Below are 57671 nucleotides of genomic sequence, written 5' to 3'. Positions count from 1 at the left end.
ACCGAGATAGGCCTTGCGGACGTTATCGTCGTGCAGGAGCTCTTGGCCGGTGCCGGTCATGGTGATCTTGCCGGTCTCGAGCACGTAGCCGCGCGTGGCGATGGAAAGCGCCATCTGCGCGTTCTGCTCGACCAGGAGCACCGTGGTGCCGGCCTTGTGCAGGTCCTCGACAATCTGGAAGATCTGCTCGATCAGAATCGGTGCCAGGCCCATGGAGGGCTCGTCGAGCATGAGCAGCTTGGGGTTGCTCATAAGGGCGCGGCCCATAACGAGCATCTGCTGCTCGCCGCCCGAAAGGGTGCCGGCAACCTGGCGGCGGCGCTCCTTAAGGCGCGGGAACTGCTCGTAGACGCGCTCAAGACCCGGAGCCACCGTGGACTTGGGCTGCGTATAGGCGCCCATCTCCAGGTTTTCCTCAACCGTCATCTGCAAAAAGGCGCGACGGCCTTCGGGCACCTGGGCCAGGCCCTTGCTCACCAGCTTGTCGGCGGGCGCGTGGGTAATGTCCTCGCCCATAAACTTGATGGAACCGGTCTTGGAGCGCAGCAGGCCCGAGACGGTCTTAAGCGTCGTGGACTTGCCGGCGCCGTTGGCGCCGATCAGGGCCACGATCTCGCCCTCGTTGACGTTAAAGGAGATGTCCTTGATGGCGTGGATGGCGCCGTACCAGACGTTGATGTTGTAGACGGAAAGCATCGGCTCTGCCATTTAGTTCTCCCCCTTATCCTGCTTGCCCAGATACGCCTCGATAACGGCGTCGTTGTTCTGGATTTCCTCGGCCGTGCCCTTGGCGATGACCTTACCAAAGTTGAGCACGCAGATGCCCTCGCAGATGTTCATGACGAGCGACATATCGTGCTCGATGAGCATGATGGCGATGCCAAAGGTGTCACGGATCTTGACGATATTCGCCATGAGCTCCGCGGTCTCGGACGGGTTCATGCCGGCGGCAGGCTCGTCGAGCAGCAGCAGCTTAGGGTTGGTAGCAAGCGCGCGGACGATCTCCAGACGACGCTGGGCGCCATAAGGCAGCGAGCCGGCCTGCTCGTTTGCAAGGTGCTCCATATCAAAAATGGACAGCAGCTCCATAGCGCGCTCATGGGCGGCCTTCTCATGCTTCCAATACGTCGGCAGGCGCAGCACGCCCTCAAAACCGGAGTAGCGCTCCTGGTTGTGCAGGCCGACCTTAACGTTGTCCTCCACCGTCATGGTGTTGAACAGGCGGATGTTCTGGAAGGTACGGGCGATGCCCATGCGGTTGACCTGGTAGACGGACTTACCCGAGGTATCCTCGCCGTCGAGCAGGATGGTGCCGTGCGTGGGCTGGTACACCTTGGTGAGCAGGTTGAAGACCGTGGTCTTACCGGCGCCGTTGGGGCCGATCAGACCGGCGATCTCGGTCTTGCCAATGGTCAGGCTAAAGTCGTCGACCGCCTTAAGGCCGCCAAACTCAATGCCCAAGTGGATGCACTCGAGCGCCGGGCGCTGGCCCAGGTCGCGGTCGGGAACGATGGCGCCAGAAGGATACGGGACCATCTTGCCCTTGTTGAACTCAAACTTACTGGGCATCGGCTGCCACCTCCTTCTTGGGAGCAAGGCGGTCCTTAACGCGACCGAAGAACGCCTTGAGCTGCGGGTTGTTGGTAAAGACCATGACCAGGATCAAAACGATGGCATAGATGAGCATGCGATAGTCCGAGAACTGACGGAGCAGTTCGGGAAGCACCGTGAGCAGCGCCGCCGCGATGACAGAACCGCGCATGTTGCCCAGGCCGCCCAAGACCACGAACACCAGAATGAGGATGGACGTGTTGAAGTCAAACTTGGTGGCGGAGAGCTGCGAGAAGTTACCGCCGAACAGGGCGCCTGCAGCACCGGCGAGGGCGGCAGAAACCACGAAGGCGATCATGCGGTACTGGGTGACGGAGATGCCTACGGACTCGGCAGCGATCTTGTTGTCGCGCACGGCAATGATGGCACGGCCGGTACGGCTACGGACCAGATTGAGCACGATCACGAGCGCGATCATGACCAGGATGGCACCGGCAAGGAAGGTCGAGTAGGTCGACACGCCCGACGCGCCCTGGGCGCCCTTGATGATGGCGGTGCCGTCCTCGAGCAGATGAAGGTCGTCGATCGTGGAGTTGCCCGTGATGTTAAAGATCACGTGAAGGCCGCGGGAATCGACGCCCACGATAAGGCAGGTGACGATCTCTTTGATGATTTCGCCGAAGGCCAGGGTCACGATGGCCAGGTAGTCGCCGCTCAGGCGAAGAACCGGGATACCGATCAGGAAGCCCATAATGGCAGCAGCGACAGCGCCGACCACGATGCTGATGATAAGACGCACCGGATCGGAGGGAACGGCGCTCTCGAGGGCAACGGCGGTGACGATACCCGTATAGGCGCCGACACTCATAAAGCCCGCATGGCCCAGCGAAAGATCGCCCGCGATGCCGACGACGAGGTTAAGCGAGATGGCCATGACGATATAGGCCGTGATGGGAACCAGCTGACCGGCGATCATGCGCGGGATCATATGGTTGGACTGCATAAAGAACACGATGGCGAATGCCACGATGCACATGGCGTACGTGACAAAGTCGTGACGCGTCTGCTTGTCTTTAAGGAACTTCATAACGCTCACCTACACCTTCTCGGGGACGTACTTGCCCAAGAGGCCGGCAGGCTTGACGAGCAGGACGATGATCAGAACGCCAAAGACGATGGAGTTGGCAAGGCTCGTGGAAATGTAGGCCTGTGCCATTGCCTCGATGATGCCGATAAGAATGCCGCCGACAAAGGCGCCGGGGATGGAGCCGATGCCACCGAAGACGGCGGCGTCGAAGGCTTTGATGCCAGGCATGGCGCCCGTCGTGGGCTGCAGCACCGGCGAGTAGGAGCACAGCAGCACGCCGGCGATGGCGGCAAGGGCAGAGCCGATGGCAAACGTCATCGAGATGGTGCGGTTGACATTGATGCCCATGAGCTGAGCGGCGGCCTTGTCCTCGGACACGGCGCGCATGGCCTTGCCCATCTTGGTCTTGCCCGTAAAGAACACCAGGCCGGCCATGATAATCAGGCAAGCGACGATGGTGACGAGCGAGACAGCGCTCACGTTATACTTGGCCAAGAACTCCGGCACCGGGAAGGTGACGAGCGAAGTAAAGTTCTTGGGCGTGGCGCCCCACAGAAGCTGGGCGGCATTCTGCAAGAAATAGGACACGCCGATAGCCGTGATCAGAACGGCCAGCGGGCCTGCCTGGCGCAGCGGCTTATAGGCCAGGCCCTCGATGAGAACACCGAGAACCGTGCAGACCGCACAAGAGAGAATTACAGAAGCCCAGCCCGGGAGGCCGAGATACGACGTGGCGCAGAACGAGACATAGGCACCGACCATGATGACGTCGCCGTGAGCGAAGTTCAGCATCTTGGCGATACCGTAGACCATGGTGTAGCCCAACGCGATGATGGCGTAGACGCTGCCCATGGACAGGCCGTTGACCAGGTATTGGATAAAGACCGTCATGTTCCACATCCCCCTTTCGAATAGGTTTCCAGTTGATGTATGAAACAGGGACGTTACATCGTCCCTAGATACCAAGCAAGCAGGGAAGGCCAAAACCTCCCCTGCTTGGGATCAAAACCGCTCTATGTAAGGCGGTCTATTAGGCCTGTACGTACTTGCCGTCGGTGATGACGTACGCCGTGGGGTCCTTCTGGACCTGGCCCTTGTCATTCCAGGAAAGCTTGCCGGTCAGACCGTCAACGGTGATCTTGAGCATAGCCTCGGGCAGCTTCTCGGCGACCTCGGTGGGGTCGGCGTCGACGCCCAAGCCGGCCTCCTTAAGAGCCTCGACCACAGCGTGCACGCCGTCGTAGGCGTCGGCGGCAAACTGGTCGGGGGTATCGCCGTACTTATCCTTGTAGGCGTTAACGAAGTCGGCGTTCTTCTCGTCGTCGGCGGAGAACGGGGTCATGAGCAGCAGGCCCTCGGCAAGGGAGGTGTCGAAGCCCTCCACGCCCAGGATGCCGTCCATGCCGTCGCAGCCCATCATCTTGACGTCGTAGCCCATGTCCTTGGCGTTCTTGAGCAGGACGGACGCCGGCGTGTAGTAGATCGGCGCGAAGATCATGGTGGCGCCGGCCTGCTTGGCCTTGGTCAGCTGGTTGGTAAAGCTCGTTGCGGAGTCGTCCTTAAAGGTCTCCTCGTCAACGATCTCGAGCTTGGACTCAGCGGCCTGAGCCTTAAAGGAATCCGCGATACCCGAAGAATAGGCGTCGCCGGAGTTATAGAACAGAACGAACTTCTCGTCCGCATACTTCTGGGCCAGGAACTTGGCAGCGTTGACGCCCTGGTTGGGGTCGGTGAAGCAAACCTGGAAGACGCAATCCTTGCCGTCGGTAACGTCCTCGGAGGACGCGGACGGGGTGATCATGAACGTCTTGGGGTCGTTACCGCACTCGGCGGCAACGGCAACCGACGCACCCGTGGTGGTCGGGCCGACGAGGGCCTGCATGCCCCAGTCGAGCAGGGTATTGAAGGCGTTGACGGCCTTCTCGCCGTCGGCCTGGTCGTCCTCGGCCTTGCTGACAAGTGGCAGCTCTTTGGTCGAGAAATCCTTGCAGCCAAGCTCGACGCCCTGGGTAACGGACTTGCCGTAGGACGCGGCAGCACCGGTCAGCGGGCCGATGGTGCCGATCTTAAACGAGGCGTCGCTCGAAGCGGAACCGCTATCGCCGCCGTTGGAGGAGCAGCCAGCTAGAATAGACATCGCCCCCAGACCTGCTGCGCTCGCGATAACGCTCCTGCGATTCATAACAGGGTTCAATGACTTACCGGTGAGGCTCGACATGCGGCTCTCCTCTCAAATCTCGTCGGGTTTCGGTTACCCGACAGGCCATCCTTCGCCGTGTTCGGCGTTCGCAAAATAGTAGACGCTTTAGTTAGGAAAAGTGGCGATTATTTCAACTTTTCTTATACCTCAGATTTTTATCCATATTTCTGCGTATTTTTGCCGCTTTATGCATATCTGCCACTTTATTGTGTAAAAGTAATGTTTCCATTCTGTTACAAGCATCCTCGCCCTGAATAAAAGAGCCTCACCGGTTGCGTTTTATACGCTCTTAGGCGGCGATGTACTTGCCGTCCTGAATCACATAGGCCGTAGCGGGCTTTTCGACCTGGCCCTCGTCGTTCCAGGTGAGCTCGCCGGTCAGGCCATCGATCTTGATCTTACGCATGGCGCGGGCAAGTTCGGCGGCAATGTCGGCACCGTCGGCCGTCGTGTCAATGCCGGCCTTGTCGATAGCCTCGGCGATCGCGTGGACGCAGTCGTAGGCGTCGGCGGCAAACTGGTTGGGGGTCTCGTCGTACTCCTCCTTATATGCCTTGACAAAGTCGGCGTTCTTCTCGTCGTCGGCGGAGAAGGGCGTCATGAGCAGCACGCCCTCGGCAAGCGAGGTATCGAAGCCCTCCACAGAGAGCAGACCGTCCATGCCGTCGGTGCCCATGAGCGTCATGTCGTAGCCCATGTCCTTGGCGTTCTTGAGCAGGACGGACGCCGGCGTGTAGTAGATCGGCGCAAAGATGAGCGTGGCGCCGGCCTCCTTGGCCTTGGTCAGTTGATTGGTAAAGCTCGTGGAAGAGTCGTCCTTAAAGGTCTCGGTGTCGACGATATCGAGCTTGGACTCCTTGGCCTGCTCGGCAAAGGCGTCGGCAACGCCCGAGCTGTACGTATCGCCGGAGTTGTAGAACAGGGCGATCTTGGCGTCTGCGTACTTCTCGGCCAAAAACTTCGCGGCACTCGTGCCCATGGTGGGGTCGGTGAAGCAGACCTGGAAGACCGTGGTCTTGTCCTTGGTGACATCGAGCGACGAGGCGGAAGGCGTGACCATGAGCATGTCGTCGGCAATCTCACCCGAGACGGCAACGGCGGCACCGGTGGTGACGGGGCCGACGAGCGCCTGCATGCCCCAGTCGCACAGGGTATTGAAGGCGTTGATGGCTTTCTCGCCGTCGGCGACGTCGTCCTCGGACTTAAGCGAGAGCTTGAGGTCCTTGGTCGAGAAATCCTTTACGGCGAGCTTGGCGCCCTTCTCGACCGAGACGCCATAGGTGGCCGCGGCACCGGTCAGAGGACCGATGACGCCGATCTTGAAAGACTTGCCGTCATCGGCAGACCCATCGTCCGAGCCACCCGAGGAGCAGCCGGCAAGTGCGACGGTGCTGCCGAGCGCGGCGGCGCCGGCGAGGAAGTTCCTACGGCTGAGCGTGCTGTTGATGTTGAACATGGTGTCCCCCTTTTCGCTGGCCGCGGTGCGGCCGTCTTGCGGTACAGGGCAAACCTTATGGCCCAAACGTTGACAATTTGTTACGGGAGTTCGTTTGTAGCGAGCGTGTTTCCAATATTTCCGCAGCGTTTCGGGGGTAGCGTTTTATGCGGCTCCTGTTGCCTGGCAAGCACGCGCCCTTGGTTCACGCTAGAATGCACTCAACCTTAACTGGTCAATCATCCATACAGATGCACGAAGGAGCTATCTATGAGCGAACCCCTGCGCACCGTGAACGTCGGCCTGATCGGCCTGGGAACCGTCGGCGGCGGCGTGGCCCGTCTGATCAAGAGCCACCACGATGAGTACCTGGCCGCCTACGGCATCGACCTTAAGCTGACCCGCGCCTGCGCGCTTGCCTGGGAGCAGGCCGAAGCCGCCGGTATTGAGCGCGAGGCCTTTACGAGCGACTGGCATGATGTCGTCACCGACCCCACCGTCGACATCGTCGTCGAGCTAATTGGCGGCGAGCATCCCGCAACCGAGATCTTCACCACGGCCTTTGAGAACGGCAAGCACGTCGTCTCCGCTAACAAGGCCCTGCTCGGCCGTCACGTCGAGACGCTCGCCGAGAAGGCGCGTGAGTGCGGCGTGCAGATCAAGTGCGAGGCCAGCTGCGGCGGCGGCATCCCCATCGTCAGCACGCTCGAGCACGACCTGGTGGGCAACAAGATCCTGACCATCGCCGGCATCCTCAACGGCACCACCAACTACATCCTGTCGCGCATGGACGCCGAGGGCGCCGATTACGCCGACGTGCTCGCCGACGCGCAGGCCAAGGGCTACGCCGAGGCCGACCCGTCCGCCGACGTCGACGGCTTCGATGCCGCCAGCAAGACGGCCATCCTCGCCTCCATCGGCTTTGGCACCCGTGTGACCACCGACGACGTCTACCAGCAGGGCATCCGTACCATCGGCGCCGAGGACATCGCCCAGGCCCGCGAGCTCGGCTACACCATTAAACTGCTCGGCATCGCCCGCAACACCGACGCCGGCGTCGACGTCCGCGTGCATCCCACGCTGATCCCCGCCGACCACATGCTCGCCAAGGTCAACGGTGCCATGAACGCTGTCTACGTGGTAGGCGACGCCGTGGGCGAGACCATGTTCTACGGTGCCGGCGCAGGCTCCTTCCCCACCGCGAGCGCCGTCGTGGGCGATATCCTGTCGCTCTCCGAGCAAATCAGCCGCGGCGTTGCTCCGCTGCCCGAGATTGAGCCCTATGGTCACAACCTCGCTTTTAAGCCCATGGACGAGCTCCAGACCAAGTACTATGTGCGTCTGAAGGTCGCCGACCGCGTGGGCGCCCTGTCCGAGACGGTCGACATCTTTGCCAAGCACAACATCTCGATCTCGCTCATCAACCAGGTCGAGGACGGCAAGTCGGGCGTCAGCGATACCTGCTCGGTCATCTTCCTGACGCACCGCGCGCTCGAGAAGGACGTCCAGGCTGCCGCCGCCGAGCTTGCCAGCGTCGACTGCGTGGCCGAAATCGCCAACGTCCTGCGCATCGAGGACGTCGAGGCCTGGACCGAAGGCGTCATGGCCAACTAGCCCGATTCTCGGCAAATCAAATAACGCATGAGGGGCTCCCATCCGATTGGATGGGAGCCCCTTTTAGTTACATCTTTTGCACGAAGTGGTCGACTAACGTTTGAGCAACTTGACCGTTCATCAACAACCGTGGATACCGTTTACCGATATGCGGCGTCAGCTGTTTTTTGCCGCCACTATGCTGTGCTGCAAGTATCCATGCACATAAGAGAGGAAGCGATATGCTGCTCAAGGGCAAGAAAGCAATCATCACCGGAGGCACGCGCGGAATCGGCTATGCCATCGCCTGCCGTTTTATCGAGGAAGGCGCCGCCGTCACGGTCTTTGGCTCGCGCCAGGAGACTGCCGACGCAGCCGTTGAGAAACTGGCAGCCGCCTATCCCGAGGCCAAGGTTTGGGGCCGCTCCTGCGACCTCACCTCGCTCGAGGCCGTAACTGAGGCCTTTACCCAGGCTGCCGCCGATATGGGCGGCTTGGACACGGTCGTCAACAATGCCGGCATCTCCCAGCGCTCGCCCCTTTTGGACTACACGGCCGAGGAGTTTGCCAAGGTCATGGACCTCAACGTCGTCGCCGTCTTTAACGGCCACCAGGCTGCCGCCAAGATCATGACCGAGGCCGGCCACGGCGGCACCATCACCACCACGAGCTCGATGGTCGCTAAGTACGGTCAGCCCTCCGGCGTTGGCTATCCCACGTCCAAGTTTGCCGTCAACGGCATGGTCCAGTCGCTCTCGCGCGAGCTCGCCCCCATGGGCATTCGCGTCAATGCCGTCGCACCCGGCGTGACCAAGACCGATATGGTCGCCAACCTGCCCGAAGAGGTCATCAAGCCTATCATCACCACCATTCCGCTGGGCCGCATGGGCGAGCCCGAGGATGTCGCCAACGCCTTCGTCTTCCTGGCGAGCGACATGTCCGCCTACGTCACAGGCGCCGTGCTCCCCGTCGATGGAGCCGCCCGCTCCTAAGGGACCACGAGCTTTGGCCCCTGGCCTCAACATAGCTCAACCAAAGAAGGCGCGCTGTCCACATCAACCGCAGACAGCGCGTCTTCTTCTGTTTGAAGGGAAACTGTGTCCCGTTTCGCGTCCGTCCTCAAACGGGAATGCCGCCCCCGCATCAGCGTCGGCTACTTGCCGTCGTCCTCGTCGGCTTCTTCGTGCGCATAAAGCTCCAGCATGCGACGGCGGTACTCGTGCACGGCGAGCTTGGCGCGCTCTAGGCGGCGACGCTCACGCGGGGTGAGCTCGGACGGATCTATCTCGTCGCCATAGGTCTTATCGGCAAGCAGATGCGCCGCATCCACAATGCGCGCATCGATGCGTTCGCTCGCCGCCCGATCAGAAAGGCGCTCGGCAATCGTGTCGAGTGTAGGCAAGCCTTCGAATACGCGACCATGTCCATGCGACGTCAATAGCTCGTGCTCGCGGGCGAGAAGACTTGCCAGGTCGTGATGGGCGCGCAGGATATTGAGCGCATCAGAAGGATGCTCGGCAACCTCCGCCACGGCGGCGACCGGCGCCGCATCGACCACGCGGTAGAAGAGCTGCGCGAGCAGTGGCATCAGGAACACCGTGATGGCGCCGGCTGCCACCATAACCGAAGCGACGCCCTGCGATAATGCGCCGGCATTGACGGCGACGCTCGTCACGGCGACGATGATCGGCAGCGCCGTGGTGCAGTAGAGCGCCACGGTGATGCGACCGTAGGCAGAAACATCGCGCGTCTTAGGGCAGATGCCCATGGAGACAACGATGGGCACGGCACGGATAACCAGCAACGCCACGATAAAGCCCACGAGCAGGCCAGGGCGCGATGCTACAGCCGTCAGGTCGATCTTGGCGCCCGAAACGGTAAAGAACACCGGGATCAAAAAGCCATAGGCAAGGCCATCGAGTTTAAGCTCGAGCGTATGGTTGCCCTCGGGGATGATATAGCGCAGGACAAAGCCCGCGGCAAAAGCGCCCAACACGATATCGAGGCTAAAAATGGCGGAAAACGCCACGAGCGTGACCAGGATGAGCACTGTGAGGCGCACGAACGTCTGAGAAGTCGTATCGGCGCGCTCCTGAATAAAGGCAAAGAAGCGGCTGCCAATACGCTTGGAGCGGCTGGGGACCACGGCAAGCAGCACGCACACCACGGCGAACAGCCCCAAGATCAACAGCGTCTCGACACCCGTACGGGCAGACAGCAGCACCGACATGGCGAGCACGGGCCCGAGCTCGCCCCACGTACCATAGGCAAGAATCGAATCGCCGACACGCGTCCCGGCAAGCGACCGCTCGCGCAAGATGGGCATGAGCGCTCCAAGCGCCGTCGAGGTCAACGCTAGCGTCACGGCGATGCCATCAAAATGACTGACCGAAAACCACGGGGTAAAGCGCACGGCAAGCCAGGCAATACCAAACGTAACGACCCACGTCGCCATGCCGTAACGCCCCTCGATGCCCGTGATGTTCTTGGGATCGATCTCAAAACCGGCAAGCAGGAACAAAAAGGCCAGGCCGAGCTCGGACACGAGCGAGACCTCGGCATCCACATGGATAATGCCGAGCATATGAGGTCCCAGCACCGCGCCAAACACGAGCAAAAAGACCGTCTCGGGAACGGGTTTTCCGGGAATCGCCGAGGCGATGAAGGGACTTGCAAAGGCCACGAGTGCGATGATGGCGAGCGAAACAAATGCCATGTGATGCCTTTCTCTTGTTTGCGCTCCACTGTAGCACCCTCGCCGTCCTCAACGCGCCACGAGCTGTCGTATCATAGTGAGGTTTAAAAGTATGTGGCTCAAGGCGACCGCGAGGCTTGCCCCGCAAACCGACCGCTGGCGCATACCGCACCGTACGCCCAACCGATCAGGAAGGCAGAAACCAATGGTCTCTCGTATCTACGTGGAGAAGAAACCCGGGTTCGACGTCGAGGCTCAGCAGCTCAAGGGCGAGCTGACCGAGATTCTCGGCATCAAGGGCATCGAGGCTCTGAGGATCATCAACCGCTACGACGTCGAGGGCATCGATGAGGAGCTGTTCCGCTCTTGCGTGCCGACCGTCTTTAGCGAGCCCCAGGTCGATGTGACCTACGACGAGCTCCCCGCAAGCGATGGCGCCGTCTTTGCCGTCGAATTCCTGCCTGGCCAGTTTGACCAGCGCGCCGACTCCGCCAGCGAGTGCGTGCAGCTCATCAGCCAGGGCGAGCGCCCCGCCGTGCGCTCCGCCAAGGTCTATATGATCTCGGGCGCCCTGGACGAGGCCGCCATCGATGCCATTAAGCACTACGTGGTGAACCCCGTCGAGGCCCGCATTGCCTCACTCGACCTACCCGAGACGCTGCACATGGAGACCCCCGAGCCTGCGCCCGTCGCGGTGCTTGACGGCTTCCGCGAGCTCGACGAGGCCGGTCTTGCCGCCTTTATCTCCGAGCGCGGTCTTGCCATGGACGAGGCGGACATCGCCTTCTGCCAGCAGTACTTCCGCGATGAAGATCGCGACCCCACCATCACCGAGATCCGCGTGATCGACACCTATTGGTCCGACCACTGCCGCCACACCACCTTCGGTACCGTCCTGGATGACGTGACGATCGACGACGCCGTGGTGCAGCAGGCCTTCGACCGCTACATGGAAATGCGCCACGAGCTCGGTCGCGACGCCAAGCCCGTCTGCCTCATGGATATGGGCACCATCGGCGCCAAGTATCTCAAGAAGACCGGCGTCATGACCGATGTCGACGAGTCCGAGGAGATCAACGCCTGCACCGTCAAGGTAAAGGTCGATGTTGATGGTGAGGACCAGGACTGGCTGTTCCTCTTTAAGAACGAGACCCACAACCACCCGACCGAAATCGAGCCCTTCGGCGGTGCCGCCACCTGCGTGGGCGGCGCCATCCGTGACCCGCTCTCGGGCCGCAGCTATGTGTACCAGGCCATGCGCGTCACCGGCGCCGGCGACCCCACCGTCCCGGTTTCCGAGACGCTCGAGGGCAAGCTCCCGCAGCGCAAGCTCGTGACCACCGCCGCCGCCGGCTACTCCAGCTACGGCAACCAGATCGGCCTTGCCACCGGTCAGGTCAACGAACTCTATCACCCCGGCTACGTGGCCAAGCGCATGGAGGTCGGTGCCGTCGTGGGCGCTACCCCGGCAAACCACGTGCGTCGCGAGTGCCCCGCCCCCACCGACAAGATCATCCTGCTGGGCGGCCGCACCGGCCGTGACGGCATCGGCGGCGCCACCGGCTCCTCCAAGACCCAGAACACCGAGTCCATCGAGACTTCGGGTGCCGAGGTCCAGAAGGGCAACGCCCCGGTCGAGCGCAAGCTGCAGCGCCTGTTCCGACGCGGCGACGCCTGTCGCTTGATCAAGCGCTGCAACGACTTTGGCGCCGGCGGCGTCTCGGTCGCCGTGGGCGAGCTTGCCGACGGCCTGTATGTCGACCTCGATACCGTGACCAAGAAGTACGACGGCCTGGACGGCACCGAGCTCGCCATTTCCGAGTCCCAGGAGCGCATGGCTTGCGCCGTCGCCGACGGTGACGTCGAGGAGTTCATGGGCTACGCCGCCGAGGAGAACCTGGAAGCGACCGTTATCGCCGAGGTTACCGCCAAGCCGCGCATGCGCATGGCCTGGAACGGCGTCGCCATCGTCGACCTGTCCCGCGAGTTCCTCAACTCCAACGGTGCGCCCAAGCACCAGGCCGCCCACGTCTGCGCCCGCAGCGTGTGGCAGCCCAGCTGGGCCGGCACCACGCTTGCCGAGCGTATGACCTCGCTCGTCACCGATCTTAACGTCGCCTCCAACAAGGGCCTTTCCGAGCGCTTCGACTCCACCATCGGCGCCGCCACCGTGCTCATGCCCTTTGGCGGCAAGACGCAGCTCACCCCGAGCTCTGCCATGGTCGCCAAGTTCCCCGTGGACGGCGAGACCACCACGGCGAGCGCCATGGCATGGGGCTTCAACCCCTACCTGATGGAGGCCGACCAGTTTGCAGGTGCCTACCTGTCCGTAGTCGAGTCCATCGCCAAGCTCGTCGCCGCCGGTTTTGAGCACAAGCGCGCCTACCTCTCCTTCCAGGAGTACTTCGAGCGCCTGCGCACCGAGGCCGAGCGCTGGGGCAAGCCCATGGCAGCCGTTCTGGGTGCTCTTATGGCCCAGGTCGATCTGGGTGCCGGCGCCATCGGCGGCAAGGACTCCATGAGCGGCTCGTTTGAGGACGAGGCCGGCGAGCTCAACGTTCCGCCGACCCTCATCAGCTTCGCCGTGGCCGTGGGTCGCGCCGCCCGCGCCACATCGCCCGAGTTCAAGGGCCTTACGCACCGCGTCGTCCGCATCGCCCCCGCCACCTATGGCGAAGACTACCGCCCCGATGCCCAGCAGCTGCTCGCCGCGTTTGACGCCGTCGAGGCGCTCACCGCCACCGGCGACGCCCTGGCCATCTCCACGCCCGGCTACGGCTGCGGCGCCGAGAGCCTCTTTAAGATGTGCGTCGGCAACCAGATCGGCATCGAGCTTGCCGAGGACGTGGACGTGGAGAGCCTCTTCACCCCGCTCTACGGCAGCTTTATCGTCGAGCTCGCAGAGGATGCCGAGCTGCCCGAAGTCGCCGACGGCGTTGTCGTCGAGCCCCTGGGCACCACCGTCGAGGGCTATGTCATCGACACCGGCTCCGAGGTCATCGAGCTCTCCGAGCTCCAGGAAGCCTGGGAGAGCGGCATCGAGGGCGTCTTTGCCTACCGCAGCACCAGCGAGCAGCCCGAGGCCGAGACCATTGACTATCGCGCCAAGGACATCCATGTGTACGGCGGCGCCAAGATCGCCCGCCCGCGCGTGATTATCCCCGTCTTCCCCGGCAACAACTGCGAGTACGACAGCGCCCGTGCCTTCCGCGCCGCCGGTGCCGAGGCCGACACCTTCGTGATCAACAACCTCACGCCCGAGGCCGTTGCCGAAAGCACCCACGAGCTTGCCCGTCGCATCCGCCAAAGCCAGATCGTCATGATCCCCGGCGGCTTCTCGGGCGGTGACGAGCCCGACGGCTCCGCCAAGTTCATCACGGCGTTCTTCCGCGCTCCCGAGGTCACCGAGGCTGTCCGCGACTTGCTCAAGGCCCGCGACGGCTTGATGCTGGGCATCTGCAACGGCTTCCAGGCCCTGGTCAAGCTCGGCCTGGTGCCCTACGGCGATATCGTCGACGCCACGCCCGACGCGCCCACGCTGACGTTCAACACCATCGGCCGCCACCAGAGCCGTCTGGTGCGCACCCGCATCTCGTCCAACCTGTCCCCGTGGTTGTCGCAATGCAGCCTGGACGACCCCTACACCGTCGCCATCAGCCACGGCGAGGGCCGCTTTGTCGCCAATGACGAGGTGCTCGCCCAGCTGATCGCCAACGGCCAGGTCGCCACGCAATACGTGGACGAGGACGGCAAGCCCAGCATGGATCTTTCCGTCAACCCCAACGGCTCCGCACTCGCCATCGAGGGCATCACGAGCCCCGACGGCCGCGTCCTGGGCAAGATGGGCCATGCCGAGCGTCGCGGCGACAACCTGTACCGCAACGTTCCCGAGCATGTACCCGGCGATAAGTTCATGCCGATCTTTGAGAGCGGCGTAGCCTACTTCGCCTAAAGACGTTCCCATCGGGTACAATCCCCTCGGGTAACGACGCCCGCCGCCGGCACCTCCGGTGGCGGGTTCTTTTTTGCTTCGCGCATACAGGAAGGACATCATGGAAAGCCGCAAGCCGCATCTCGCCACCCTGCCCGGACTCATTCTGGGCTGCCTTATCTGCTGTGCGCTCTGGGGATCGGCTTTCCCCTGCATCAAGATCGGTTACGAGCTCTTTGGCATCCCCGCACACGATAGTGCCTCGCAGCTGCTCTTTGCAGGCTTGCGCTTCACGCTTGCCGGCGCCCTGGTCATCGTTGGGATGAGCGCGGCGAAGCGCCGCCCACTCATCCCGCAGGCTCGCGACGTCAAGCCCATCTTTGTCTTGTCGATTTTCCAGACGATCGGTCAGTACTTCTTTTTCTACCTGGGACTCTCGCGCGCCAGCGCCATGTCGAGCTCCATCATTGAGGCCAGCGCCAACTTCCTCGCAATCCTCTTTGCCGCTCTGGCGTTTCACACCGAGAAGCTCGATACAGCCAAGGTGCTTGGCTGCGTGTTGGGCTTTGCCGGTGTAGCGCTCGTCAACCTTTCGGGCGCGGATGGCACCTTTGGCTTTGCGCTCGACGGCGAGGGCTTTATCCTGGCTTCCACCGTTGCGGGCGCCCTGTCGACCTGCCTCATTGGCATTTTCTCGCGCGAGCATGACGGCGTTTTACTCGCCGGCTGGCAGTTTTTAGTCGGCGGTCTGGTCCTTACCGCCATCGGGCTTTTGATGGGCGGCGCGCTATCCCCCACCAAAATCGTCCCCGCCATCGCGCTCATCATATATATGGCACTCATTTCCGCCGTCGCATACTCGCTGTGGTCTCGCCTGCTCGCCGTCAACCCCGTCAGCCGCGTTTCGGTCTTTGGCTTTATGAACCCGGTCTTTGGCGTAGCGCTAAGCGCGCTGCTGCTCGGCGAGGGTGCTGGCACAAGCCCCGTTACCGTCATTGTGGCCCTGTTCCTGGTCTGCGGCGGCATCATCATTGTCAACAAACCTAAACAGGCCTAACAAGCCAGGCCCTTGCATATGCCGCACCTGCAGCGGACATTCGCGTGGTCGCTTTTTTCTAGCGTATCTGGACGCCGGCTTTTTTCTTCTCGTGCTTTACGCGGTAGAGCTCCGCATCGGCAGCGCGAAGCAAATCTTACCAGGTATCGACACCATCACCCATCCGTGCGTAGCCGATAGACATCCGCAACAGATACGGCACCTCGGTACGCGCGAGCTCGTCGTTGATTGCCTCGCACAGGCGCATGATGTCCTGCTCTGCTATCGCCTTTTGGAGCACTACGAACTCATCGCCGCCATAACGTGCGATAAAGCCACCAGACGCCGAGCAGACATCTTTGGGCGCGGTGGAGATGAGCTGAAGAGCGCGGTCACCCTCCACATGTCCGTAGCGATCATTAATCTGCTTAAAGCCATCAGCGTCCATCATGAGCAGATACACATCGCCCGTATGATCCGCATTCGAGAAGAGCGACAGCATATAGGTCTCAAATCGGTTTCGATTGTTGAGGCCAGTCAACGGATCGGTCGAGATCAGCTGCTCCTGGCAGACGATGTAGAGCAGCAGCATGCTAATCATTATGCCGACACAAAGCCCGGGCACCGAAAACACGACCTGAAAGGTGCCGCCCACCAGGACCGGAATGGCGAAAAATGCCAAGGTTCGATAGATGGCCTTCTTTTGTAGACTCTCGACCCTGCGCGATTGCACAAACGCGTGCAGGGACGTATGAATAACGTAGCAGTAGCTGACGATGGGCTGGATCATATAGGCAAAGCAGCGATGATACACGCCCTGCGCATCGATATAGAACAGGGCGTGCGTCCAGCAGCTCGTAAACGCCAGCACGACCACCAGCACCGTAGGCAACGTTACGAGCGCCACCTTATAGCGCGCGGTCAAAAGGCGAGAGCCCTGCACTGTCTCGGAATAGATAAACCAAATGAGGCACGCGATGGCAAAGAGTGAAAACGAAACCGCGTTGGAAATCCAGTTGGCGGCAATGCCCAGCGTGCCGTCCACACCATCCGAGAGCGTCCAGATCATATCGAATAATATTTACGCGGCAGAGGTATAGCCGAGCATGCTAAACAATAGCTGCTGGGTACTCGAGAATAAAGAGCGACGGCTTCGCGCGGCAAGCCCGATAAGAACAATCATGCAGAGCAGGAATATCTCAATCTTGAGTGCCTTAACCACTAGACGCCATCCCTTCAATATCCAAGTGGCCAGAATCTCCCGAATCGTGCCTGGGAAATAAACACCCCCTATTCCGTAGGGGTAAAGGGAGTCATAGCAGAGCGTCCGAACATTACTGCAAGACAGCTTCCGTTCGGACGCTCGAGCGGCGCGAATTGCGCGCCGGCATCATTGATGAATGATGATTGCTACTCGCCATAGATGTCGGTCGCGACGGCTTCCTCGATGGCCTCGACACCGGCGGACGGCAGGTCCTCCTTGCCCTGGCAGAACTTCTTATCGACCCAGCCAGTAAGAATCGGAGCCATGATCGCCGTGATGATAACAGCGGTGGCGATCTGGGCGTACGCGGCGGGCGCAAGCTCTGCATAGCGCGGCGCCACCTCGGCAAGAGCAACCGGCGTGGTCATAGCCGTGCCGGCGATGGTGGAGCAAGCCACGGCGGCCTTGCCGTTACCACCGCACAGGCGCTCGAACGCAAAGGTGATGGGACCGACGACAAACAACGTAACAAGGCCCAGCAAGATGCCGGAAATGCCACCAGTGACAAAGCTCGACAGGCTCATGGATGCACCAAGCTGAAATCCGATGACGGCAATCGCGGGATTGGTGCCGGGAACCAGCAGGTTCTTTATGAACGGGAAGAGGTTGCCCAAAACCATACCGATGACAAGCGGCAGGATGGAGCCGACGATGGTGCCCAGCGGGATGTTAGCAAGACCAGAAACGCCCAGGATGATCATGGTGACGGCGGGGCCGGCCGTAAAGAACAGGATGCCCACGGCGCCCTGCTCGGACTCATCGCCAAACTCGCCCATGATGCCCGTATAGAGCGCCATGTTGCAGAAGGTGATGCCGCCGATAATGGAGACCGAGCTCAGGCCCAAAAAGTTGTCGTTAAAGAAATACGCAACGCCCAGGCCCAGCGCGGCTGCCACCACAAGCTTAGGGATCAGTACGACGACGCCGGTCTTGATAGCGCCCGGCGTGGACTTAAAGCTGATGCCGGCACCCACGAAGAGCAGGATCGCGGCGACGATGGTATTGGAACCGCCGCGACAGGCGGCGGTAAAGAAGCCACCGATCTCGAAGACCTGCGGGCAGAAGGTATTGAGCAAAAGACCGACGATCATCGGGTAGATCATGATGTCGCCCGGGATTCGCGGTACTTTGAATTTCTTTTGCTCGTTGGCGGTCGCTTCCTGTGCCATGAAACCCCCATTTCCGTTGACGGGACACAAAAGCCCACGTCATACTTTGCTACAGTAAAGTTTGACCATGGTACCAGAAGAAGCAGACAGGCTCGGTGAGAAATTCGATTCGCAAAGTCGAGACGGTAAACGCGCCCTGCTCTTATACGAGGCTCAAAACGATATAGAGCACGATGCCCGAGACGCAGCACCACAGCATCGACTTTGTCTTGATTGCCACCGCCACGACGCCGGCAGATGCGATCCAGGGAATCAAGCCCTGCCACAAGCCGGCATCGAAAGCGCCGGGGCTTATCAGGTCGTTAGCGACTAGCGCCGCAAAGGCAGCGGGCGGAATATAGCCCAAGGCCTCGGTAACGCGGAGTGAAAGCGTTCTCCCACGCAAAGCAAACGCCGGGGCAATGCGGAAAAACGCGATGGCCGCCCACGACGAAAGCCACAGGACCAAAAACTCGTTAACGGGCATCGCGAGCACCCCTTCCTTCGGCGAGGGCATCGCACACGAGCGCCGCGGCAACGCCGACGAGTACGCTTACCGGCACGGCAACATTCGTCCACCCCAAGAACTTGCATACGGCGACGGATGCCGCAGCCAAAACGGCAGCTACGGCATTGCCACGCGACAGTCGCTGCGAAAAGAGCAGGCAGATAAAGAGCGATGTGCAGACAAAACTTGCAAGAGCGGTGGGGACATCGACAACGGCACCGACAACGGCGCCCATTGTGCACGAGACGCCCCATGTTGCGATGAGAATCACGTTGAGCGCAAAGGACTCGCGCGGACCCCAATCTTGCCCCTCAATCAACTTGGCAAGCGAGATGCCATATGCCTCCTCGGTGAGCGTCGCGGCAACGGCCAGCGTCTGACGCTTCGAGGCGCCCGCCAGATGCGGTGCGATCGATGCCGAGTAAAGTGCAAAGCGCGAGGAGATTGCGGCGACGCTAGCGACGATCGATGCCGCAGGCACGCCCGCCAGCCACAGGTTGCAGACCATAAACTGTCCGCAGCCCGTCACAAACGTGCTGCTCAGGGCAAAAACCATCCATGGTTCCATCCCCGCCTGCGCCATAATCATTCCGCACGGCGCACCTATCGCAACATAGGTAAGCATCACCGGCCAGACGGTTTTTAAGATCTTGAGCACCATAACGTTCCTCGTCCCGACAAGCTGTCCGAGCCGCATTCAACGACACGGCAGAATCATCGCCCGGCAGCAACCGACATCACCTACAATTGCCACCGGATCGAAATATACAGAAAGACACAACTTTTTAGGAAGTCATTATGACAGCTATCGATCGTGTGCGGGCAGCTGCGGCCTTTAAGACCTATACCGATGCCTACGATGCCGCCAATCCACGTATCGCACTCAAAATCGAGCATACGTACCATGTTGCCGAGGCATGCGATGCCGTGGCACGTAAACAGGGTTGGTCACCGCAGGACATTGACCTGGCGTGGCTGTGCGGACTGCTGCACGATATGGGTCGTTTTGAACAGCTGCGGCGCTGGGACACCTTTAAGGACGCCGAGAGCATGAGCCATGCGGCGTTGGGCATCGAGGTCCTCTTTGGCGAGAGTCCCGCCGATGCACCCGCCGTAACGAGCATCCGCGACTTTATCGATGACCCGGCAGAAGATGAGCTCATCCGAGCGAGCATTGCCTATCACAGTGATTTCCGTCTACCCGCGCAGCTCGACGAGCGCACGCGGAGCTTCTGCGATATCGTGCGCGATGGCGACAAGATCGACATTATGCGCACCATCGCCGACAGCACCGTCGACACTATCCTCAAAGTGGATGAGGACGCGTTTGTAGCCAGTCGCTTCTCGGCACCGACGCTTGCCGCCTTTGACGAGCACCGCTGCGTCGCACGCGATGAACGCAACGAGCCCGCAGACTACCTGGTGGGACTCATCTGCTTTATGTTTGAGCTCGTCTATCCGACAAGCCGTGCGCTGGCGCGCGAGCAAGGCGATATCTATCGCCTGCTCGACGCGCCCTTTGGCATTACGCGACCCTTTATCGACCCCACCACGCAGGCAACCTGGAGCCGCCTTAAGGACGAGCTGCGCCGCTGGCTGGCAAGCGCTTAGCACTCGAGCTGAGCCAGCAACTCCTCAACGACCTCGACGGCGTTTCCAACAACCTTGTACTGGGCGGCGCCAAAGATGGGGGCATCCGGGTCCTCATTGATGGCGATAATGCACTCCGCCCCACCGATGCCGGCGAGATGCTGGATAGCACCCGAGACACCGATGCTCACGAGGAGCTTGGGCGAGACCGATACACCCGTCTGGCCAATTTGATGGCGATACTCCAGCCAGCCGGCCTCCACCACGGGGCGCGTGCAGCCAAGCTCGGCACCCAGAGCCTCGGCAAGCTTTCGCATCAGCGGTAGGTTTTTCTTGGAGCCAATGCCGCGGCCCACCACGACCAGACGCTCGGCATCGGCAATTGAGGCCTGCTGTCCCCACTCCTCGGCGGGAATCGAGATCTCGACACGGGCCTTAACGTCCTCCGCAAGCATCACCTGGGCAATCGTGCCGGAACGGCCGTAGTCGAAGTCGGGAGCCTTAAAGATGCCGGGGCGCACCGTTGCCATCTGCGGACGGTGGTTGGGGCAAATGATGGTGGCCATCAAGTTGCCGCCAAACGCCGGGCGCGTCTGCTGCAGCAAGCCCGTCTCCGCATCCATCGAAAGCACGGTGCAGTCGGCCGTAAGGCCCGTCTGCAAACGCACGGCAACGCCAGGCGCCAGCTCGCGGCCAAAGGCGGTCGCACCGTACAGAATGGCCTCGGGCTTGCGCTCTGCCACCAAATCGCAGATCAGGCGGGCGTAGACCTCCGCGTCGTTCTGGCGCAGACGCTCGTCGCGACAGACCAGGACCTCGTCTGCACCGGCGTAAACCAGATGCTCCAGGTCACCGAGAGAACCCTCGGGGCCCATACCGACCAGTGCGACCAGACGGCAGCCGCGAGCATCGGCAAGCTCGCGGCCCTTACCCATGAGCTCGTAGGCCACAGGAGCCACGGCGTCGTGTTCGTCAGTCTGCACGAAGACCCAAATGTCTCGATATGCATCAAGGTCCACCGCGCCAGCGGCCTCGTCGCGCTCAATCGAGATAGCGCTGACGGGGCAGGCGTCGACGCACCCGCCGCACAGGATGCAGCCGTCGGTTACGCGGGCGCAACGGTTGGGGCGCTCGCCCTCCACCACAATGCCACCCGAGGCGCAGGCGCGAACGCAGCGGCCACAGCCAACGCAGGCCTCGCTATCGATTATCAGTCCGCTCATCTATGCCATCTCCTCGATAATCTTGGCAAGTTTTACCGCCTGCTCGGACGCCGTTCCCTCAACGGCCTCGCACGTTTGGTCACGGCCGGGCACAAACGAACGCACGACCTGCGTCGGTGATCCGGCAAGGCCGCAACGCGAGGGATCGGCGTTTACGTCGGCAGCGCTAGCCACGCGCACGTCTGCATCCTCGGCCGCGCGAATACCGGCAATACTCGGCATGCGCAGCTGGCCAATCTCCTTGGCGGTCGTCATCGCACACGGCATCTCCAGGTACACCGTCTCCTCGCCGGCATCGCAGCCGTGGACGAGCGCCAGCGAGCCACACGTCGTAAATCCCGCGCTCTGCACACAGCTCACGTCGGTCACGCAGGGGATCTCAAAGGCGCCGGCCAGCTCGGGGCCGATCTGGGCCGTATCGCCGTCCACTGCCATCTTGCCGCAGATGAGCAGGTCAAAGTCCTCATCGAGTGCCTCGATACCGCATTTGAGGGCATAGGTGGTGGCTAGGGTATCGGCACCCGCAAAGGCTCGGTCGGTCAGCAGCAGCGCGTCGTCGGCACCGCGGGCGATGCAGTCGCGCAGCAGCGATTCGGTCGCGGGGATGCCCATCGACACCACCGTCACACGCACGTCCATGCCAAAGCCGATAAAGTCGTCCTTCAGCGCCAGCGCGCATTCCAGAGCGCTTGCATCGAACGGGTTAATGACCGCCTGCTTGCCATCACGCACGATAGTATTGGTTTTGGGGTCCATCTTGACCTCGGTGCTTCCGGGCACCGCCTTGACGCACACCACCATATGGAAATCACTCATCTTCACGCGCCCCCCTTCTGGACGAGTCCATCCAAGAACTTCTCCGCAAACAGGTTGCCGCGACCCAGCTGGCCGGCAGGATCGAGCTGGAGTTTGAGACGCGCCGACTCGACCATGGCCTCGTGGCCGTACATCGTCTCCAAGAAGCCCGCCTTGATCTTGCCGACGCCGTGCTCGGCAGAAACGGCACCGCCCATGGCCGTGACCTCGGAAGCCCACTGGGCAAAGAGTTCTCCACCGCGACGGTAGTCTTGCGCATCGCGCGGCAGGATGTTCACATGCAGATGGTTGTTACCGATGTGACCCCAGGCGGCAGATTCAAGCCCACTTTCGGCCAACGTGCGACGATAAAGGGCGATGACATCGGCCAAGTGTGCATTGGGCACCGACATGTCCGAGCCCAGCTTGGTGATGGTAGGATCCATGCGGCGGCGCTCGTCGATAAGCATGTTGACGCTCTCGGGGACCGCATGGCGGAAGAACCGCTGGCACTCGCGATCAACCTCGGTGCGCGCGACCCATGTCGCATCGTCGCGGCCGCCCGCAAGCTCCAGCACCCACCCCAGGTGGTACAGCTCCTCGGTCGCCTGGGCCTCGTCATCGCAGTCGAGCTCCACGTAGACACAGACCTTGGCCTCTTTGTCGAGCACCGGCAGCGAGGCAAACGCCGTCGACTGCTCGCGCTGGCGACGCAGAATATCCAGGGCGCCAGCATCGAAGTACTCGATGGCAACCGCATGGGACAGGACAGGGCGCACGGAATCGGTAAAGGACACGGCCTTGTCTTCGCTATCGAAAAAGCAGCTCACACCCCAAACGACCGCAGGTGCCGCTTGCAGGGCAATCTCGAGCTCGGTGATAACGCCGAGCGTGCCGCAAGCGCCGATAAAGAGGTCGATGGCGTCCATATCGTCCGCAACAAAATAACCCGAGGCATTTTTGGTCTTGGGCATGGTGTAGCCAGGAAGATCGAGCTCGAGTGTGTGGCCCTCTGCCGTCACGAGCGACAGGTGGCGGCCCTGGGCAAAAGCCTCGCCGCGCTGAAGCTCAAGCAAATCGCCATCAGCCAGCGCGACGTGGAGTCCCGTGATATGCGGGCGCATGGGGCCGTAAGCGTAGCTGCGGGCGCCGGAGGCGTTGCATGCCGCCATGCCGCCCAGACAGGCAGATGCCTCGGTGGGATCGGTGGGAAAGAACTGCTCGCGGGCCTCTTGAAACTCATCGTAGGCCTTAAGCGATGCCTGGTCCCAGCCAGCGGCCGGCAGTACCTTCTTGCCCAGCTGCTTGCGCAGTTCCGAAAGCACAACGCCCGGCTCCACGCGCAGCAGAAAGCGGCCTTGTTCATCGCGGCGAAGGCCCAAGTAGCGATTCATGCGGGAAGTATTGAGAATGTGACCGCCATGAGGCACAGCGCCGGCGGCAAGACCGGTCCGGGCGCCCTGAACCGTCACCGGGACACGCTCGGCATGGAGCTTTTTCAAAATGGCGCGGACCTCGTTCTCCGTTGTCGGAAACGAGATGCTTGAGGCCTCGCCCGATGTGCGAGACTCATCGCGGCCATACTCTTCGAACTCGTCGGTGAAGGGTTTGATGGTTGCAGACACGCGAACTCCCCCTTTAGCTAACTACAGTGTTTGCAGGGAGATGTTACCGCATCGTTTCGTCGACGTGTTCGAGACCGTCTCCATAATTGGCGTTTTTTACGTTCGTGCAATTCGGCGAACGGCAAGTCTTCCTCGACAGACGATGCTTTTAACACATATGGCCACGCCGTCGCCGATTGCTCGATTGTCGCTCGAAAAAAGTTGAAGTAATTTTTGCTGCCTTTTACCTGCGGAGAAACCAATCCGTCAAGCATTTGGTCAGAAATTGGTCAAGTTGCGACTGATAGGGTCGGCGTCGACAGCCAAAACCGATAGAAGTTTTGGCCCAAGAGCAGGGAGGTTCCCATGGCATATTACTGGCCCCAGTACGGCGTCGCCATCGAGGTCGACGACGATCCCTATCTCCTGCCTTTCGACGAAGAGGCGTTCCCCGATACGGCGGTCTACCATGTCACCACCGATGTTATCTGCGACCCCGAGTCGTTCTCGGCGCTCGCCCACCACATCGCGCGTATCCACGACATCGAGCTCCCTCACGACTTCGACGAGCTCATCTACTCGCGCCGCCTGATGCTTCACATGCTCTTTGGAGCGGACCCGTCCACATTCGCACGTGTCTACACCACCAAGGATGCCGCATGAGTGCGAAGAAGCCGCCCCGCCTCGCAGGACTGGGACGTCGCAAGAAACTCGTCGTTGTCTGCCTGGCTATCGTCTGCGCCCTCATCGCCGTAGGGCTATACGCCTGGCAGTCGCAACCCGTGCCCGAAGCGGGTGCCTCAGTCACGACGGCAGAGGGTAAATCGCGCCAAGAAATCCAAGATGAGCTCGATGCCATCGTCCGCGACAACATGATGACGATCTCGGTCGCGCCGGTCGCTCAGCTGCAGGAGAACGGCAAGCTGCGCATCAACGTGCAAAACGTCCAAGACAATAAATTTCCCCAGCGATTCCGCGTCATCCAAAACGACGAGACCATGTACGAATCCGGTGTGGTCGAGACCGGCAAGACAATCGAGACGTGCCCCGCCGGCAACATCAAAGAAGGCGAAGCATACATCGAGATCCAGGCACTCGATGCAAAGACCCTCGACAGCCACGGCAATCCGACACGTGTCAAGGTACGGGTTGAGCAAGCCGAGAACTAGCTTTCCGGCCGACGCGGCACCGCACGCAATTCACCGGCATTTGTCCAATCATCGCGGGGACGGCCCGCGGCGAATAGAAAGGAACGACCATGGACATCACCAGGAACATGAACGGAGCCAGAGCGCTCGTCGTGGGCGCAGGGCTCGCGCTCGCGCTCGCAATGGGCGCCGCCCCGACGCCAGCTATGGCAGCCGGGCGCGTTGGAACCACGAAGGTAATGGTCAGGACCGAGATTGACAACGTTGAGTTCAAAGTTCCGACGGTTATTCCCTTCGTCGCCAAGCCCGACGGCACGCTTCAGGGCCCCTCAGAAGACGCGACCACCATCGACAATCATTCGGCCTACGGCATCCATGTCACCAACATGAAGATCGACGCCATGAACACCTGGACCATTGCCGCCGACGCCAAGGCCGGAACCGCGCAGAACTCCATCGACTTTAAGGTCGGCCCCGACGGCGCACTCCAGAACGCTAGCACCGCAATGCAGGAGACGGGCCTCGATCTTTCCAAGAATGCAGCCTTCGACATGGGTTACCAGGGCATTGCCGGTGGCACGGACAAAATTAAGCTCAAGACAAGCGGAAACGTCGCCCGCGTCACGCGCGACATCTTCCGCGTAACCGGCGAAGGCGATCAGGTTGCAACGATCACCTGGACGGTCGAGCCCGGTGCGCACACGGCATAAGGCCGTCGCCCTGGCCGCCGCCGTCAGCATCCTAGCATTTGAGCCAGCCATGGCCTTTGCCCAGCAAGAACAGGCACAGGCCGCCACGCAAGTGACGGTCGACCTCTCGGAGCTCGACCGTGGCGACCGCGAGGAACCGTTGGCGCAGACAGGCGACAGACGATGGCTCTTGGCAGCAGGCGCCACAGCAGCAGGCGCGGGGACCGCCGGCCTCGGTCTGCACATCAAACGCAGCCAGAAACAAAACACGGACAGGCCGCACTAAATTAGCTAAGGAGACCCCATGGCATCGAAGAACCTTTTGCCCGTCGTCGCACTCTGCGGCGCGCTCGCAACCGGAACGCCTGTCGCCGCCTGGGCGACTCCCGTCATGGCGGACTTCTTAGCGGCAGCCCTAAGCCCCGCACCAAATCCGTCGAGCGCCATTGCGTGCAAGCGTTTTTCGTTCGCACAGGCTGCAATCTCAACCTCGGGATGCCTTCGCCGTAATACGGACGGCTCGATAGTCGTGGATATCAATCGTTCGAACAAGGCAAACGGCTCCCAGGCGGGGTGCGCCGTCTGCACGTGGCGCTCGGTTGTGCTCGATGCAGATGGCGATCCATGCAATTTAGAGCTGCGCATCGACATCGCTTCGGTCGATGACTCGGCGAACGGAGCGAAGGTCGCCTTCGACGGTGCGTTTTTCGAGAAAGGAGGCGGTATATGTCTGGGCTGCGCCGCCGCGAATGCAGACGACACGCAGCCCACCCTCTCATTCACGGCATCGTTGCGGCTGACCAAAGCCGGCACCGATGCCATCGCGGCGGGAGAAGCGTCCCTGCTGTTCTACGCCGTCAGCACCAAAGACACAGATGCTCATTTCGAGAAGCCAGCCGGATCACTCAGCCTTACACGAGGGATAGAAGCAGGCCCTATTGAAATCGATGCCCACGCGCAAAGCAGGCAACGCATTCTTGCCGACCCGGCGCTTCTCGAAATGGAGTGGAACGGATCCGGAGCCATCGGAATTCTCCCCTCCGCGCTTGACGCCAAGACGCTCTCCTCAAACGACGAACCCATCAACGCAACCATACAAGAAGAGAGCGCGGACAAGGAAGCGGGTGCGGGCGACACGCCGTCGCCGACAAACAGCGTCCCAGCTTCTTTCGAAGCACCGAATGAGCCCGCTACCGATCAAAACGATCCCGAGCTCGCGGACAGTCTGGGGCTTGCTGATCCTCAAGAGATCGATGAAGGTAACTGCTGCGTGCTTGCCGCGCTCGACCACACGGAGGTCATCGACGCTGCGAACATCGAAGTTGCCGCCGCCAATCAGCCCGTCCGCAAGTCGGCCATCATCGCATTTCCTGAATCCATCGAAGTCGTCTTTTTGCCATCGGGCGAGGTCGTGGCCCCAACACTGCTCACCTTGTTGGGCGCCAAGAATACTCGAAACGAAATTAAAAAGGTCACGGTTGTCGACCCTGCAACCACCGCTAAACTGCGCCTATACGCCGTTGCCCCAGACGGAGGCAAGACCTTGGAATTCGATGGCGACACACTCCTAGCCTGGCGACGTCTGGACATTATGCAAGACGTCTCGTATCAGATCGAACTCGAAGGGTTTGATCGTGCCCGCGATGCCAATATCATCGCCGCGGCTATTGAATCCCCACAGCGGCTTATGACACTGCGCTTTGACTACTATCCCTATGTCCCGACAACCACCTGAGGCTTAAATACTGCGCATCATTCCTAATACCACTTATATAACGTATTAGATGAGTCGCGATGTGCCTCGCATTCCATTCTGCTACGATTGCCACGTTGGCATCAATACAGGAGGGCTCATGCCGGGCTTGGGAACAATCATCAACGTTGTCCTTTTAGTTGCGGGCGGTCTTTTGGGATTAGCGGGCGGTCGCTTTATCACACCGCGTATCCAAGACACGCTCATGAAAGCGTCGGGGCTGTGCGTCCTGTTTATCGGCCTTGGCGGCACCATGCAAAAGATGCTCCTTATCGATGGGAAGGCACTGGCGACCACTGGTACCACCATGCTCATTGTCTCGTTCGCCCTCGGCTCGCTCATCGGCGAGGCCGTCAACTTGGAGGCCGCCATTGAGAACCTTGGCGAATGGCTCAAGCGCAAAACCGGCAGCGAGGGCGATAACGAGTTCACCAACGCTTTTGTCTCGACTTCACTCACCGTGTGTATCGGCGCCATGGCCATTGTGGGATCGATCCAGGACGGCCTGCTCGGCGACTGGTCAACGCTTGCTCTCAAAGGCGCACTGGACTGCATCATCGTCTGCACCATGACGGCCTCACTTGGCCGCGGCTGCATCTTTTCCGCCCTGCCCGTCGCCGTGTTCCAGGGGACGATCACGCTGTTTGCCGGTGCACTCTCCCCCATCATGACCACGGCAGCCCTCGACAGCCTTTCGCTCGTAGGCTCCATGCTCATCTTCTGCGTCGGCGTCAACCTCATCCGTCCTCAGACCTTCCGCACTGCCAATATGCTTCCCTCCGTCATCATCGCCGTCATCTACGCCCTCCTGTTCTAAATCTATCTACGCAGCGGTATCTCGAACATCTGTTTGATGCTGTGCTATGATATGAGGTCACCGTAGCTGCGTTCGAGAGGAGGAGCGGTGGCCGACCAGGACATCAAGATGCTCATCGAGCGCATTATGGCCGAGGCCCGGACCCATCAGTCCGCCCGCTTCTCAAACGAAATCTACGCAGACGAGCCGATTCTCAAGACCGGCCGACAGATGCAGAACTTCCTCCCCGACCAATACCGCAAGATGCGTGAGATATCGCGTTGGCAAGAAGACCCAAAGGGCGGCGCGGGCCGTTGGCTTTCGGAAGCCGAGCTTTTCTACCGCCAAGGCCTGCTGATGGCCGACTTTGAGGACGACTGTCCCTACAACGGCACCTTTAAGTCGTACTTTCCCACCTACAACGCCATGAGCGACCGGCAGCTGCGCGGCTACTTTACCTGGCGTGCCCAAGTGCGCCGCGGGAATATTGAGGAGACATCGACCTCGTTTGCCTTTCTGTATCTCTATGAGTTGATTTGCGGCATTGGCGTAGATGACCCGCTCGATGGTTTTAACAAGATCAAGGCTTTTTGGGATGTCTATCGCGCCTTCGAGCCCGGCATCGACCGGTTTGCGCGCGTGTGGCTGCAGGACTACGCCGTGTTCCACAGGCTCGACCCCAAGCTGCTTCGTGACTCTAAAACCGTCATGTTCGATAACGCCCTTATCGAGCTGCGGCGCGCGGCACGAGACCTTGTACCAGCACCGGCACCGTCCGGCCAGCCCCCTAAGCGTCGCAAAACCTCCGAGCCCACGCTCCCCCTTCCGCCCGATGAGGTGCGCGAGGAGCGACTCATGGCCGCTATCAATGCCCTCTCCACGTATAACCTAAGTAACTCGCGGCTCGACCGCAGCCACCACCGCGATCTGCGCCACGTGGCGTGCGCCGTGTATGTCCGCATGGCGCGCTACTATGACACGCACCGAAAGACCGGCATCGTGGCGAGTTTATTTGGGGAGGAGACGGCCATGCCCTACACCATGTTTGCCTCGGCCGTATTCTTTGCGCCCGAGCGCCACGAGGACTGCGAATACCGCCTTGATCCTATCCATATCTACCGTTGCCAAAACGGCTTTTGGGAATGCATGCGTATCCACGGTAGTAGGCAAAAGAGCAGCAAGCTCGGTGAAATGATGCGCGCCTGCGACCAACGCCTGCGCCTGGCGCTGGACCCCGCCCATCCCCTTAAGGAAGAAAAGGTCCCCAAATATCTGGCCAAGATTATCGATGACGAGATTGTGGCATGGCTTTCATGGGACGCCGCACACCAGCCCGTCAAGATCGATATCGATCTGAGTCAGCTGGGGCACATTCGGAGCGCCGCCGCGCAAACGCGCGAGGCGCTTTTGATCGACGAGGAGCGCGAGGACGGTATGATCGCAGAGGTCGATACGGCAGGCTCCGAACGGTCGAAAGCCGAGCCCGTGGCAGACGCGACGGTCGAGGCGGTCGCGGCACCCATTCGGCAGGACGAGGCCGACGAGCCAACCATTTCCACCGAACAGTTTGGTGTTGTGGCGCCGCTTCTTGTGCCGACGCCCGCGCTTACAGCTGCTGCGCCCGTTGACGCCACGAACGAACTCGCGCCTGCTGCAGACGCCTATCTCCGCGCGCTGTTCGAGCACAATGCAGTACAGGCGGAATCGGCGGTAGCGCAATCGGAGCAGAGCGAGGACATGCTCGTCGATACCATCAACGAGGCGCTCTTTGATCTGGTGGGCGACACCGTAATTGAATTTAGCGCGGCAGGACCGCAGATTATCGAGGACTACGAAGCAGACGTGAGAGGATACCTAGACCATGAGTGATACCGCATCCGCAGCACCCCGCGTGCCCAAGCGCGTCGCCGCCGTCATTCTCAACTCGCTCAAGGGCGGCGTGGTCCCGCGCATCGGCCTTCCCTACATCACCGTAGGACGCGAGGTCGAGATCCGCGCCCTGCTCACCGATCTGAGCCTCATCGCCGACGGTGGCGCGAGCTTCCGCTTTCTGGTCGGTCGCTACGGCGCCGGCAAGAGCTTTTTACTCCAAACCATCCGCACGCACGCCATGGGCGAGGGGTTCGTCGTCGCCGATGCCGATCTATCCCCTGAGCGCCGTCTCCAGGGCGGTCAGGGACAGGGCCTTGCCACCTACCGCGAGCTCATCCGCAATATATCGACTAAAACGCGCCCCGAGGGCGGTGCGCTCAACCTTATCCTGGATCGTTGGGTCGCCTCGTGTGCCGACGTCGACGAGTCGGTCGTCAATGCCCAACTAGCCCCGCTCGAGGAGATGGTCCACGGCTTCGACTTCACCCGCATGCTCCGCCGCTATCGCGCGGCCGTATCCGAGGGCGACGAAGAGGCCATGAGCCGCGTGACCAAATGGATCCGCGGCGAATACCGCACCAAGAGCGAGGCTCGCGCCGAGCTGGGCTCCTCAACCATCATCAGCGATGACGACTGGTACGACTACGTCAAACTCATCGCGCGTTTTTTGGTTTGCAGCGGCTACAAAGGCATGCTGGTGCTCATTGACGAGCTCGTGAATCTGTATAAGATTCCCAACGCCATCACGCGCCAGTACAACTACGAGAAAATCCTGACCATGTACAACGACACACTTCAGGGCAAGGCGCAGTACCTGGGCATGATCATGGGTGGCACGCCGACCTCCATCGAGGACCGCCGCCGCGGTGTGTTTTCCTACGAGGCCCTACGCAGCCGACTCGCCCAGGGCCGCTTTGCACGCGAGGACCTTAAGGATATGCTCGCGCCCATCATCCGCCTGCAGCCACTCACCTATGAGGAGCTGCTGGTGCTCATCGAAAAACTCATGCAGATCCATGCCGGCTACTTTGGCTGGACGCCCACGCTTACCGAGAACGACCTGGTGGACTTCCTCAAGATTGAGTTCAGTCGCGTGGGAGCCGATACGCACCTGACGCCGCGTGAAGTCATTCGTGACTTTATCGAGTTGCTCGATATCCTGTGTCAGAACCCCGACGCTAGCGTAGCCGAGTTGCTGCAAAGCGTCGGTGGCGACGCGCTGGCGCCGACAGCCGCAACAGACAACACCGGCACCGCAGGCGGCGACCGCAACTTCGCCGAGTTCACCATCTAACCTGCCAAAAAGGGACAGGTTTAATTTGGTAGGTTTTATCTCGGCAAATGCCGATATTGCAATTCGACGACCCATTGCCCGTTGCGTTTGATAACCCGTTGTTGAAAGGAGGCCCCGTGAACGCCTTTGACCGCTACGCCCCGTTTATCCAGGACTTCATCTACTCCCACGATTGGGAGAGCTTACGCTCTATCCAGGTTGCAGCAGCAGACGCCATCTTTAACACGCAAGACAACGTGCTCCTGACGGCATCCACAGCGTCCGGCAAAACCGAGGCGGCCTTCTTTCCCATCCTGACCGAGTTTTGGGAAAACCCGCCCACAAGCGTAGGCGCCCTCTACATTGGTCCCCTCAAAGCACTCATCAATGATCAGTTCGTCCGCCTCAACGACCTGTGCGAAGAGGCCGATATCCCCGTCTGGCACTGGCATGGCGACGTCTCGCAGTCGCACAAGGCAAAGCTCATTAAAAAGCCGAGCGGCATCTTGCAGATTACGCCCGAATCGCTCGAAGCGCTCCTGATCCATAAGCACATGGCGATCCCGCGCATGTTTTGCGACCTGCGCTATGTGGTCATCGACGAGGTTCACTCGCTTATGCGTGGCGACCGCGGCGGGCAGACGCTCTGCCTTATCGAGCGCCTCTCGCGCATGGCAGGTGTGCAGCCCCGACGCATTGGCCTTTCGGCTACCATCGGCGACCCCGAGCGCACGGGCACCTTTCTCTCGCAGGGAACGGGACGCAGCTGCGTTATCCCCCGTTTTGAGGAACCGCGTCGCGTGTGGCGCATCTCCATGGAGCACTTCTACAACTCGGGCCCCCAGGCGCAGCAGCGAGGATTCGAGAGTGCTGGTCCCCAAGAGGCCGAGGTGCTTGCGTGCGAGCGCATCGAGGCGGCAGCGTCCACGGCACTGCCCGCCGGCACCCAAGACAGACGTCACAGCGGACAGCTCACGCAGGAGGAGCGCCGTCAGCGTCGCGAACAGGCACGGGGCAAGGTTACCTCCAGGGATCGTCGCACTTCCTCGGCCCCCGAGGGCGAAGTCGATATCCCGCGGGCGACCGAGCAGGCGCTTCTCAACCCCACCGACACCGCGCCCGAAAACGCCGACCCCGGCATGGGCTACATCTTTGAACATACGCGCGGCCGCAAGTGCCTGGTCTTTGCCAACTCGCGCGAGGAGGCAGAGGCCGTATGCTCCATGCTGCGCAGCTACTGCGAGAGCCGACACGAGCCCGACCGTTTTCTCATCCACCACGGCAATCTTTCGGCATCGCTGCGCGAGACCGCCGAGGAGCTGATGCGTGACGAGGAGCAGGCACAGACAACCGTCACCACTTCCACACTGGAGCTCGGCATCGATATCGGTCGTCTGGAGCGCGCGTTCCAGATCGATGCACCGTTTACCGTCAGCTCCTTTTTGCAGCGCATGGGCCGCACAGGACGCCGCGATCTTCCACCCGAGATGTGGTTTGTCATGCGCGAGGAAGAGCCCGAGCCGCGCACGATGATGCCCGAGACCATTCCGTGGAAGCTCCTGCAGGGCATCGCGCTCGTACAACTCTATCGTGAGGAAAAGTGGGTCGAGCCACCCGAGCTCGATCGACTCCCCTATAGTCTGCTCTATCACCAGACCATGTCGACACTTGCCAGCACCGGTGAGCTCACGCCGGCAGAACTTGCCCAGCGTGTGCTCACGCTCAGCTTTTTTCACCGCATCTCGGCCGATGACTATCGCGTCTTGCTCCGTCACCTCATTACCATCGACCATATTCAGATCACCGAGGGCGGCGGGCTCATCGTGGGTCTCGCAGGCGAGCGCATCATTAACAACTTTAAGTTCTACGCCGTGTTTCAGGAAAACGAGGAGTTCACCGTTCGCAGCGAGTCGGCCGAATTGGGCACGATCGTCAATCCGCCACCGCCCGGTGAGCGCATCGCCATCGCCGGACACTGCTGGATTGTCGAGGAAGTGGACTGGAAGCGTCATACCGTCTTTGCCACACAGGTCAAAGGTCGCGTGCCGGCCTACTTTGGCGACTGCCCCGGCGACATTAATACACACATACTCGAGCGTATGCGCAAAGCGCTTAACGAGCACGCGGCATATCCGTACCTCATGGGTAACGCGAGAGCCCGCTTGGCGCAGGCTCGTCATACGGCCGAGATTTCGGGCGCAGGAACCAAGCCGCTCATCAACCTGGGCGGCGACACCTGGGCGTTCTTCCCCTGGCTGGGCAGCTATGCCTTTCTGGCGCTCGAGCGCATGCTCAAAATTAAATGTGCCGCCGAGCTGGGCCTTCGAGGGCTCGATCCATCGCGACCGTACTTTATGCAGTTTAAGATGAAGGCCGACGAGGAGACGTTCTTTGAGGTGCTCGCCGCCGAGGCCGAGAAGGACTTCGATCCCATTGAGCTCGTCTATCCCGGCGAGGTGCCTTACTTTGATCGTTACGACGAATTTGTTCCCGAGGAACTCGTGCGCAAGGGCTTTGCCGAAGGCGTACTCGATATCGAGGGCATGAAGCAGCGCATCCGCAGCTGGACCAGCTAATTTGGGACGGGGCTCTTTTAGCTATCCCTGCCGTTAATCAGCCAAACCGTTCGCGATACCTGCCGGGGTAGCTAAAAAGCCCAAAAAGACTGGTCGAAAGAGGCCCGCCCCGAATAGGCTAGTCGCGGAGGGCCGTGCCGAAGAAGTCGGCATCGAAGGGCACGGCTTCGGCAAAGGTGTAGTCACCGTCGCTGGCAATGAGCAGGTAGTTCTCTTCGCCGCCAAATTCCGCGTCGCCGCAGGGAACCACCCAAACATGCGCAAACACCTCGAGCGCCGTGGCAACGCAATCGCGCAGGAACGTCACATCGCTCCCCTCGTTTGCACTCACGATATTGGCAGCATAGATACCGCCGGGGTTCAGGCTGCCCCGCACCAAACGCAGCGCCTCAATCGTCGCCAGCTCGCGCACGGGTTCGGCACCGCCAAAGCAATCGCTCACGACGACATCGTAGCGACGATGCCCCACGCTCGTCACGCCCAGATACGAGCGAGCCTCGGCGGTAATCACCCGCAAGCGGTCTCCCACCGTGCGCTCCAGCTCGTCCAGATAGAACCAACGACGTGCCAGACGCGTAATCTCGGCGTCGTACTCAATGACGTCCATGCGCAAGTTCTCGTGCGACATCAGCGCAAACTTGGGATAGGCAAACCCGCCGCCGCCCAGCATAAGCATGCGGTCGATGCCATGGCTACAAGCATCGCGCATGGCATCCTCGGCCTCAAACACATCGTCAAACGCACGATAGTACACAAAGACGGGCTCTGCCCAACGCTCGCCAACATAGGTCGCGCTTTGGTACACGCCGCCTTGCACCAACACGCGGACCTCGTCGCCGTTCTCATCGTGCACGCGCTTCACGCGCGCCAGCCCATTGCGGGTCCTCGCGACCTGCAGACAGGCAGCGCGAACAGCAACGGCGGCCGCACCGAGCGCCGCGGCTCCCAGGGCAACGCCGGCAACGACACCGGCAGAAACACTCGGCTTGTTCATCTAGAGCTCCTTTTGCAGATAGAGTCCATGATCATAAAATCCCAAATGGCGATAGTACTCACGCGTGCCAATCGCGCTAATCACGTTGATGCGCGCATAGCCCGCATCCCGAGCAATTTCGCACGCGCGCTCCACCAGCGAGCGCCCCAATCCATGATGCTGAGCCGCCTGGCCTTGATCGCCCACGCGCGCGGCCATACCATACACGTGCACCTCACGAATCATCGCCTCGTCCGGCGTCGTCGGCAACTCGTCCGCATGCGCGGCAACAAATGCGCGGTCGGGCAGCGACAAGCGCAAAAAGCCCGCGATCTTGCCCTGCGGCGTTACCCACTGCAAAAAGCGCTCATGCGTCACCGGCGTCTCGTACGCCACCTCCTCGTTAAGGGTCAACTCGCCCAGGTCGGCGCCCGCCGTGCTAATCTCGCGATAGCGAATCTCGCGCACCTTGGCGCCCTTGCCCTGCGCCGCCAGGCGATTCTCGACCAGCTGGCGAAGGTTGGGCTTCTTGTTGCCCACCATAATGTCGTCGGAACTAAAGTCGCGAACCATACGGCTAATGCGGCAGAACGCCGGCGTCACCACGATGTCATCGGCCAACACATCGAGCAGCTCGTCCTCGGTATAGGGGCGCCACTCGCCACGCTCGTAGCATCCCACCAGACGCGAGCCCTCGATGAGCGCACACGGGTAGACCTTGACCTCGTCGGGCATAAAGGCGCCCTCGGTCATAAAGCGCTCGTAGTCGCGCTTGTCCCCCGCGGACGTGGCGCCCAGCAAGTTAAGCATAAAATGTGCGTGGATCTTAAAGCCAAACAGGCGCGCGAGCGAAAACGCCCGATCGATCTGCGCCACCGAAATGCGACGCTCGTTGATATCGAGCAGGTGCTGGTCGAGACTCTGGATGCCCATCTGAATCTTGGTGCAGCCCAGACGGCGGATGAGCGTGAGCGCCTGCGGCGTCACGGCATCGGGGCGCGTCTCGATAACGAGCCCCACCACGCGATGCTTCGCCGTCTCGTTGATGCGCTGCTGGCGCTCAAGCTCCTCCATTGTTGCCGTCTGCCACTCGGCAACCCGGCCCCACGGCGTGCCGGGGCCATAGAGCTTTCGCACCGCGCGGTTATAGCCACCCACGGCAGCATCCACACGCCCTTGCTCGCCGGCAACGCCGGCGGCAAGCTCAGCCTCATCGGTCGCAATGCCGGCAGTCCTATAGCGCTCGCGACGCTCCGCCACCACCGGAGGCAGGGCATCGGCGGGAGCGTCATCGAGCAGGCGCCCCGCCTCGGCACGGCTGATGCCCGGACGCGCCAACATGGGGTTGGCTGCCACGCCGGCCACGGCATCGTCATTGAGCGCACGGAAAAGCTCCGACACAAACCATGTTTGATACCCTTGCGGATAGTCGCTCCAAGTACCGCCAAGTACGATGAGCTCGATCTTGTCGGTCGCATGCCCCATTTGCGAAAGCGCGGTCAGACGAGCGCTCACCTGCAGATACGGATCAAAGCAGTTTTGCTCCGCACGGGCGCACGCCGGCTCGGCGTGCAGATAGCTTTTGGGCATGCGCAGGTCGTTGGGGCAAAACAGGCAATCGCCCGAGCACGGCCAGGGCTTGGTGATGACAGTAATGGTCGCCACGCCCGAAGCCGTGCGGCGCGGCTTCATACGCAACACCTGCAGCAGTTGACGCTCAAGCCTGGCGTCGATGTTCCACCCAGCCCAACGAGCCGGCTCTTCACGTTTTACCCGCTGGTAGAACGGCAACAGACGGCGCTTGGCCAAATCGCGTTTGTCGGCACCCTCACGGCGCGCCTCGGCATGTATCAGTTTGACGAGCGCTTTGTCGTCCACGGTCTCGCCGCGACGCAGAGCCTCGAGTATGTTCAAGATAATCTGTTCCATGTCCCCATTGTAAAGGCAAAGGCACCGAAGCCCGTCACGGCTCCGGCGCCTTCATCAAACAGCGCGTCTATGCTTACGGGTTTTCGAAAAGCGCCCGTTACTCCGAATCAAACGACACGTCGCCCGAGCCGATCTCAAAACGATACGTGGCGGACTTATCGCCATTGTCGAATTCAGAATTCAATATGGTCTCGCCATCGTAGCCAAGCGGAAGGAAATCACTCTCGAAGTCGCCACTGCCCAGGGTGAGGCTCGCCTTAAAGCCCGTAGAGTTCGGAACCGTCATCTCCACATCGCCCGAGCCCACACTCACGTCCATCGACTTCGCGGGGGCCTGGTAGAGCTCGAACGCTACATCGCCCGACCCGACCTCTGCACTAAGCGCATCAGTCACGCTGCCCGCAAACTCTACATCTCCCGCACCCAGGAAAAGGTCGAAACCATCACAGGTGACACCGGCAATCTGCAGATCACCCGAGCCCACGTGCGCGTTGACTCCCTTCAGATGTTCGGCAACACGGCGCGGCAGCTCAACCGTAACCGAGCGGTCAATTGCTTTACCGTCATCACTTCCAAACTGAGAAACCTTGAGCGTCGAGTCCTCGACGGATGCGATGTTCTGCGTCGCGGCCTTGGAGGCATCCATACCATTGGCAACGCGTCCCCGCTCGATAACGCGAGCCTTGTTGCCATCAACAACCTTGACGTCCACCGTAGCCGCATCGATATCGAAATCGAGGTAGCGAAACTCATCGGCATCAAAGGTCGTACACGAAAGCCGCTGAGGCCGAGCGGAATAGTTACCGCTATCCAAGAGATCATCGTCGTCAACCGCATCGTCCAAACCAGACAAGCCGGATACAACATCGTCGAGATCCCACGGACCATCAAAATGAATCAATACCCGCGAAATGCCAAAGACAAGTCCGATGATGAGCATGAACGCTCCGATGCCAACGCCCAAGCGTACCTTGGATTCATGCGAAAGCTTCATCATTCATCACCCTCTTTGGCAATCGGCTCAGCGGTGGCCGCGGTGGTCACGTCAGCGTCAACCGCAGCGGAAACATTCTGAGCCCTAGCTGTCACCGGTGCCGGACCAACCTGAATATCCCCGCGCGCCCAATCACCATCGAGCGCACGCGCCACCCAGTGATAGATGGGAATCGTAAAGAAGATCAGCGCGGCAAAGGGACCGGCGCCAAACAGGAACATCAGCAGAAAGAACAGCATCCAGCACACAGCCCAATACGGGAACGACTGGAACGGTCCTTTCACCGGAGTCGGATTGACCGCACCGGCGTTCGTCGCTTGCGCCGTCGCGGCGTTAGCCGCCTGCGCGCTCCAGCTTGCAGCCTGCGCCGCCTTAGCCGCGGCATCACTCGCCTGCGTTGCGGCCTCGGTAGCGCGTGCCGCCGCCTCGTGGGTACGGGCTCGCTCCGCCGCCTCGGCCTCGCGCTGGCGGGCGCGGTCCTCATTCTCAAACTCGATATCGTCCTCGATCTCGTCGCTCGGATTGAGCAGCTCGTCCAGACTCACACCATAGAGCTTGGCGAGCGAGATCAGGTTCTCGGTATCGGGCGAGCTCTCCGCGCGCTCCCATTTACTGACCGCCTGGCGCGACAGTCCCAGCTTTCGCGCCAATCCCTCTTGGCTAAAGCCCTTGCTGCGGCGAAGGTCGGCGAGCCGCTGCGCAGTTTCTACATTCATGGTTCCTCCTATGCGATGCCAGCCGTGCCGCCGGACCGTTTTTTCTTAAGGCGCCTTGCACAGTTAAAAATCTATCCGCCACCGCCAAAAGCATGCCACCTATTCTAGTGAGATTTTTGACAACCGACGGTTGCGGGCACATATGAGCTGCGAAAATGCGTCCAAACAAAGCAATGGCCCGCAGCTCGGTTGTCCCCGTTGCGGCGTTAACGGTAGTATGGTCATACTGTTTATTCCGCACCGCCAACGGAGGGAGTTCCGCGCCGTGAACCGCGATTTCGCCTCATCGCTCATCAAGCTCAACAATACGTTCTATCGCGAGCACTCCGCCTCTTTTTCCGATACGCGCCAGGCCCCGTGGCCCGGCTGGGTGCGCACTATGGACATCGCGCTCGAGCAGCTCGACGTCGCCACGATCGAGCATCCCGTCCGCGTCTTCGATCTCGCCTGCGGCAATATGCGATTCGAGAACTTTGCCGCCGGCGGCACACTTGCCGCCAAAGGCGTCGACGGCACGAGTCCCTCGGCAGACGCCAGCTGCCCGCTTGAATTCTATGGCGTCGACTCGTGCCAAGACCTGGCCATCGATGCTCATGGCCACGCCCTGCGCATCCCCAACCTGCACTTCCAGGAACTCGACGTGCTCGATGCCCTCATGAAGCTCAACCCCGCCGAGACACCCGACGCGCTTTTCGACGCCCCGCTCGCCGACATCTCGGTCTGCTTTGGCTTTATGCACCACGTGCCGTCGTGCGAGTATCGCGTGCGCGTGCTCGACGCCCTGGTGCGCCAGACGCGCCCGGGCGGCATCATTGCCATCAGCTTTTGGGAGTTTATGAACGACGAGCGTATGGCACGCAAAGCCGTTCGCGCCGAGGCCCGCGCTGAGCTCACCCCGCCGTTTGAGGACTACGATTCCGCGCAGTTCGAAGCCGGCGACCACCTCATTGGATGGCAAAACGACCGCCATGCCTACCGCTATTGCCACCACTTTGACGATCAGCAGATCACCGACCTGGTGCGCGGCATTCGTACGTTCTACAAGAGTGGCGAGGTTCCCGTACGCGAGCTCGAGCGTTTCCACGCCGACGGTCGAAGCGGCGAGCTCAACCGCTATGTGATCCTCAAGCGCCTGTAGGCATCGGCGACCCGCCGCCGAGTCGCGCCGCAACTTCCGGGCAAACCATGCCCACCTTTTCCAGCCCGTTGACCGAACGCGCAGTCATGCGTTCCATGCGTATAACCAAGGAGCCTCATGGGAGCCGTCCACGTTCGCACGCCTAAGAACTTTGTGCTCGAAGAGCGCCTGGAGCGCTACGCCGATGCGATTGAGACGAACCCCGAGGCCTATGCCGGGAATTGGCGCGAAGCCTGCGCGCCAGCCGGCGGCCTGTCCTTTACCCGCCTTCATCTGGATCTAGGCTGCGGCAAAGGCACCTATCTGGTTGAGCGAGCTCGCCGTGAACCCGACACGCTCTTTGTCGGTATGGACCAGGAGCCCATCTGCATCGCCTATGCCGCACAGAAAATCTGCGAGCAGGAGCTGTCCAACGCACTCGTCCTGCCCCGAGGCGCTGCATCGCTGCCGCAACTGTTTGCCGCAGGCGAGCTCGATGCTATCACCATCAACTTTCCCACGCCGCAGCCCAAGGCCAAGTACGCCAAAAAACGACTCGTGCATGTTGACCATCTGATGCTCTACCGCCCGCTCTTTGCGGCTGGCGCCACCGTCACACTGCGCACCGACAGTAAACCATTGCGCGACTACGCCCTGGGGCAGTTTGCCGCGGCAGGCTACGACACGCGTTGGATAAGTGACGACGTCCGCCGCGACCATCCCGAGTATCCCGAGACCGAATATGAGTGCCGTACGCGCGAGATGGGTGCCGTTGTCTACGGCATTTGCGCCACACCCGGCGCACAGCCCGGTGACGATGAGCTCACGGCGGGGCGCATGCAGGAGCAAAGTCTTGCCTGCTACCTGCCCGACGACCTTAATGAGCTCACGTACGTGCCCCTGGGCATGGAAGAGGCCGTCGAGAATTTTAAAAACCGCGCCCGCAAGGGCAAGAAGCGCCTGCCGCAAGAGTCCTAGGGGCTTTTGGCAGTCGCGGCGCCGGTAGCCAAACGCAAATAGGCGCCGACGAACGACCCTCAAACCTAAGTGAGTAGACTTTTTGGCAATAGCCAAGCACGACCCGTATGGCGAAAACTAAAATCGCAGGTAGAGCCCTTGCGTAAAATTCGCGTGCTCGCGATATCGCAAAAAGTCTACTCACTTAGTTAGCGGCCGCCCCAAACAGCTGGGCAGAACGCCCATTTCCTGCATTTTCTTGCCTGCGAACGCATCGATGCGACGCTACGCCATAATAGTTGGCGGACAAACGCGAGAGAAAGCAACCACATGGCACAGACCACGACAGATACCGCCGCCAGCACCGTCTCCGGCGCCGGCGCTGCCAGCTCATTCTCGGGCGGCACGGGAACCGAGGCAGAGTTCGGCTCGCTCGGCGCGCTCTCCCCCACTTGGTGGGAGCCCGAGGATGGCAGCGAGCCCGAACCGTGGCTCACGCCCGATCAGGCCTTCGAGCGCTTCTTTGAATGGACGAGCGACCGCGGCATTGAGCTGTGGGACCACCAAGAAGAGGCCCTCATGGACCTGGCCGCCGGCGATCACGTCATCTTAGGCACGCCGACCGGATCGGGTAAATCGCTCGTCGCGCTGGGCATGCTTTTTATGGGCATGGCGCAGGGCAAACGCTGTTATTACACGGCCCCTATCAAGGCCTTGGTCAGCGAAAAGTTCTTCGACCTGGTACAGGTGCTCGGCCGCGATAACGTCGGTATGATCACCGGCGACACGCACATCAACACCAAGGCGCCCGTCATCTGCTGCACGGCAGAGATCCTTGCTAACGACGCACTGCGCGAGGGCGAAGATGCCGACGTGGGCTGCGTCGCCATGGACGAGTTCCACTATTTTGCCGACCCCGATCGCGGTTGGGCCTGGCAGGTACCGCTGCTCACCCTGCCCCACACGCAGTTTATGCTCATGAGCGCCACGCTCGGCGATGTCACCGCCATCGCCGCCTCACTCGAGGAGCACACCGGCGCTGCCTGCGACTTGGTCGTCGATGCACCACGCCCTGTTCCGCTGAGCTACGACTATGTGACGACCTCCCTCGAGGGTACGGTCGAGCTCGCCATGCGCCGTGGCGAAGCCCCACTCTATATCGTGCACTTTAGCCAGGATGCCGCACTTGCAACGGCGCAGTCACTCGCCAATTTTGGCATCGCCAGCAAGGAGCAACGCGAGGCTATTAAGGAAGCCGCCAAAGGCACGAGCTTCTCGACGGCCTTTGGCAAGATTCTTAAGCGCTTGCTCGGATGCGGCGTCGGCGTGCACCATGCCGGCATGCTGCCGCGCTATCGTCTGCTAGTCGAGCGCTTGGCACAACAGGGCCTGTTGCCCGTCATCTGCGGCACCGATACGCTCGGCGTCGGCATCAACGTGCCCATCCATACCGTGGTGCTCACCGCGCTCACCAAGTTCGACGGCTACAAGATGCGTCGTCTGCGCGCCCGCGAGTTTCATCAGATTGCCGGTCGCGCCGGCCGCTCGGGCTTCGATACCGAGGGCATGGTGATTGCCGAGGCACCCGAGCACGAGATTGAAAACGCCAAGCTCATGGCAAAGGCGGGCGACGATCCCAAGAAGCTTCGCAAGATTAAAAAGAAGAAGGCGCCCGAGGGCTTTGTCACCTGGAACAAGCAGACCTTTGAGCGCCTGATCGAGACGCAGCCCGAGACACTCAAGCCGCGCCTGCGCATCACGCACTCTATGGTGATTAGCGTAGTCGAGCAGGACGGCGACGCCCGCGCCCGCGTGCACGACCTTATCGAGACAAGCTTGCAGACCCCCGAGGAAAAGGCCAAGCTCGAGGTTCGCGCCGACGAAATCTTCGCCACGCTCATCGATTCCGGCGTCGTCGTGCGTACCGAGGTGCCGCCCGCACCCAACGCCCCGGCCGACGCCACGCCAGACATCGACTATGCGCTGACGGTCGATCTGCCCGAGGACTTCGCGCTCGATCAACCGCTCTCGCCATTTTTGCTTGCCGCGCTGGAGCTGCTCGACCCCGAGAGCGAGACCTATACCATGGATCTCATCAGCATGGTCGAGGCCACACTCGAAGACCCTAAGCAGGTGCTCCGCGCCCAGGAGCGTGCCGCGCGCGACCGCGCTATGGCCGAGATGAAGGCCGACGGCGTCGAATATGAGGAACGCCTAGAGCGCATTCAGGACGTCACGTACGAAAAGCCGCTCGAGGAGCTGCTCGATGCCGCCTTTGACAAGTACTGCCAGGAAGTGCCCTGGGCAAACGACTACCAGCTCTCGCCCAAGAGCGTCCTGCGCGACATGTTGGAGAGCGCGAGCGACTTTAAGGGCTATATCCAAAAGCTCGGAATCGCCCGCTCCGAGGGCATTTTGCTGCGCTACCTGGCAGAGGCCTACCGCTCGCTCGACCGCACCGTACCCATCGAGAAGCGCGACGAGCGCCTGCGCGACATTATCTCGTGGCTGGGCTTTGTGGTGCGCTCGGTGGACTCGAGCCTGGTGGACGAGTGGGAAAACGCCGGCAACCCAGCGGCACTCGACGCTGCGCCGCCGCAAGGCATCGACGAGGTCGTGGCGGACCGCCGCGGCTGCACGCTACTGGTGCGCAACGCCCTCTTCCGCCGCGTGACCCTTGCCGCCCGCGGGCACGTACGCGACCTGGGTGAGCTCGACGACGACTGGGGCATGAGCGAAATCCGTTGGCAAAAAGCGCTCGATGCCTACCATGAGCAGCACGAGGAGATTCTCACCAACGGCGACGCGCGCAGCTCCGCCATGTTCTCGATCGACGAGTCCGACGAGAAGGCACTCCACGTGTGGCACGTGCACCAGATCTTTGCCGACGAGGACGGCGACCACGACTTTGGCATCATGGGCGATGTCGACCTGGATGCCACGCAAGACGGCGGCGAGGTCATTTTCAAGAACTACCGTGTCGGCTTTATCGAGGATTTGCTCGAGGACTAGCCGTACATACTGGAACGAAATGAAGCGGGGCCGCTGGCAACATCGCCAGCGGCCCCGCTTTTGCGCTATCGACTATGCCCTACTCGGCATCCTCAACCTCATACGAATCCGCCTCGGCCGGCTCATTGCTTGACTCTGGCGCAGCCTCGCGCGCCTCGTCAAACGCTGTCTTCATGGTCTTGTTGCCCCATGTGAGCTTGCGAATGGTAAGCTCATCGGCCTTGTTGTGGGCCAAGCGTAGGTTCTCGGTGCTGCGGCGCAAGTCGTCCTTGGTCTTCTCGAGCTGCTTAATGGCGGCATCGATCTCCTTGATTGCCGACTCGAATTGCTTGCTCGCCAGGTTGTAGTTGCGCGAGAAGCCATCCTTGAACTTCTCCATCTTGGCTTCGAAGTTCGTGACATCGATATTCTGCTGTTTGTACTCCGCCAGTTCCTGCTTATAGCGAAGCGAACCCATAGCGGCGTTGCGCAGCAGCGTAATCATGGGAATGAAAAACTGTGGGCGGATCACGTACATCTTCTCGTAGCGATAGCTCACGTCCACGATTCCTGCGTTATAAAGCTCGCTCTCGGGCTCGAGCAACGTGCAGAGCACCGCGTACTCACAGCCTTTCTGGCGACGATCGTGGTCGAGCTTCTTAAAGAAGTCCTCGTTCTTATGCTTGGTCGCGGTCTCGTCGTTCTCGTTTTTCATCTCGAACATAATCGAAATGATCTCGTTGCCGCTCGCGTCACACTCACGGAAGATAAAGTCGCCCTTGGTGCCCTCGGACGCATCGTTGTCTTTCTCGAAGTACGCGTTGGGAAACGCCGTCATGCGTAGGCGGTTAAACTCGGTCTCGCAGTGCTGCTCGAGCGACTCGCCCACCATCTTGGTGGACAGGCGGACCTTCATGTCCTTAAGGCGCTCAATCTCTTCATCCTTATAGCGAATCAGTTCCTCGTTCGCGCGCTTGGTCTGCGCAAGTTCGAGCTCGTGCGCCGCCTTGGCCTGCTCCTCGCGCGAATCGCGCACCGCCAGCTCGCTCGTCAGCTTGGCACGCGCCTCGTCGCGCTCTCGCTCCGCCGCGGCAACCGCCTCCGACAGGTTCATTTTTGCTGTCAGCTCCTGCTCGCGCAGCTGGGCGCGCAGGCCCTCAGCCTCCTGCTCAGACTGAGCCTTTGCGGCGGAAAACTTCTCCTGCACCTTCGCCTGATAGTCAGCAAATGTGCGTTCAGCCTCGCTGCGAGCAGCATCAAGCGCGCGCTGCGACTCGGCCGCGGCCGCGGCAAGCGCCATCTCCTGGGCCTTGTCCGCCGCGGCAAGCTTGGCCTGCAGCTCGGCAATCTGCGCATCGCGTGCGGCCAGATCGCTTTGAGCAGCGTTACGCACCGCCGACTCGGCAAGCTTGGCTTCGTCATCCTTACGTCCCAGCTGTGCGCGCAAGCTGTCGATTTCGCGCTGGAGCTCGGCGTTCTCCTTTTGAGCATCGGCGCGGGCCTCTACCGCCGCGCGCTGGCTTGCGCTCTCGCGCTCTGCAGCAGCGCCCTCGAGCTTGGCGCGCAGCTCGGCAAGTTCGGCATCGCGCTTGGCGACCTCTTGCGCCAGCTGTTGAGCTGCGGCATTCTTCTGCTCGACAAGCTGGGCGTTACGTTGGGACTCCGCCTTTTGCAAAGCGGCCGCCGAACGCGAGCGCTCAAGCTCCAGCGCCCGCTCGCCCTCGCGCTGGACCGCCTTCACACGCTCATCCAGGTCGTGCGAGAACTCGGTATCGCGCACCTGCTTGACGATATCCGCATAGCCGGACGCATCGACCTTAAAAACTTCGCCGCAATGCGGGCACTTAATCTCGTTCATGGCAGCTCCTCGATGGACGCAAATATCAACCGCATACACTCTACCGCGCCGCACGGACAAAAAAGGCGCCGCCGCCATAATGGCAACGGCGCCAAAACCACCACAAAGGTGTCTGTCCCCTTTGTGGTGGTTCGAGAATTACAGCCCAAAAAAGTCTAGGATCTGGTCGCGGCTTACGGGCTTGTAGCCATTAGCGTCAAGTCCCACGTCATAGCGCAGAACCGGGCGCTCGCGATCGCGGTTGCGGACGTTGACACGGTCTCCCCTGCTGTGAATGTGCCCGTGCAGCATGATGGCACCGCGCGCCTTGCCATTCCAGCTGAGCATGGGGTAGTGGCTCATCACCAGACGATGGCCCTTGGCGTAACCGGGAGCGACCTCCAGATAATCGCGCACTTCATCCCAAATATGCGGCGCGTCCGGATCTTCCCAATCGCCGTCATGGTTGCCACGAATGAGCGCCACGTTCTTGCATTCGATACGCTCGCGCAGGCGCACCGCCTCCGCCAGGGGCAAACGATAGGTAAAGTCACCCAGAATATAGAGGCGGTCATCCGCAGCAACACACTCATTGATGGCATCGATGACCTTGCGGTTCATCTCCTCGATCGAACCAAACGGTCGATCCATGTCGTGCAAGATATTCGTATCACCCAGGTGCAGGTCGGCGGTAAACCACATCATCGTCTACGTCCTCATTTCGCAATGCGTATAAGACCTGTTTAGTATACAGACGCAGCGATGCGACAGTTACCCAAAGAGCCCGCCGAACAGACCCCGGCGACGTTTGTCTTGCTTTTTCGAAGCGTCGCCCTGGGCTTTCTTGTCCTGCCGCTTTTTACGGTCCTGCCCCAGCTCGTCATCATCGAGCAGCAGATCCCACTCAAACGGATCGTCTGTCAGATCGAACAGTTCGTCATCATCAAACATGACCGCCTCCATTGCCGGTTAGCGAGCGTCCACCACATAGTTGAGAAGTCTACGGACCCGTGCGGACACAAATTCATCCCGTCCGCGTCTTTCAATCGCTTGTCGCAAGGCTTGCGCGACAGAGCGCTTGCAGATAAGATAGGAACACGGATGGCACCCGTTGCCGCGGGTCTTGCCAACTCCGATACACGTTTTCATCGTGAGAAGTGGCCGTCTTCGCTTACGCGGGGCGGCCACTTTGTTTATTCCTATGCCATCGACTCTAATGCACAAAAAGGCACGCATGACACGTTGCCCTGACTCTATTGCGCCGCATGGAAAAAAAGGCGCCGCCGCCATAATGGCAACGGCGCCAAAACCGCCACAAAGGTGCCTGTCCCCTTTGTGGCGGCTTGAGTCCTTACAGGTCGCGGTAGTCGATCAGGCGAAGATCGGGTTGAGACTCAAGCCAAGCGCGAAGCCCGGGATCGATCAGAGCATCGACTTCCTTGGTGCGATCGGTCGTAAGCGAGCTGTTCTCGAGGATAAAGCGGTCGAGATAACCCGGATGGCAGACAAAGATCACCGTCTCACCTTCTACCATCTCGCGGGCCGTCTGCATGATTGCCTCTTTGGGTTCGTAGCCCGGCTCCATCGAGCGCATCACCATGCGCAGGTCGGCATCTCCGCAATGCACCACTGCCACAGGGTCGAAGCTCGCCTTTTGCTCCTTAAGACCCAGTTCCTGGGCAACCGCCGAGATAGCTCGGTTAAGGTTTTTGCTCATGACGGCATGGGCCTCAAAGTAATCGGGCTCGCGACCCACGATCTCGACAAAGCGGTCATGCTGCGCGCGGATCTCGATGCAGGCCTCGTCGAAGTCTATCAACTCCTCACCGCGCTTAAAATGCTCACGGAAGGTACGGCTGCTATGGAATTCACCGTTCTCGTTGAGCATGCTCGGAATGAGCGCCGGGTCGGCACACGGCTTACCCAGACACACGTTGGTATGCTGGCCCACTGCAACACCGGCGTCTGCCACGAGCGACCAGCCACGTTCGGCCTCGGGCATATTGGGCATAAGGCCTACCGAGCGCACCAGACCCTCGTTGACGCTGCGGGCGATTCCCAGGTCAACGGCATACGAATACCCAATGTCATCGGCACGGATTAAAAGCCGTTTCATAACAACTCCCCCAATCTATGGAAAACTCACCACAAGTGGATACCTTTGTGATGGTTCGAGAATTACAGCTCGAAGAATCCAAGGCTCCAGTCGCAGCTTGCGGACTTGTGACCGTTAACATCGAGCCCCGCGTCATAGCGCAGGATCGAGCGCTCGCAATCGCGGCTGCGCGCATTTCGCTTTCCCCATGCGACCTATTCAGCAAGGCAAGCGGAATGCCGAGAGCCTAGCCCCGACGCCGGGCGATTGCCCAAAACGTGCAGGCGATAGCGGCCGTTGCCAGGCTTGCGCCAACAAGCACTCCCTGCACGCCAAAGGCGTCGGCCAAAAACGGAGCAACGACCAGAGGCAGCACGCCTGCGCCGTTGAGGCCCACGCGCATCACGCCCAGCACGCGCCCCACCTTGGCAGGGTCGCTCAAGCGCTGGGTGAGTGTGACGCGCACCGGTCCCATGGCGCCAAAACCAATGCCACAGACAAGCTGCCCCACCGCAGCAACGGCAACATGGGCGGTACCCACATACACAACGGAGCCCACACCCGTCACCAGCAGCATCGCCGCCAGAAGCTCCAGCCTGATGCGTCCCGACGGCACACGCATGATTAGGTACGACCCCAGTGTTCCGCCGATGCCAGCAATGGCCGACAACCATCCCATCCACTCCGTACCCACGCAGAGAACATCGCGGTAGAACAGCGACTCGAGCGAATCGAATGCCCCGTAGGAAAAGAAGCCCATAAAGCCCATGAGAAAAATCAGGCGCAGGTCGGCATCAGCTGCCGTGGCAATAACGCCTTCCCAAAGCGATCGCAAGCCCGTCGCCTCAGCGCGAGACTCCGGCTTAGCGAAGCCCTGAACAGCAGCGCCTTCACACAACGAGGTCGCAAGCAGCAGAGCGGGAACAGGTGCCACCGCAAGCAGGAAAAACACCCCTTGGTTGGAAAAGACCGAAGCGATAACGCCTCCAAGCGCAGGTCCAACGATCACCGCGACACTTGTCGCGATGTTATTGAGGCCGTTAATGCGCAGAAGCTCATCGGGGACTTCCGTCAAAAAGCGCGGATAGGCGTCCATGGCCGTAGTCCCCGCGCCAAACAACAGCCCGGTAGAGATGGCGAGTAGCGCAAGCGCGGAATAGGACACGGGAGCAACAAGACCAAAAACGCCCGATGCGCAAAGCAGGACGCAAACGGCTAGAAGCACATGACGCGGGCCCAAGGAGTCCACAAGTGCGCCGGAGCAAAACGTTGCAAAGATGAGCACCAGGTTGAGTCCAAACACGAGTGCGGACGTCTCAAATGCGCCGGCCCCGAGAACGTAGGTGCCGCAGCCAATGATGCCGACAAAATACGTCGACTGAAATGCAAGCTGTATAAAGAAATTTACCGCAACCAAACGGTGCGATGGAGAAAGAAGGCGGGACATAGCAAACCCCTCATGCATATGAAAACCAAACGAGACAGCCTGAGCGTCATCAGTCCATGTAGCTCTCGAACATATGCATAATCTCCCCTTTGCTGCGGTCGTCCCGTATTCTAGCACCGATCTGGCGTCCCGCCCCTGCGCGTTGCCATCAGAACGCTCCACGCCCCAGCGCTTGGGCATGAGAAATGGCCGCCTTCGCTTACGCGGGGGCGGCCATTTTGCTTGTCTCTGTGTCATCGATTCTAATGCACAAACATGCGCACGAATTTGTGTTTCCAGCTTGCGTAGGGCGCATACCGAAACGGCACGTCCAGCCAGGTTGCCTTGTTCACGATGCTCTTCTTGTGGCTAAACGTATCGAAGCTCTCGCGGCCATGGTACTGCCCCATGCCGCTCGCGCCCATGCCGCCAAAGCCCATATGGCTCGTGGCCAGGTGCATGATCGTATCGTTAATGCAGCCGCCGCCAAAGGGCACGTAGCGCACAAAGCGCTGCTGAACCGCACGGTCCTGACTAAAGACGTACAGGGCCAGCGGCGTCGGGCGATTCGCGATGAACGCCTCGACCTCATCCAGGCTCTCAAACGTCAGCACCGGCAAGATGGGGCCGAAAATCTCCTCCTGCATTACGGCGTCATCGGGGGTCACGCCATCCAGAATCGTCGGCTCAATCTTGAGCGACATCTCGCGCGCCGCGCCACCAAGCACAACCTTATCGGGATCGATCAGCCCGCGCACGCGCGCAAAGTGCTTGGCGTTGACGATATGGCCGTAATCCTCGTTGTCGAGCGGATGCTCGCCAAACATACGGCGGACTTCCTCCTTGATAAGGCCCAGCAGCTCGTCGTGCACGCGTCTATCGACCAGCAGGTAGTCGGGCGCCACGCAGGTCTGCCCCACGTTGAGCCATTTACCAAAGGCGATACGCCGTGCCGCGACCTTCAAGTTTGCCGTTGCATCTACGATGCAGGGACTCTTTCCACCCAGCTCGAGCGTCACGGGCGTAAGGTTTTTACTTGCCCGCTCCATGACGAGTTTGCCGACCGGAACGCTACCGGTAAAGAAAATCTTGTCCCAGCACTCATCGAGCAGCGCTTCGTTCTCGGCGCGCCCGCCCTCGACAACCGTTACCAGGCGCGGATCAAATGCCTCTTCGCAGATTTGCTTGAGCACCGCGCTCGAAGCCGGGGCATAGGCGCTCGGCTTGATGACCACGGTATTGCCCGCGGCAAGGGCGCCGGCAAGCGGCTCGAGCGTCAACAAAAACGGATAGTTCCAAGGAGCCATGATGAGCGTAACGCCATAGGGCACGGCCTGCGTCTTGCACACACTCACGGCGTTGGCGAGGTCACACGGGCGCAGGCGCGGGCGACTCCATCGAGCCACGTGCGCAATCTGATGACGAATCTCGGAAAGCGACGTGCCGATCTCGCACATATATGCCTCGTCGTGCGACTTGCCCAAATCGGTCATGAGCGCATGGGCAATATTGGCCTCGTGCGCCTGTACCGCATCACGCAAGCTCACGAGCGCGCGACGGCGAGCATCGACATCAAACGTGGCATGCGTCTTAAAATAGGCGCGCTGATCGGCAACGATGCGCGCGATTTCCTCGGTGTTCATGGGCCCTCCTAGTTCTCGCCCTCAAACATACCACCTGCAACGACTTCGTACATATGCTCGAGCTCCAAGCGGTCCATTAGAAGCGGAACGGGGTACAGGGGATTGGCCTCGGCATCGGCATGCGCCGCCATCTGCGGAATGTCGGAGCGGCGAACGCCTGTCACATATTTGGGGATACCCAGGGCAACGTTCATGCGGTCGACCCAATCGATAAAGGCCTCGGCCGCAAGACCGTCCTGCGCGGTAGCCGGCGCAATGTCCGCCATGCGGGCAAGATCGGCGAGCTTGGGGGCGGCGGCGTCACCATAAGCGCGAAGCATATGCGGCAGGATGATGGCGTTGGCCAGGCCATGCGGAATCCCGTATCGTCCGCCCAGGCTGTGTGCAATGGCATGAACGTATCCAACGTAGGAGCGCGTAAACGCAACGCCCGCCTTATACGCTGCAGAAAGCATATTGTGGCGCGCACGCATGTTGTCGCCGTGCTCATAGGCCTCGAGCAAATAATCGTGGATGAGCTGTACCGCCTGACGCGCCATCTTGCGCGTATAGGGCGTGGTGCTGCGGCCGATAAAGGCCTCGACGGCATGCGTCAGGGCATCCATACCCGTTTGTCCCGTAATGGAGGCGGGCAGGCCGCGCGTAAACTCGGGGTCGTACACCGCAAAGCGCGGGATAAGCACAAAGTCGTTAATGGGGTACTTGTAGTGCGTCTTGTCATCGGTAATGACCGCTGCAAGTGTGACCTCGCTTCCCGTGCCTGCCGTGGTGGGGACGGCGATGAGCAGCGGCAGGCGACGATGAACGCGCAGCAGGCCACGCATCTTGTTGATGGGCTTGTTTGGCTGTGCGATGCGTGCGCCCACACCCTTAGCACAGTCCATGGCCGAGCCGCCGCCAAAGCCGATAACGGCCTGGCAGGCGTTCTCCCGATACAGGGACGCCGCTTCCTCCACGTTTGAGACCGTAGGGTTTGCCGATGTTTTGGCATAGATCGCAACGCCGATTCCCTTGGACGCGAGCGCCGTCTCGAGCGGTGCCGTAAGCCCCAGACGGGCAATACCGGGATCCGTCACGATAAGAACCCGCTGTATCGAGCGTTTTTGAAGCACCGCGGGGACATCCTCGGCATGCTCCAGAATATGCGGCTCGGTATAGGGCAACACCGGCAATGCGATGCGAAAAACCATCTGATACGTTCGGCACCAGGCGCGACGGGCTAGATGCATAAAGGAAGCTCCTTCATTTGTTGATGGGTCAACATTTGCTCGACCGATTGTACTCATCGGAGGTCTCGGGCGGCCTGCCAATCGTTAATCAATCAACATCTTCACAAGCTCAAAATTTTTTATTAAAAATCATTCCTAATAGGCTTCACATTCGGTTGCATTTATGGATAATAGAACTCGTCAAGACGCGCGTCCGGAGAGGGCCTTTACGGGACCGGACGAGCGCTCCATCGCCATCGATCGAAAGGATCGAATCATGAAATTTGTTTGCCCCGTTTGCGGTTATGTGGAAGAGTTCGACGGCGACCAGCTGCCCGAGGATTTCAAATGCCCCCAGTGCGGCGTTCCCGGTTCTCGTTTCCTGAAGCAGGAGGAGGGCCAGCTCGAGTGGGCTGCCGAGCACGTCGTGGGCGTCGCCAAGATGGAGGGTGTCTCCGAGGATATCGTTGCTGACCTGCGCGCCAACTTTGAAGGCGAGTGCTCCGAGGTCGGTATGTACCTGGCCATGGCTCGCGTCGCTCATCGCGAGGGCTATCCCGAGATCGGCCTGTACTGGGAGAAGGCTGCGCACGAGGAGGCCGAGCATGCCGCCAAGTTCGCTGAGCTCCTGGGCGAGGTCGTGACCGACTCCACCAAGAAGAACCTCGAGATGCGCGTTGAGGCCGAGAACGGCGCCACCGCCGGAAAGACCGATCTTGCCAAGCGCGCCAAGGCCGCTGGCCTCGATGCCATCCACGACACCGTGCACGAGATGGCTCGCGACGAGGCTCGCCACGGCAAGGCTTTCGCCGGCCTGCTCAAGCGCTACTTTGGCTAAGCCAATCGCCTGAGAGATAATCTCTAGCTCGATAAGGCCCGGACCGCATGGTTCGGGCCTTTTTCGTGTCTTGCGAACCAGTTAACGTCCCAAAAATAGGAACACCTTTGACATCGGCTTCGCGTCAAAAACTAAGTGAGTAGACTTTTTGGAACTTGTCGAGCAGACCACCCGTATTGCTTTATAAAACCGCAGGTAGATAGCTTGCCGCAAAACAATCTGGTCGCCATCACGCTAAAAGTCTACTCACTTAGATTAGCAGCCGCCCACGATCGGGCCTTTTTGTATCTAACGGGTATCTTTTTGTCGATTTCTCCCAGTTTTGACCAGTCAACGAACAGCTCAGACCGGAGTAACGCCTCGGCCCCTTGCTCCTCCGAGCTTTTATCGCGATATTCAACATCGAGCAACCTGCATACGGCCTTAACAATCGCGCGAAATCTATCCTCATCGGATATCTGTCCGTGTGTCAGGAGAAATACATCGTAGCCCATTGCCTGAAGCGCCGTCATGCGGTCGGCGTCACGCAAGCCATCCCCCGCTCGCCCGTGCGAGGCCTTCCCCTGACATTCGATGGCCACCTGCCGCTTTCCGTTCGGCGAAGACAACAGTAGGTCGATATATACGCGGGACTTTCCCACAATCGATCGAGCACTTGTGCTTAGCATCACTTCAACATTAAGCTCTATGCCGCAAAAACCTTCGCCTCCCAGGGATCGTGGCAACCCAAGCAACAAATACGTCTCAACCTCAAAAGGCGATGCGGCGCCCAGTGGAACGAGATGCGATACCGCGACAAATCGCTTGCCGTAACGCATCCCACAAACATCTGAACAAAAACGGTCAAGGTCTCCGCCCAAAACCAAAGCGTCGCGCCGCCACAAATTTGAGGCGACACCGTCCTCGGACGGGCAACGTGCCCAACCAAAGGTTGCCGGAATCGCGCCCGACTCAATTGCACGCGAAAGCTCTGCCTCGAGTGCTGCTGGCAAGGCACAAACCGTAAACAAGCCGCACATCTCCGCTAATACCAAAAGCAGCTGGAGATCCGTCAGATGCCGCGACATGATGAATGCCGTCAGCAAAGGAGATGTGACCAAAAACCCATGTTCCGTTTCCAGCACGGATTCCCTGGGAAGCTCACCAAGGAACAGCCGTTGCCTAACGCTGGCAGGACAAGTCCGCTTATTTCTCGTCCCAACCAATGTATGCAACGGCAAGCCGAGCACGACCGCAGCCGTCGGGTTACGGGCGAGGCCATATCGCTGCCGGTCTTCTTCCGGTCGTGGAAGTGGCGGACACAAAGCGAGGGCTTGAGGAGGCAAACGCCAGTACCTAAAAGCCGATATGTCACAAAGTAGATCCTTCATAGGCACAGGAAAACACGAATTTCAACCCAGCCAGTCTCGCATTGGCGCGAACGCACCAAAAATGGCACCGAGCGGACCGCTAAGTTTTCAACAGCCCTCCCCAACTGACCAATAGCTTGCCAAGAACTGGACGAAGCCCTGTTGAAAACCCCTTTTTTTCTCATGGAGAAGCTTTGCGCGGCAAGTGAGTAGGCTTTTTGGAGCATCCCGAGCAGGCCGGTCATCCTGCTTTTCAAAACCGCAGGTAGATAGCTTGTTACAAAACTGCCTGGTCGCCAAAGAGCTAAAGGTCTACTCACTTAGGGCTAGAGGGCACCCCCATTAGCTGTGATTCCAGGGTGTTTAGCGCATTTGAACTCAAGTCGTCATACTGGACAAGGATTCGAGTCGAGCTTTCAGGGACAGATGCGCCATCGGCACACCAAAAGCAGTCACTGATATCGATAAAAGGGATACTCGAGCGCGTGAGGGCCAGCGTAAAAGAGCTTCCGCCCGCGCCACGCTCCGCAACCACGATGCAGTAAAGACCCGCATCCGCATGTTCGATCGAGACCTCCCCCGCCGGAAACGTCTTCCGTACAAGCGCCGCCAGGCCATCACGCGCCTCGCGAGCACGAACACGCACGCGGTTCACATGTCGCTCGTAATCACCCGATTCCAGCAAGCGCGCTAAAGCGACCTGGTCAACAGAGCTCACCGACGAGGCGTAAAAACCAAGGTCGCGCCCGAACCGCTCCATCAGGTCATCGGGCAGGACCATATACGCCAAACGTAACGCCGAGGAAAGGCTCTTCGAAAACGTGTTGGTGTAGATAACCGACTGAGCGGCATCGATCGACGCGAGCGCGGGAATCGGCTTGCCAGCAAGGCGAAACTCGCAATCGAAGTCATCTTCGATGAGATACCGGTCTGGCCGCTCGGCAGCCCAGCTCAGCAGCGCATAGCGACGCGCGATGCTCGTCACAAGGCCGGTCGGATACTGATGGGACGGCATCAGGTGAAGGACATCTGTTCCGGTTTTCTGCAAAGCGCTCAAGTCCACGCCCTCACCATCCAGCGGGATATGGCGAACTTCGCAACCCATAGCCTGATAGATGCGTGTCAGACGCAAATAACCCGGATCCTCGACGGCATACACCTTGTCCGCGCCAAGCAACTGAACCAACATGGTATCGAGCAGCTGGGCGCCCGCACCGATAACAATGTTGTCGGGATTAACATTCATGCCCCGTGTCCCGCGCAGATGGCGAGCGATTGCGCGTCGTAGCCGAGCGGTGCCCTGCGCTGGTGCGGGCGAAAAGATCTCGCGTTCGTCTTCGGATGTCAGCGTTGCCCGTAGCGCGCCTTGCCAAAGCCTAGCCGCCTCCAAAGCGGAAGGAGAAAGCGCATCGAATCGCTCGATCTGTCCATCGGCGTCATGCGCCCCGGGGTCCATAGAGACAGTATCCCGGTCGATATCCCCCGTAACCAAAGCCAAAATCGGTGCATCCGGAAGCTCGCAAGCATAGTAGCCGCGACGCGGCTTTGAGCGAATATAACCCTCGGCAAGCAGCTGACTATATGCATTCTCGATGGTAATGACACTGATTCCCAGATGACTGGCAAAGGCGCGCTTAGACGGCAGATGCTCCCCCGCCGCGATGCGTCCAGCAACGATATCATCTCGAATTTGCTGGTAAACATACTCATAGAGCGACGCTTCGCCGCGTTGTTCCAAATTGTAGTCAAGCATGAGTCTATCATCTGACCTTATCGAGTCATTCAATCTGGTATTAGTCTGACCTTGTTATTATCTCGAAAACTGAGTATTTCGCCATACCCAGCTCCCCGATAGGATGTTCCGTCAAGCAATGCACATGCCAATCAAGGGAGCGACCATGGCAGAACAGACCAGCAAGGCCGATCGCGTCAAACTCAACCGCGAGCTCGCGCAGATGCTCAAGGGCGGCGTCATCATGGACGTTACCACGCCCGAGCAGGCCCGCATCGCCGAGAAGGCAGGCGCCTGCGCCGTCATGGCTCTCGAGCGCATCCCGGCCGACATCCGCGCCGCCGGCGGCGTGTCGCGCATGAGTGACCCCAAGATGATCGAGGGCATTCAGGAGGCCGTCTCCATCCCCGTCATGGCAAAGTGCCGCATCGGTCACATCGTCGAGGCGCAGGTCCTTCAGGCCATCGAGATCGATTACATCGATGAGTCCGAGGTTCTCTCCCCCGCCGACGATGTCTACCACATCGACAAGGCCCAGTTTGACGTGCCGTTTGTCTGCGGCGCCCGCGATCTGGGCGAGGCGCTGCGCCGTGTTGCCGAGGGCGCCACGATGATTCGCACCAAGGGCGAGCCGGGCACGGGCGACGTGGTCCAGGCCGTGCGCCACATGCGCAAGATCCAAAAGCAGATCCGTGACGTTGTCGCCCTGCGTGACGATGAGCTCTTTGAGGCAGCCAAGCAACTGCAGGTTCCGGTCGAGCTGGTGCGCGATATCCATGCCACGGGTAAGCTTCCCGTGGTGAACTTTGCTGCTGGCGGTGTAGCAACCCCTGCCGACGCCGCGCTGATGATGCAGTTGGGCGCCGAAGGCGTCTTTGTCGGCTCGGGCATCTTTAAGAGCGGCGACCCGGCCAAGCGCGCCGCCGCCATCGTCAAGGCCGTGGCCAACTTCACCGACGCCAGGCTCATCGCTGAGCTTTCGGAGGATCTAGGCGAGGCCATGGTCGGCATCAACGCCGACGAGATCGAGATCATCATGGAGGAACGCGGACGCTAGTCCGGTAGAAAGGATCGCACATGAGCGATTACGCAGACCAGACGGTCGCCGTGCTGGCGGTCCAAGGTGCTTTTGTCGAGCACGAGGCAAGGCTGTCCGAGCTGGGCGCACGTTGTATTGAACTGAGGCAGGCGGCTGATTTGAAGCAGGACTTTGACCGTCTGGTCCTCCCCGGCGGCGAGTCGACTGTTCAAGGCAAACTCCTTGCTGAGCTTGGGATGCTCGAGGACCTTCGCGCTCGCATTGCGGACGGCATGCCCGTCCTGGGCACCTGCGCCGGCTTGATTCTCTTGGCACGCGATCTTGCCACCCACGACGATAAGGGCACGCCGCGTTTGGCAACCATGGATGTACTTGTCGAGCGCAATGCCTACGGCAGGCAGCTCGGCAGCTTTCGAACCAAGGGGCAGGTAGCCGGCATCGACGCTGAAGTGCCGCTGACGTTTATCCGCGCGCCCCGCATCGTCGAGGTCCACGGCGACGCCAGGGCCTTAGCGAAAGTCGATGGGCGCATCGTCGCCGCCCGCCAGGGCAACCAGCTCGGCGTCACCTTCCATCCCGAACTCGACGACGACACCCACCTCCACGAACTGTTCCTACAAATGTAGGCGGAGTAGAAACGAGCGTGGATTTTCAGACACACAACAAATGAGAGTGGATAATCTCCCACTTTGAGTTTGAATACAGGCTCAAACCGGGAGATTATCCACTCTCATGCTATGTAGTCGTTGGGGACGTTCTTAAACAACTAGTCAAACAAGAACGTCCAGCAACCACAAGGAGTGTCCCCAAGTGCCAGCAGAAAAGGAACGTCCCCAAGTGCCGGAAATAAGCTACCCAACAGATCATTTTGGCAACAGCAATTACGCTGATGTTTCGGAAACGCCAGCGAGCGCCGCCCAGGGCGAACAAGTTGGCATGAAAAAGGCAAGGCATAGACCTTCTGGTCATGCCTTGCCTTTTGAATGACAAATTGTCGCCCTGGGTGGCGCGTAGCGTCAACTAGTTACGCGGTTCGTAGAACCGCGTAACTCTTAATACA

Annotated in this window: 48 protein-coding genes (1 of these 48 only partly in view); 20 read left to right on the top strand and 28 right to left on the bottom strand. The window is 60.4% G+C overall.

Annotated elements, in window-relative coordinates:
- From DWX25_RS08485 to DWX25_RS08460, 6 genes are all read right to left on the bottom strand, one after another.
- A protein-coding gene (locus DWX25_RS08485; protein ID WP_117807975.1) for an ABC transporter ATP-binding protein crosses the window boundary here: on the bottom strand, positions 1–696 show its 5' portion. It extends 6 nt beyond the left edge of the window; the window shows 696 of its 702 coding nt (coding positions 1–696); it begins with the start codon at positions 694–696; the stop codon falls past the left edge of the window.
- A gap of 12 nt (positions 697–708) precedes the next feature.
- Positions 709–1569 carry an ABC transporter ATP-binding protein gene (locus tag DWX25_RS08480; protein WP_006234439.1) on the bottom strand — a complete coding sequence of 287 codons (861 nt, stop codon included), beginning with the start codon at positions 1567–1569 and terminating at the stop codon, positions 709–711.
- Complete coding sequence (locus tag DWX25_RS08475) at positions 1559–2638, bottom strand: branched-chain amino acid ABC transporter permease (RefSeq protein ID WP_117807943.1); 1080 nt, start codon at positions 2636–2638, stop codon at positions 1559–1561. Before DWX25_RS08475 ends, DWX25_RS08480 begins: the two co-directional genes overlap by 11 nt.
- Positions 2639–2647: 9 nt before the next feature.
- On the bottom strand, positions 2648–3529 hold the full coding sequence (locus tag DWX25_RS08470) for a branched-chain amino acid ABC transporter permease (protein ID WP_117734504.1): 882 nt from the start codon (positions 3527–3529) through the stop codon (positions 2648–2650).
- 139 nt (positions 3530–3668) lie between these two features.
- Complete coding sequence (locus DWX25_RS08465) at positions 3669–4856, bottom strand: ABC transporter substrate-binding protein (RefSeq protein ID WP_117734505.1); 1188 nt, start codon at positions 4854–4856, stop codon at positions 3669–3671.
- A 271-nt stretch (positions 4857–5127) separates the two neighbouring features.
- Positions 5128–6294: an ABC transporter substrate-binding protein gene (locus tag DWX25_RS08460; RefSeq protein WP_117807946.1), complete on the bottom strand. Its 1167-nt coding sequence runs from the start codon at positions 6292–6294 to the stop codon at positions 5128–5130.
- A gap of 249 nt (positions 6295–6543) precedes the next feature.
- On the opposite strand from DWX25_RS08460, the gene DWX25_RS08455 reads away from it, so the two are divergent.
- The gene (locus DWX25_RS08455; RefSeq protein WP_117763725.1) at positions 6544–7887 is read left to right on the top strand and encodes a homoserine dehydrogenase; all 1344 of its coding nucleotides are present in this window, start codon (positions 6544–6546) and stop codon (positions 7885–7887) included.
- A gap of 221 nt (positions 7888–8108) precedes the next feature.
- Entirely contained in the window at positions 8109–8858 is a 750-nt protein-coding gene (locus DWX25_RS08450; RefSeq protein WP_117734508.1) for an SDR family NAD(P)-dependent oxidoreductase, read from the top strand.
- Between the two features lie 161 nt (positions 8859–9019).
- Here DWX25_RS08450 and DWX25_RS08445 read toward each other — a convergent pair whose 3' ends face one another.
- Positions 9020–10582: a cation:proton antiporter gene (locus DWX25_RS08445; protein ID WP_117807948.1), complete on the bottom strand. Its 1563-nt coding sequence runs from the start codon at positions 10580–10582 to the stop codon at positions 9020–9022.
- A gap of 184 nt (positions 10583–10766) precedes the next feature.
- Here DWX25_RS08445 and DWX25_RS08440 point away from each other — a divergent pair, with 184 nt between their 5' ends.
- Both DWX25_RS08440 and DWX25_RS08435 read left to right on the top strand, forming a co-directional pair.
- A complete protein-coding gene (locus DWX25_RS08440) occupies positions 10767–14513 on the top strand; it encodes a phosphoribosylformylglycinamidine synthase (RefSeq protein WP_117807950.1) in 3747 nt (1248 codons plus the stop codon).
- A 100-nt stretch (positions 14514–14613) separates the two neighbouring features.
- On the top strand, positions 14614–15549 hold the full coding sequence (locus DWX25_RS08435) for a DMT family transporter (protein ID WP_117807952.1): 936 nt from the start codon (positions 14614–14616) through the stop codon (positions 15547–15549).
- Between the two features lie 136 nt (positions 15550–15685).
- On the opposite strand, the gene DWX25_RS08430 is transcribed toward DWX25_RS08435, so the two are convergent.
- The 4 genes from DWX25_RS08430 to DWX25_RS08415 all read right to left on the bottom strand — a co-directional run bounded on the left by DWX25_RS08430 (position 15686) and on the right by DWX25_RS08415 (position 19073).
- Entirely contained in the window at positions 15686–16597 is a 912-nt protein-coding gene (locus DWX25_RS08430) for a GGDEF domain-containing protein (RefSeq protein WP_117794335.1), read from the bottom strand.
- A gap of 341 nt (positions 16598–16938) precedes the next feature.
- Positions 16939–17961, bottom strand: coding sequence for a 2-keto-3-deoxygluconate permease (locus tag DWX25_RS08425; RefSeq protein ID WP_117807954.1), 1023 nt, complete (start codon positions 17959–17961; stop codon positions 16939–16941).
- A 142-nt stretch (positions 17962–18103) separates the two neighbouring features.
- Positions 18104–18427: an AzlD domain-containing protein gene (locus tag DWX25_RS08420; protein WP_117807956.1), complete on the bottom strand. Its 324-nt coding sequence runs from the start codon at positions 18425–18427 to the stop codon at positions 18104–18106.
- Positions 18417–19073, bottom strand: coding sequence for an AzlC family ABC transporter permease (locus tag DWX25_RS08415; RefSeq protein ID WP_255412953.1), 657 nt, complete (start codon positions 19071–19073; stop codon positions 18417–18419). Before DWX25_RS08415 ends, DWX25_RS08420 begins: the two co-directional genes overlap by 11 nt.
- 173 nt (positions 19074–19246) lie before the next feature.
- Between DWX25_RS08415 and DWX25_RS08410 the strand changes: the two genes are divergently transcribed.
- Complete coding sequence (locus tag DWX25_RS08410; protein ID WP_117807960.1) at positions 19247–20059, top strand: HD domain-containing protein; 813 nt, start codon at positions 19247–19249, stop codon at positions 20057–20059.
- Here DWX25_RS08410 and DWX25_RS08405 read toward each other — a convergent pair.
- From DWX25_RS08405 to DWX25_RS08395, 3 genes are read right to left on the bottom strand one after another with little or no spacing between them, the layout of a single operon-like run.
- Positions 20056–21261, bottom strand: coding sequence for an electron transfer flavoprotein subunit alpha (locus tag DWX25_RS08405; RefSeq protein WP_117763716.1), 1206 nt, complete (start codon positions 21259–21261; stop codon positions 20056–20058). The two genes, DWX25_RS08410 and DWX25_RS08405, sit on opposite strands and share 4 nt — an antisense overlap.
- Positions 21262–22077 (bottom strand): electron transfer flavoprotein subunit beta/FixA family protein, encoded by an 816-nt coding sequence (locus DWX25_RS08400; RefSeq protein ID WP_117807977.1) that lies wholly within the window; start codon positions 22075–22077, stop codon positions 21262–21264.
- Positions 22078–22079: 2 nt separating this feature from the next.
- Positions 22080–23681 (bottom strand): FAD-binding oxidoreductase, encoded by a 1602-nt coding sequence (locus DWX25_RS08395; protein ID WP_233505623.1) that lies wholly within the window; start codon positions 23679–23681, stop codon positions 22080–22082.
- A gap of 345 nt (positions 23682–24026) precedes the next feature.
- Here DWX25_RS08395 and DWX25_RS08390 point away from each other — a divergent pair, with 345 nt between their 5' ends.
- The 3 genes from DWX25_RS08390 to DWX25_RS08380 all read left to right on the top strand — a co-directional run bounded on the left by DWX25_RS08390 (position 24027) and on the right by DWX25_RS08380 (position 25518).
- Entirely contained in the window at positions 24027–24323 is a 297-nt protein-coding gene (locus DWX25_RS08390; RefSeq protein WP_089573322.1) for a hypothetical protein, read from the top strand.
- A complete protein-coding gene (locus DWX25_RS08385; protein ID WP_117734518.1) occupies positions 24320–24829 on the top strand; it encodes a hypothetical protein in 510 nt (169 codons plus the stop codon). The genes DWX25_RS08390 and DWX25_RS08385 overlap by 4 nt, the downstream gene beginning before the upstream one ends.
- Positions 24830–24918: 89 nt before the next feature.
- Positions 24919–25518, top strand: coding sequence for a hypothetical protein (locus tag DWX25_RS08380; RefSeq protein WP_117734519.1), 600 nt, complete (start codon positions 24919–24921; stop codon positions 25516–25518).
- A 31-nt stretch (positions 25519–25549) separates the two neighbouring features.
- Here DWX25_RS08380 and DWX25_RS09410 read toward each other — a convergent pair whose 3' ends face one another.
- On the bottom strand, positions 25550–25741 hold the full coding sequence (locus DWX25_RS09410) for a hypothetical protein (RefSeq protein ID WP_147336914.1): 192 nt from the start codon (positions 25739–25741) through the stop codon (positions 25550–25552).
- A gap of 60 nt (positions 25742–25801) precedes the next feature.
- Here DWX25_RS09410 and DWX25_RS08370 point away from each other — a divergent pair, with 60 nt between their 5' ends.
- The 5 genes from DWX25_RS08370 (at position 25802) to DWX25_RS08350 (ending at position 33767) form a co-directional block, all read left to right on the top strand.
- A complete protein-coding gene (locus DWX25_RS08370; RefSeq protein WP_117807962.1) occupies positions 25802–27232 on the top strand; it encodes a hypothetical protein in 1431 nt (476 codons plus the stop codon).
- Between the two features lie 118 nt (positions 27233–27350).
- The gene (locus DWX25_RS08365) at positions 27351–28067 is read left to right on the top strand and encodes a DUF554 domain-containing protein (protein ID WP_199407129.1); all 717 of its coding nucleotides are present in this window, start codon (positions 27351–27353) and stop codon (positions 28065–28067) included.
- 87 nt (positions 28068–28154) lie between these two features.
- Positions 28155–29915: a TerB N-terminal domain-containing protein gene (locus DWX25_RS08360; RefSeq protein WP_233505624.1), complete on the top strand. Its 1761-nt coding sequence runs from the start codon at positions 28155–28157 to the stop codon at positions 29913–29915.
- Positions 29908–31212: an ATP-binding protein gene (locus DWX25_RS08355; protein ID WP_117807964.1), complete on the top strand. Its 1305-nt coding sequence runs from the start codon at positions 29908–29910 to the stop codon at positions 31210–31212. The genes DWX25_RS08360 and DWX25_RS08355 overlap by 8 nt, the downstream gene beginning before the upstream one ends.
- A gap of 116 nt (positions 31213–31328) precedes the next feature.
- Positions 31329–33767, top strand: coding sequence for a DEAD/DEAH box helicase (locus DWX25_RS08350; RefSeq protein WP_117807965.1), 2439 nt, complete (start codon positions 31329–31331; stop codon positions 33765–33767).
- Positions 33768–33885: 118 nt separating this feature from the next.
- On the opposite strand, the gene DWX25_RS08345 is transcribed toward DWX25_RS08350, so the two are convergent.
- The 4 genes from DWX25_RS08345 to DWX25_RS08330 all read right to left on the bottom strand — a co-directional run bounded on the left by DWX25_RS08345 (position 33886) and on the right by DWX25_RS08330 (position 38379).
- Positions 33886–34761, bottom strand: coding sequence for a spermidine synthase (locus DWX25_RS08345; RefSeq protein ID WP_117807967.1), 876 nt, complete (start codon positions 34759–34761; stop codon positions 33886–33888).
- Entirely contained in the window at positions 34762–36669 is a 1908-nt protein-coding gene (locus DWX25_RS08340; RefSeq protein WP_117807969.1) for an elongator complex protein 3, read from the bottom strand.
- A 97-nt stretch (positions 36670–36766) separates the two neighbouring features.
- A complete protein-coding gene (locus DWX25_RS08335; RefSeq protein ID WP_158572639.1) occupies positions 36767–37663 on the bottom strand; it encodes a DUF4097 family beta strand repeat-containing protein in 897 nt (298 codons plus the stop codon).
- The gene (locus tag DWX25_RS08330) at positions 37663–38379 is read right to left on the bottom strand and encodes a helix-turn-helix domain-containing protein (RefSeq protein WP_117763705.1); all 717 of its coding nucleotides are present in this window, start codon (positions 38377–38379) and stop codon (positions 37663–37665) included. The genes DWX25_RS08335 and DWX25_RS08330 overlap by 1 nt, the downstream gene beginning before the upstream one ends.
- A gap of 265 nt (positions 38380–38644) precedes the next feature.
- Here DWX25_RS08330 and DWX25_RS08325 point away from each other — a divergent pair, with 265 nt between their 5' ends.
- The 3 genes from DWX25_RS08325 (at position 38645) to DWX25_RS08315 (ending at position 43465) form a co-directional block, all read left to right on the top strand.
- Positions 38645–39517 carry a class I SAM-dependent methyltransferase gene (locus DWX25_RS08325; protein WP_117807973.1) on the top strand — a complete coding sequence of 291 codons (873 nt, stop codon included), beginning with the start codon at positions 38645–38647 and terminating at the stop codon, positions 39515–39517.
- 117 nt (positions 39518–39634) lie between these two features.
- On the top strand, positions 39635–40474 hold the full coding sequence (locus DWX25_RS08320) for a tRNA (guanosine(46)-N(7))-methyltransferase TrmB (RefSeq protein WP_117798934.1): 840 nt from the start codon (positions 39635–39637) through the stop codon (positions 40472–40474).
- Between the two features lie 309 nt (positions 40475–40783).
- Positions 40784–43465 carry an RNA helicase gene (locus tag DWX25_RS08315; protein ID WP_117798935.1) on the top strand — a complete coding sequence of 894 codons (2682 nt, stop codon included), beginning with the start codon at positions 40784–40786 and terminating at the stop codon, positions 43463–43465.
- Positions 43466–43544: 79 nt separating this feature from the next.
- Here DWX25_RS08315 and DWX25_RS08310 read toward each other — a convergent pair whose 3' ends face one another.
- The 7 genes from DWX25_RS08310 to DWX25_RS08285 form a co-directional block, all read right to left on the bottom strand.
- Entirely contained in the window at positions 43545–45302 is a 1758-nt protein-coding gene (locus DWX25_RS08310; protein ID WP_117743399.1) for a DUF2130 domain-containing protein, read from the bottom strand.
- A 138-nt stretch (positions 45303–45440) separates the two neighbouring features.
- Positions 45441–45986 (bottom strand): metallophosphoesterase, encoded by a 546-nt coding sequence (locus tag DWX25_RS08305; protein ID WP_117798936.1) that lies wholly within the window; start codon positions 45984–45986, stop codon positions 45441–45443.
- 66 nt (positions 45987–46052) lie between these two features.
- Complete coding sequence (locus tag DWX25_RS09470; protein ID WP_158550198.1) at positions 46053–46232, bottom strand: hypothetical protein; 180 nt, start codon at positions 46230–46232, stop codon at positions 46053–46055.
- Positions 46233–46632: 400 nt separating this feature from the next.
- A complete protein-coding gene (locus DWX25_RS08300; RefSeq protein ID WP_117798937.1) occupies positions 46633–47397 on the bottom strand; it encodes a ChbG/HpnK family deacetylase in 765 nt (254 codons plus the stop codon).
- Between the two features lie 226 nt (positions 47398–47623).
- On the bottom strand, positions 47624–48823 hold the full coding sequence (locus DWX25_RS08295) for an MFS transporter (protein WP_158557569.1): 1200 nt from the start codon (positions 48821–48823) through the stop codon (positions 47624–47626).
- Positions 48824–49065: 242 nt separating this feature from the next.
- Positions 49066–50445, bottom strand: coding sequence for an aldehyde dehydrogenase (locus DWX25_RS08290; protein ID WP_117798939.1), 1380 nt, complete (start codon positions 50443–50445; stop codon positions 49066–49068).
- Between the two features lie 8 nt (positions 50446–50453).
- Positions 50454–51674: an iron-containing alcohol dehydrogenase gene (locus DWX25_RS08285; RefSeq protein ID WP_117798940.1), complete on the bottom strand. Its 1221-nt coding sequence runs from the start codon at positions 51672–51674 to the stop codon at positions 50454–50456.
- A 253-nt stretch (positions 51675–51927) separates the two neighbouring features.
- Between DWX25_RS08285 and DWX25_RS08280 the strand changes: the two genes are divergently transcribed.
- On the top strand, positions 51928–52491 hold the full coding sequence (locus DWX25_RS08280; RefSeq protein WP_070097113.1) for a ferritin family protein: 564 nt from the start codon (positions 51928–51930) through the stop codon (positions 52489–52491).
- Between the two features lie 242 nt (positions 52492–52733).
- On the opposite strand, the gene DWX25_RS08275 is transcribed toward DWX25_RS08280, so the two are convergent.
- Entirely contained in the window at positions 52734–53615 is an 882-nt protein-coding gene (locus DWX25_RS08275) for a hypothetical protein (RefSeq protein WP_117798941.1), read from the bottom strand.
- Between the two features lie 541 nt (positions 53616–54156).
- Complete coding sequence (locus tag DWX25_RS08270; protein WP_117798942.1) at positions 54157–55593, bottom strand: PLP-dependent aminotransferase family protein; 1437 nt, start codon at positions 55591–55593, stop codon at positions 54157–54159.
- A 145-nt stretch (positions 55594–55738) separates the two neighbouring features.
- On the opposite strand from DWX25_RS08270, the gene pdxS reads away from it, so the two are divergent.
- The 3 genes from pdxS (at position 55739) to DWX25_RS09465 (ending at position 57598) form a co-directional block, all read left to right on the top strand.
- Complete coding sequence (gene pdxS, locus DWX25_RS08265; RefSeq protein ID WP_117798943.1) at positions 55739–56629, top strand: pyridoxal 5'-phosphate synthase lyase subunit PdxS; 891 nt, start codon at positions 55739–55741, stop codon at positions 56627–56629.
- A gap of 20 nt (positions 56630–56649) precedes the next feature.
- A complete protein-coding gene (gene pdxT, locus DWX25_RS08260; RefSeq protein WP_117743387.1) occupies positions 56650–57237 on the top strand; it encodes a pyridoxal 5'-phosphate synthase glutaminase subunit PdxT in 588 nt (195 codons plus the stop codon).
- A gap of 184 nt (positions 57238–57421) precedes the next feature.
- A complete protein-coding gene (locus DWX25_RS09465) occupies positions 57422–57598 on the top strand; it encodes a hypothetical protein (protein WP_158557570.1) in 177 nt (58 codons plus the stop codon).
- Positions 57599–57671 lie beyond the last annotated feature (73 nt).

The sequence above is a fragment of the Collinsella sp. AF18-8LB genome, assembly GCF_003459795.1.
In the GTDB taxonomy this organism is placed as follows: domain Bacteria; phylum Actinomycetota; class Coriobacteriia; order Coriobacteriales; family Coriobacteriaceae; genus Collinsella.
This window is presented reverse-complemented; position numbering and strand designations above follow the sequence as displayed.

Coding starts and splice junctions, on each gene's coding strand:
- DWX25_RS08480 (WP_006234439.1), bottom strand. CDS start 1,569: ATGCCCAGTAAGTTTGAGTTCAACAAGGGCAAGATGGTCCCGTATCCT.
- DWX25_RS08475 (WP_117807943.1), bottom strand. CDS start 2,638: ATGAAGTTCCTTAAAGACAAGCAGACGCGTCACGACTTTGTCACGTAC.
- DWX25_RS08470 (WP_117734504.1), bottom strand. CDS start 3,529: ATGACGGTCTTTATCCAATACCTGGTCAACGGCCTGTCCATGGGCAGC.
- DWX25_RS08465 (WP_117734505.1), bottom strand. CDS start 4,856: ATGTCGAGCCTCACCGGTAAGTCATTGAACCCTGTTATGAATCGCAGG.
- DWX25_RS08460 (WP_117807946.1), bottom strand. CDS start 6,294: ATGTTCAACATCAACAGCACGCTCAGCCGTAGGAACTTCCTCGCCGGC.
- DWX25_RS08455 (WP_117763725.1), top strand. CDS start 6,544: ATGAGCGAACCCCTGCGCACCGTGAACGTCGGCCTGATCGGCCTGGGA.
- DWX25_RS08450 (WP_117734508.1), top strand. CDS start 8,109: ATGCTGCTCAAGGGCAAGAAAGCAATCATCACCGGAGGCACGCGCGGA.
- DWX25_RS08445 (WP_117807948.1), bottom strand. CDS start 10,582: ATGGCATTTGTTTCGCTCGCCATCATCGCACTCGTGGCCTTTGCAAGT.
- DWX25_RS08440 (WP_117807950.1), top strand. CDS start 10,767: ATGGTCTCTCGTATCTACGTGGAGAAGAAACCCGGGTTCGACGTCGAG.
- DWX25_RS08435 (WP_117807952.1), top strand. CDS start 14,614: ATGGAAAGCCGCAAGCCGCATCTCGCCACCCTGCCCGGACTCATTCTG.
- DWX25_RS08430 (WP_117794335.1), bottom strand. CDS start 16,597: ATGATCTGGACGCTCTCGGATGGTGTGGACGGCACGCTGGGCATTGCC.
- DWX25_RS08425 (WP_117807954.1), bottom strand. CDS start 17,961: ATGGCACAGGAAGCGACCGCCAACGAGCAAAAGAAATTCAAAGTACCG.
- DWX25_RS08420 (WP_117807956.1), bottom strand. CDS start 18,427: ATGCCCGTTAACGAGTTTTTGGTCCTGTGGCTTTCGTCGTGGGCGGCC.
- DWX25_RS08415 (WP_255412953.1), bottom strand. CDS start 19,073: ATGCTTACCTATGTTGCGATAGGTGCGCCGTGCGGAATGATTATGGCG.
- DWX25_RS08410 (WP_117807960.1), top strand. CDS start 19,247: ATGACAGCTATCGATCGTGTGCGGGCAGCTGCGGCCTTTAAGACCTAT.
- DWX25_RS08405 (WP_117763716.1), bottom strand. CDS start 21,261: ATGAGCGGACTGATAATCGATAGCGAGGCCTGCGTTGGCTGTGGCCGC.
- DWX25_RS08400 (WP_117807977.1), bottom strand. CDS start 22,077: ATGAGTGATTTCCATATGGTGGTGTGCGTCAAGGCGGTGCCCGGAAGC.
- DWX25_RS08390 (WP_089573322.1), top strand. CDS start 24,027: ATGGCATATTACTGGCCCCAGTACGGCGTCGCCATCGAGGTCGACGAC.
- DWX25_RS08385 (WP_117734518.1), top strand. CDS start 24,320: ATGAGTGCGAAGAAGCCGCCCCGCCTCGCAGGACTGGGACGTCGCAAG.
- DWX25_RS08380 (WP_117734519.1), top strand. CDS start 24,919: ATGGACATCACCAGGAACATGAACGGAGCCAGAGCGCTCGTCGTGGGC.
- DWX25_RS08370 (WP_117807962.1), top strand. CDS start 25,802: ATGGCATCGAAGAACCTTTTGCCCGTCGTCGCACTCTGCGGCGCGCTC.
- DWX25_RS08365 (WP_199407129.1), top strand. CDS start 27,351: ATGCCGGGCTTGGGAACAATCATCAACGTTGTCCTTTTAGTTGCGGGC.
- DWX25_RS08355 (WP_117807964.1), top strand. CDS start 29,908: ATGAGTGATACCGCATCCGCAGCACCCCGCGTGCCCAAGCGCGTCGCC.
- DWX25_RS08345 (WP_117807967.1), bottom strand. CDS start 34,761: ATGAACAAGCCGAGTGTTTCTGCCGGTGTCGTTGCCGGCGTTGCCCTG.
- DWX25_RS08340 (WP_117807969.1), bottom strand. CDS start 36,669: ATGGAACAGATTATCTTGAACATACTCGAGGCTCTGCGTCGCGGCGAG.
- DWX25_RS08335 (WP_158572639.1), bottom strand. CDS start 37,663: ATGAAGCTTTCGCATGAATCCAAGGTACGCTTGGGCGTTGGCATCGGA.
- DWX25_RS08330 (WP_117763705.1), bottom strand. CDS start 38,379: ATGAATGTAGAAACTGCGCAGCGGCTCGCCGACCTTCGCCGCAGCAAG.
- DWX25_RS08320 (WP_117798934.1), top strand. CDS start 39,635: ATGGGAGCCGTCCACGTTCGCACGCCTAAGAACTTTGTGCTCGAAGAG.
- DWX25_RS08315 (WP_117798935.1), top strand. CDS start 40,784: ATGGCACAGACCACGACAGATACCGCCGCCAGCACCGTCTCCGGCGCC.
- DWX25_RS08310 (WP_117743399.1), bottom strand. CDS start 45,302: ATGAACGAGATTAAGTGCCCGCATTGCGGCGAAGTTTTTAAGGTCGAT.
- DWX25_RS08305 (WP_117798936.1), bottom strand. CDS start 45,986: ATGATGTGGTTTACCGCCGACCTGCACCTGGGTGATACGAATATCTTG.
- DWX25_RS09470 (WP_158550198.1), bottom strand. CDS start 46,232: ATGTTTGATGATGACGAACTGTTCGATCTGACAGACGATCCGTTTGAG.
- DWX25_RS08300 (WP_117798937.1), bottom strand. CDS start 47,397: ATGAAACGGCTTTTAATCCGTGCCGATGACATTGGGTATTCGTATGCC.
- DWX25_RS08295 (WP_158557569.1), bottom strand. CDS start 48,823: ATGTCCCGCCTTCTTTCTCCATCGCACCGTTTGGTTGCGGTAAATTTC.
- DWX25_RS08290 (WP_117798939.1), bottom strand. CDS start 50,445: ATGAACACCGAGGAAATCGCGCGCATCGTTGCCGATCAGCGCGCCTAT.
- DWX25_RS08285 (WP_117798940.1), bottom strand. CDS start 51,674: ATGCATCTAGCCCGTCGCGCCTGGTGCCGAACGTATCAGATGGTTTTT.
- DWX25_RS08270 (WP_117798942.1), bottom strand. CDS start 55,593: ATGCTTGACTACAATTTGGAACAACGCGGCGAAGCGTCGCTCTATGAG.
- pdxS (WP_117798943.1), top strand. CDS start 55,739: ATGGCAGAACAGACCAGCAAGGCCGATCGCGTCAAACTCAACCGCGAG.
- pdxT (WP_117743387.1), top strand. CDS start 56,650: ATGAGCGATTACGCAGACCAGACGGTCGCCGTGCTGGCGGTCCAAGGT.